Below are 54,995 nucleotides of genomic sequence, written 5' to 3'. Positions count from 1 at the left end.
GGGACACGTACACGTCCTTGCGGAAGCGCAGATCGCCGTACTCCGTGCGGACGCGCCCCTCGCCCTCCTGGACGAAATAGACCTCGTGCCGCTCCCCGTTCCGAAAGAACGTGTCCGTGAGCATGTCCTCCTTAGGCTTCGAGATCGCGAGGGACGTCCGGGGCCCCGCGACGATTGCCTTGCGACCGCGGATGGCGTCCCGCTCGTAGGGCATCCGGCCCGTCCGGATGTGATGGGGCTGGAGCAGGTCGGCCTCGGGCGGGAAGCCGGGCGACAGGTCGAAGTCCCCACGCCGCGGCGGCCGCACCTGGTCCGTGGGGTACGCCCGCACGTGGATCTTCCGGGACCAGGGTCCGCTGAAGCCGTAGCTGCCGTGGATCTCCTCGAGGGCCAGAACGCCTGGGACCGCGTAGAACTCCGTATGCGGCGTCGGCGGGACGGTACCGCGCTTCGCAATGAGGGCCATCGCTCGCTCCCTTCCGCCGCCCAATGCTCCGGCCGGACTTAAACCCGCGCCGCAGCGGACGAGCCGCCCTGGCGTCCGGGGCCCTCATGACGGGAGGGAAGCGACGACGCCTTGGGCGAACGAGGCGTCGGTCCGCGTTCGCATGGCCGATGTTTAAGAGCCGCCTCGGCTTGGGGGAGTAGGACGGTGGACATGCCCGCCCAGACCATGGCCGAGAAGATCCTCGCCCGGGCGAGCCACGAGGCCGCGGTGACGCCGGGGCAGATCGTGGACGGCTACGTGGACCTGCTCTACATGCACGAGATGCTCGCCCTCGCCCTGAAGCCCTGGGACGAGATCGGCGTGAAAAAGGTCTGGGACCCCTCGAAGTGCGTCGTCACGATCGACCACTGGGTGCCGCCGCCGACGGCCGAGGTCGCCAAGATGCACCAGGCGATCCGGGAGTTCTGCTGGGCCCAGGGGATCGCGCGCTTCCACGACGTCGGGGACCACGGGATCATCCATCAGCTCGTCGTGGAGCGGGGGTACGTCCATCCCGGCGAGCTCGTCATCGGCTGCGATTCGCACACGAACATGGCGGGGGCCATGGGAGCCTTCGCCGCGGGGATCGGCGCGACGGAGACCGCCGCGGTCCTCGCGACGGGCAAGCTCTGGCTCAAGGTCCCCGAGACGCTCGACGTCCGCGTGGGCGGGAAGCTCGGGAACCGCACGGGCGCCAAGGATGTGATCCTGAAGGTCATCCAGACGACCGGGGACGACGGCGCCGCGTACAAGAGCGTCGAGTTCCACGGCGGCACGATCAAGGCGCTTCCCATGAACGAGCGCTTCACCTTGTCGAACATGACCACGGAGATGGGCGCGAAGGCCGGGATGGTGCCCTCGGACGCGACAACGAAGCGGTACCTGGAGGCGGCGGGGGCGAAGGGCGCCTACCGGGCGCTCGACGCGGACCCGGACGCGGCCTACCTGAAGGTGTACGACCTCGACGTGGACGGGATGGGCCCGCAGGTCGCGTGCCCGAACAACCCCGCGAACGTGAAGCCCGTCGAGGAGGTCGCGGGTGCGAAGATCGACATGGCCTTCCTGGGTTCGTGCACGAACGCACGGATCGAGGACCTGCGCGCCGCGGCGGAGATCATGCGGGGCGAGAAGGTCGCGACCCGCGTACGGATGATCGTGACGCCCGCGTCCCAAGCGATCTACCGCCAGGCGATTAAGGAACGCCTCGCGGACGTATTCCTCGACGCGGGCGCGACGTTCACGTCGTCGACGTGCGGACCCTGCTTCGGCGGCCACATGGGCGTCCTGGGGCCCAAAGAGGTCTGCATCTCGTCGACAAACCGGAACTATCCGGGGCGGATGGGCAGTCCGGAGGCCCAGGTGTACCTGGCCTCGCCCTACACGGTGGCCGCCTCGGCCGTCTACGGGCAGATCACGGATCCACGAGGGATCTAGGCATGCAGACGAAGTTCTCCGGCCGCGTGTGGAAGTTCGGGGATGACATCTCCACGGACCACATCATCGCGGGTCGGTACCTCACGTCGACGGACCCGAAGGTCCTGGCGGAACATGCCATGGAGAACGTGGACCCGCAGTTCGTGAAGAAGGTCAAGCCGGGCGACCTCGTCGTGGCCGCCACGAACTTCGGATGCGGCTCGAGCCGGGAACAGGCGCCCATCGCCCTGAAGGCCGCAGGCATCTCCTGCATCGTGGCGAACACGTTCGCGCGGATCTTCTACCGGAACTCGATCAACATCGGCTTCCCGGTCGTCGAGTGCCCGGGCCTTCATAACCGCGTGAAGGACGGGGACACGATCACCGTGGACCTCGCCTCGGGCCACGTCGTCCTGCCGGCGGGGGAGCGAATCCCGTTCCAGCCGATGCCGCCAAACATCCTGGAGATTCTGAATGCAGGCGGCCTCGTGCCCAAGCTCCGCGCCGATCTGGCCGCGAAGAGCGCGTGAGCGGGTGGCAGACCCCACGCGAGCCGTTCTACACGCCCCAGCAAGTCAACCTTAAACAAGGTTGATTTCCTCGGGACGGTCGTGGTCTCTCCCGGTCCCCGCGCGAACCCTTATCTGGGCTCTGCGCTTCCGCACGGCCACATGGCGTACCGGCTGGTCCTTCTGGCGGGAGACGGCACGGGACCCGAGGTCATGCGCGAGGGCGTGAAGGTCCTCCGGGCCGTGGAGGACGCGTACGGCGTGTCCTTCGACCTGGTCCCGTATCCCGCGGGCGGGCAGCACTATCTGGACACGGGGGAGGAGTGGCCCGACGGCGCCTTCGAATCGTGCAAGGCCGCGGATGCAATCCTGCTCGGCGCGGTCGGCCTCCCGAACGCGAACCTCCCCAACGGGGAGATCGCCGGGATCAACGTGCTGTTCGGGTTGCGCTTCGGCCTCGACCTGTACGCGAACGTGCGCCCGACGAAGCTGTACCCGAACGTGCGGCACAAGGTCCACAACGGGTTCAAGCAGGTGTGGGAGCCCGGCAAGGTGGACCTCGTGATCGTCCGGGAGAACACGGAGGGCCTGTACACGCCGACGCGCGGCTTCTTGGACCGCGGTGGCGTCAAGGAGCTCGCCATCGACAGCCGTGTGATCACCCGCAAGGGCGCGGAGCGCGTGATCCGGTTCGCCTTCGAGCTGGCCACGACGCGGACGGGGGCCCCCGCGGACGGGAAGCACCGCGTGACCTGCGTGGACAAGTCCAACGTGACCGCGGGCTGCAAGCTGTTCCGCGCGATCTACGACGAAGTGGCGGGGGGTTACCCGAAGATCGAGCGGGACTACGCGTACATCGACGCCTTCCTCCAGTGGCTCGTGCGCACCCCGGAGTCCTACGACGTGGCGGTCACGTCGAACGTGTTCGGGGACATCGCCACGGACCTGGCCGCGGTCCTCCAAGGCGGAATGGGGATGGCGGCGGGCGGGAACGTGGGCGACGCGCACGCCATGTTCGAGCCCATCCACGGGAGCGCGCCTAAGTACGCGGGCAAGGACGTCGTGAACCCGACCGCCATGATCCTCGCGACCCAGATGATGCTCGAGTGGCTCGGCCGCCGCAGGAACGACAAGGCGCTTCAGGAGTCCGCGGTGGTCGTCGAGAAGGCCGTGGAAGACGTCCTCCGGGATGGGGGACGCCTTACGTACGACCTCGGCGGGTCCGCGAAGACGAGCGAGATGGGATCCGCGATCGCTGCGGCGACGACGCGGCTGGCGAAGCGGGCCCGCTAGGCCCGCGCCTCAGTACTGCACGATGACCCGGCGACATCCCGTGCAGCGCACGGCGTCCATGTACACGTTGCCCCATCCGTCCGGCTTGACGAGGACTTCGCCGCCGCGGGCCAGGCGGCTCTTCTCGGTCATCCACTTGGCGCCCTCGACGAAGCTCTCCGCGACCAGAAACCCCTTCGTCATGGGCTTCCCGCAGGAAGGGCACGCGTCGGGGGCCATTCGCGTGGGAACACGGGGACCCCGCCATAACCCTTGTCCTCGGATAATCAATATCGAGACTCGGGCCGCCGCAACGGCACGCGGTCAGAGGGGGAACTTGTCTAGGATCTCCGGACGCCGCCGCTCGCCGCTCTTCAGGTACTCCTCCATCTGGTCCTTCAGCGCGGGCGTGAGCTCCTCGAACACGTCGGCGAAGAGGCTCTCGAGCGCGGGGGGCGGCGCCCGCTCGACCTCCTTGATCGTGGCCGTGATGAGGTCATCGAGCTCCTTCTTCAGGGACGCCTCCCGCTCCTCCGTCCACAGCCCCTTAAGCTCGAGGTACTTCCGCATGCGCTCCACGGGATCCTGGCGCTGCCACTCGGAGACCTCCTCCTTGGAGCGGTACCGCGTGGGATCGTCGCTCGAGGAGTGCGGCCCCAACCGGTACGTGACCGCCTCGATCATCGTCGGGCCACCGCCCGCGCGCGCCTTGTCCGCCGCGGCCTTCGTGGCCGCGTACACAGCGAGGAGGTCGTTCCCGTCCACGCGGACGCCCTCGAACCCGTACGCGAGGGCCTTCTGCGCGAGGGACTTCACCGCGGTCTGTCGGGCCATGGGCAAGGAGATCGCGTACTGGTTGTTCTTGCAGAAGAACACGGTGGGCGTCTTGAACACGCCCGCGAAGTTCATCCCGACGTGGAAGTCGCTCCCGCTCGTCGCCCCGTCGCCGAAGTAGACGAGGGTGACCAGCTTGTCGCCCCGGATCTGCGCGGCCCACGCCGTGCCGACCGCATGGGGGATCTGCGTGCCCACGGGGCTCGAGGCGGAGACGTAGTTGATGGACCGCCACCCGAAGTGGTTGGGCATCTGCCGACCCTTGTTCACGTCGAGGCTGTTCCCGTACTCCTGGGCAATCATGAGCTTGAGGTCGAGCCCCCGCGTCAGGGCGCACCCGGGCTCGCGGTACGCGGGGAAGACCCAGTCCTCCCGGTTCAGCGCGAGGGCGCTCCCCACTTGGCACGCCTCCTCGCCCGTGCTCGGGACGTAGAAGCCGATCCGTCCTTGCCGCTGGAGGGACAGCATGCGGCCGTCGAGCACACGGATCAGGAGGAGGTTTCGATAGCCTCGGATCAGGGTCTCCGCCGGGAGTTTCGGCTCCCGCTTCGAGTCGTACGTCCCGTCCAGGTCGACAATCCGCAGCAGCTCCTCCTGGGCCATGGCTCACGCCCCCGTGCGTCCGCGCCGCTCCCGGAGCACCCTCTCGAGGAAGAACTCGCCCGCGCGGTACGACGACCGGACGAGCGGTCCCGCCGCGACGTACGTGAACCCGAGGGCCTCCCCGGCGGCCCGGAGTTCGTCGAACGATTCCGGGGAGACGTACTCCTGCACGGGAAGATGCCACGCGCTCGGCCGCAGGTACTGGCCCAAGGTCAGGAGGTCCACGCGGTTCGCGCGGAGGTCGCGCATCGCCTCCAGGAGCTCGTCCCGGGTCTCCCCGAGCCCGAGCATGAGGGAGGACTTCGTGATCAGGCCGTCCCGCATCCCTTTCGCCCCGCGGAGGACGGACAGGCTCTGCTCGTAGTTCGCCCGTCGGTCCCGGGCCACGCCTTGCAGGCGCCGGACGGTCTCCAGGTTGTGGTCGAGGACGTCCGGACCCGCGTCGACCACGGTCCGGACGGCCTCCAGGTCCCCCTGGAAGTCCGGGATCAGCGCTTCGACCAGGATGTCCGAGTCCCGTTCCTTGATCTCCCGGATCGTCTCCGCGAACTGCGCCGCGCCGCCGTCGGGCAAGTCGTCGCGGTCCACGGACGTCAGGACCACGTAGCCGAGTCCCAGCTCCGCGATCGCCGCGGCCACCCGGCGAGGCTCCGCGAGGTCCACGAGGCCGTGGGGGTTGCCCGACGTGACCGCGCAGAAGCGGCAACCTCGGGTGCAGACGTCGCCGAGCAGCATGATCGTGGCCGTGCCCCCGCCCCAGCACTCCCCCACGTTGGGGCAGCGGGCCTCCTCGCACACGGTGTGGAGGTTCAGGTCCCGGAGGAGGTCTTTGAGGTGCGCGTAGCTCGGTCCTCCCGGTGGACGGACGCGCAACCACTCCGGCTTCCCCGCCGTCAACATCGGATGCACGCAAGCACGCGGGCCTTAATAGCTCTCGCGGTTCCGGGGGCGATCCGATCAGCCGAAGCGGAATCCGACCCCGTACGACCCGCGGGGATACGACCAGCGGATGGCGCCCCTGCCGATGTGCCGGCACACGATCACGCAGGCGCCGAGCTCGATGCAGCCCTCCGTGTTGTACACGAGCTCCCCCTTCTCCTTCCGGTACACCTGGGTCGGGCACACGTACAGGCAGGGCTTCTCGACGCACGTGCGGCACACCTGGGTGTCCACCGTGATGAAGGGCTCCTCGTCGAACTCGAACTTGTCCAGGCCCACGCGGTCGTCCGCGGTTAGGGCCTTCGACGCGTCGGGTTTCGGGGGCTCCGGCATGGGCTCCATCGTCGGAAGCGAACGAGGGTACTAAAGGGTTGGCCACGAGCACGGACGCACCGTCCTCGCACGTTATCAGTGGCCGGACTCATGGAGAAACGTACTAGTCGGGACGGCCGGGGTAGACGGTCCGCGCCCCGCGGCGCGAGGATCGTCCATGGCCCCACCCGACTCGGGAGGCGACCCGCCGGATGGCGAGAAGGAGCTCGCCACGCTGCGTCCCGAAGAGGCCCGTGCCCTCCTGGCACGAAGTCTCCGACTCGATTCCTCCGGAGGCCGGCTGGAGTGGTTCGGCGATCGACACGTGCTCATCCGGCCTGCACTCCTTGTGAACCTGCAGCGGCAGATGGAGCAGACCGTGGGCGCCTCCACGAAGGGCATCCTCTACCTCGCGGGGGAGAAGAGCGGCAAGGAAGGCGTACATGAGATCCCCGATCTGCTCCGCGGCTTCCCTCTCGAGGAGACCCCGTTCGAGACGGCGAAACGGATGGCCGACATCCTGGCGCTCGCGGGATGGGGACGGTTCGAGGTGGGCTCCCTCGATGTGGAGCGGCGGCGCGGGGTCATCACGCTCGAGAACAGCGCGAGCGCGGAGATGTACGGGCCGTCCAAGAAGCCCGTTTGCCATCTGCTCGCGGGCTGGATTGCGGGCATCGCCAGCCGCTTGTTCGGCACGGAGATCCTTTGCGAGGAGGCCGCGTGCCGCGCGCAGGGCAAGGACCGGTGCGAATTTCAGCTCCAGCCCATGCCGACCCGTTGAGGCCCACACAAAGGCTTTTACTCGCCCCGCTTTTCCGCTTCGGGTCTCGGACCATGGCGGAGCGTTTTGACGCAATCGTCGTGGGCGCGGGCCCCGCCGGCTCCGCCGCGGCGCTCACCCTGGCCCGGAAGAAGTTCTCCGTCCTGCTCGTGGAGCGCGGCCGCGCGCCGGGTTCCAAGAACATGTTCGGCGGGCGCATCTACGCCTGGCCGCTCTTCGACCTCGTCCCGGACTGGGCCAAGGACTGTCCCGTCGAGCGACTCGTGACCCAGGAGAACCTCGCCTTCCTGACGGAGGGCGCCTCCCTCGGAATCCGGTTCGACTCGCCCAAGCTCGGGGAAGGCAAGGCGGCCAGCTTCACCGCCCTGCGGCCCAGGTTCGACGCGTGGCTCGCAAAGAAGGCGGAGGAGGCCGGGGCCATGCTCGTCACGGGGATCCGCGTGGATGACCTGTGGCGGGCGGACGGCCGCGTCCGGGGCGTCTTCGTGGCGCCGAACGACCGGGTGTCCGCGGACCTCGTGGTGATCGCGGAGGGCGCGACCTCGACCCTCGTGCGCAAGGCGGGGCTCAAGGCGGACCTGGAGCCCCGCGAGGTCAGCGTGGGCGTCAAGGAGACGATCGAGCTCCCCGCGGAGACGATCCAGGAGCGCTTCGGTCTGGGGGAGAAGGAAGGGGCCGCGTTCGTGTACGCGGGCTACGCGTCCCTCGGCCTCCGGGGTGGCGGCTTCCTGTACACGAACAAGTCGTCCCTCTCCCTGGGCCTCGTCGTTTCGTCCGAGGATCTGGCCCGCAAGAAGGTCGAGGTCCAGGACGTCCAGACGAGGTTCCGGATGCATCCCTCGGTCCAGAAGCTGGTGAAGGGCGGCAAGCTCGCGGAGTACAGCGCCCATCTGGTGCCCGAACTCGGGCGCCGCATGATGCCCCAGCTCGTGGGGGACGGTGTCCTCGTCGTCGGCGATAGCGCCGGCTTCCTGATCAACAACGGCTATACGTTCCGGGGCGTGGACCTCGCGATGGCCTCGGGGATCGCGGCGGGCGAGGCCGCGGAGGCGGCGCGGGTCGCGGGCGGGATGAGCGCGGCCAACCTGGCGGCCTACGAACGGCGGCTGCGGGACCGCCGCGTCCTCACGGACCTCGAGACCTTCTCCCGCGCCCCGCTGTACCTGAAGAACGAGCGCCTGTTCGACGTGTACCCGCGTCTGCTCATCGACCTCGCGGAGCGGATGTACCGCGTGGACGGCGCGCCGCGCGAGCGCTTGCTGGAAACGGTCCTGCAGGAAGCCAACGCCTCCGGGGTGTCCAAGCTCGCTCTCCTCATGGACCTCGTCAAGGGAGCGCGATCCATGTGACGGACACCGCCGCGAAGCAGGGGCTGCGGATCGTGGTGTGCCTGAAGCAGGTGCCGAAGGCCCAGGAGCTCCAAGTCGACCCCGTCACGAAGACGCTCAAGCGGGTCGGCGTGCCGAGCGAGATCAACCCGCCCGACCAGAACGCCCTCGAGATGGCCCTCCTGCTCCGGGAGCAGCACGGCGGCGAGATCATCGTCCTCTCCATGGGGCCCACGTCGTTCGATGAGAGCCTCGAGCGGGCCATCGCGATGGGCGCGGACCGCGGGTTCCTGGTCACGGACCGCAACCTCGGCGGTTCGGACACGGTGCCGACGGCGCTCACCCTGGAGCGAGCCATCGAGAAGATCGGCGGCGTGGACCTCATCCTGTGCGGCGAGGAGACCACGGACGCGTCCACGGGCCACGTCGGCCCCGGGATCGCGGGGCACATGGACATCCCTCAGATCACGTACTGCTCCGGCGTCGAGATCGTGGACCGCCGCGTGCGCGGGGTCCGGATGATCGAAGACGGGGCCGAGACCTGGGAGGCCCCGATGCCGTGCGTCGTCACCGTGGACTTCGGATGCAACAAGCCGCGCCAGCCCACGTTGACGGGCAAGGTCCGTGTGAAGCGCGGCGGGCTCGTCCAGCACTGGAGCGCGGCGGACCTCGGACTCGAACCGTCCCAGATCGGCCTCAAAGGCTCGCCCACGATCGTCGCCAAGGTCGACACGGTCCAGCTCCCGAGCCGGCAGGGCCAGATCTTCCAGGAGGAGCCCACGATCGCGGTCTCCCTGCTCCTCGAGGCCCTGCGACGGGACCGGGTGATCCCGTGACCCACGCGCATCCCTCTCCGCCGCCCATGGCGGAGCACCGGGGCGTGTGGGTGTTCCTGGAAGCCCGCAACGGGGCCCTCCGCGACGTGAGCGTGCAGCTCATCGGCGAGGCGCGGCGCATCGCGGACAAGCGGGGCGCGGACCTCACGGGCATCCTGCCGGGCTGGAATGTCGAGCCGCTCGCGCGCCAGGCGATCGAGTGCGGGTGCGACCGTATCCTGCTCGTGGAAGACCCGCGGCTCGAGTTCTACACCTCCCGCCCGTTCACGAGGGTCATGGCGACCCTGCGCTGGAAGTACAACCCCGAGGTCATCCTGTTCGGCGCGTCCAAGAACGGGAGGGACCTCGGCGGGCGGCTCCATGCCGCGATCGACACGGGCCTCGCGGCGGACTGCGTGCGCTTCGACGTGACCGAGGAGGGCTTCCTGGACATGATCCGCCCCGCGTTCGGCGGGAAGAGCCTGGCCCACATCCACTGCGAGGAGCACCGGCCCCAGATGGCCTCCGCCCGCTGGAACGTGTTCCCGATGCCGCCGCGGGACCGCTCCCGGACCGGGGAGGTCGTCCGGGAGACCGTGGTCTTCGAGCCCGCCGATTTCGACACAAAGATCGTGGGCTTCAAACCCACGGAGACTCACGAGACGCGCAAGATTGACGACGCGAAGATCCTCGTGTCCGGCGGCTTCGGCCTCGGCGATCCCAAGAACTTCGCCCTGCTCGAGGAGCTCGCTTCCCTCCTCGGAGGCGCCGTCGCCTCGTCGCGCAAGCCCGTCGACCTGGGCTGGGTGCCCAAGGCCCTCCAGGTCGGACAGACGGGGAAGACGGTCCGGCCGAGCCTCTATATCGCGGTGGGCATCAGCGGCGCGGTCCAGCACCTGGCCGGGATGCAGGAGGCCGCGAAGATCGTCGCGATCAACAACGATCCCAAGGCCGCGATCTTCGAGATCGCCGACTACGGGATTGTGGGCGACCTCTTCCAGCTCATCCCCGAGGCGATCCGCCAGCTCAAGGCCTTCCGGGGCCAGGCGGAGTCGGCGCGCCCTCGGGAAGCAACTCCGCCATCGTGACGAGGCGCAGGGTGAACCCGAACACGCTCTGAAAGTGCTGGATCACGGACGCGCGGACGTCTTCCACGTCCACGTTCCGTCCGAGCTCCTTCGCCATGGAGGTCATGATCGTTCCCGCATGGCCGCAGGGCCGGATCTTCAGGAAGTAGGAGAGGTCCGTGGTCACGTTCAGTGCGAAGCCGTGGAACGTGACGCCCCTCTGGACCGCGAGGCCGATGGAGGCGATCTTCCGGGTCCTGACCCAGACGCCGCGCTCCGGGCCCTCGTGCCGGGCGTCGATCCCGAAGTCCGTGCACGTCCCGATGAGGACGTCCTCGAGATTCGTGACCAGGCGTTTCACGTCGAGGCGGTCCGGGAGCTTCAGGATGGGATAGCCTACGAGCTGCCCCGGGCCGTGGAACGTCGCCTCGCCCCCGCGCTCGACCCGGAATACGGGCAGCCCCTCGGTGAGGACGTCCGCGTCGGTCCCGCGCCGGCCCAGGGTCACCACGGGATCGTGTTCCACGAGGATGAGGCCATCCGAAACCGCGTCCTCCGCGCGCCGGGTCACGAGGGCCTTCTGGATCGCCCAGGTCCGGCCGTACTCCATGCGCCCGAGATCGAGGAGCCACGCGTCCCGGACCACGACCGGTTCCGTCTCGGTCCCCTCGGTCGTCTCGAGCATCCCTGGGCCTCGGGTCACCGATTGAGCACGTGGATCGCCTGCCCGAGGGCGGCCTCCGCGGTCTCCATGATCCCTTCGGGCAGCGTGGGGTGGGGATGGACCGTGAGGGCGATGTCCTCGACCGTCGCGCCCATCTCGATCCCGAGGGCGAGCTCGCTGATCAGGTTGCTCGCCTCCGGCCCTACGATCGCCGCGCCCAGGAGGACCTTGGAGTCCGGGTCCGAAACGAGCTTCACGAAGCCGTCCGACTCACCCTGCGTGAGCGCGCGGCCGATCGCGCCGAAGGGGACCTTGGCCACCTTGACCGCCCGCCCTTCCGCGGCAGCCTGGGGCTCGAGCAGGCCCACGGTCGCGATCTCGGGCTCCGTGAAGATCGCCGAGGGCATCGCCCGATAGTCGACCTCCACGGGCTGCCCGCCGATGACTTCCGCAGCGGTCAGCCCCTCCATGGTCGCCTTGTGCGCCAGGAACGGTTGGCCGACGACGTCGCCGATCGCAAACACGTGGCGGTTCGAGGTGCGGAGCTGGCTGTCCACGGTGACGTAGCCTCTGGGGTTCGTCTTGACCCCCGCCTTGTCCGCGTTCAGCCCGTCCGTGTTCGGACGCCGGCCCACGGTGACCAGGATGACGTCGGCACGGACCGTGAGCGGCCCGTCCGGCGTGTCCGCCTCGATGACGGCCTGGCCGCCCTCCTCCCGCCACGCCTTGGCCTGGGACTTCGCATGGTACTCGACGCCGAGCTTCCGCAGGTGTCGCTCGACGACCCGCACGATCTCCGGGTCCATGCCCGGGAGGAGCTGCTCCAGGAGCTCGATCACGACCACCTTGCTCCCGAGCTTCGCGTAGAACGTGCCGATCTCCAGGCCGGAGACCCCGCCGCCGATGACGAGCAGGGTCCTGGGGACCGCGGGAAGCTCGAGCGCCTCCTTCGTGCTGATCACGCGCTTGCCGTCGAACCGGAACGCGGGCAGGTCGGACGGCCTCCCGCCCGTCGCGATGATCGCGTCCCCGAACTCGAGGTCCTCGGTCCGGCCGTCCGGGTAGCGGGCCCGCACGGTCTTCGCGTCGAGGAAGGAGGCCTCCGCGAAGGCCACCTCGACCCCGTTCCCTTTCTCCAGGGTCGCGACCCCGCTCACGAGCTTGTCGACCACGGACTGCTTCCATGCCTGGAGGCGCGCCATGTCCACCTTGGCCGGACCCGCATCGATCCCCCATTCCTTGGCCCGCTCGATCGCCTTCACCACGTTGGAGGCGTGAATCAGGGCCTTGCTCGGGATGCACCCGTAGTTCAGGCACTCTCCGCCGAGCTTGTGCCGCTCGACCAGGAGGACCTTCTTCCCCAGCTGCGCCGCCCGGATGGCGGCCGGGTAGCCTCCCGGCCCGCCTCCGATGACGAGCACGTCGACGTGTCGCGCCACGGACGGCCGAAGGTGGGGCCTGACTTTATGCCTTTGGGGCGCGCGGACGGACGGATTCGGGCCTCATGGGGTCCCCGGTCCGCCGGAAGGCGGCGGGGGCGGGGGAGCCGGGGTGGGCCGCCGGCGCCGGCGCACGAGGAGGGCCGCTGCGACGGCTGCGATCACGACGACGACCAGGAGGATGCCCCAGTACGGGGACTCCAGGAAGAAGTTCGCGAGGGCATTGCCCTGCGGGGGCGGGACGATCTGGTAGTTCGTCTCCGTCTGCCCGATCTTCTTCTGGGCGTCCGCAGGTTTCGTGTTCGTCAGTTCAAAGGCCGGTACGCTCACGGTTCCCGCGCACACGAGGACGTCGTAACCCACGATCATGCCCGCGCCCGCGGAGGGGAAGTCCGGTGCGTAGACCGCGGCGTAGGTCAGGGGCAGGGTGAGGTTCGTGCCCGTGTACGGGCACGTGTAGGAGGCGCTCGTGATCAGGTAGACCGGGTACTGGTTGTCGTCCGAGAGGGTCTTCACGGCCGCGATCGCGCGCTGGTGCGTGTTCGACGGGACCGGGTAGTCCGTGACGACCCCATTGTTCACGATATAGCTCGGGCCTGCCAGGATGGACACCTTGGCGAGATCGATGGGGAACGAATCCAGGCCCATCGGCGTGAGCCCTGCGGTCTCCAACGTCTTCGTGAGGTTGTCGAAGAAGGAGTGTGCGTCCCGGGTGCTCAGGCCCTGCTCGTTGATCGTCCCGGTGAACGTGGCCCCGAGGGTCGCCGTGGTGTTCGCCCACCAAGTCTTGTTGTCCGAGATTGGGAAGTTGAAGTAGTCCAGGGTCGGGGTGTACGTCTCCCGCACCTGATCCAGCGTGTTCACGGTCAGGGTGAACGTGGGGTTGTCATAGGACACCGTATACGTACAGGAGGACTGGTTGAGGTCCGTCCGCGGGAGATGGGTTCCCTGGAAGGCGACGCTGGCGTTGACCACTGCGTTCTGCGTCTCGTTCACATAGGCCAGGTTCGAGACCTGCAGGCGGCGTGCGCCCCAGGTCACCGCGAGGCTCGTGGCGTCGAGGTTCACGCCGACCGTGCCGCTTCCCTTGGGGATCGTGGGTGGCGCGCACGCGCCGGCGACGATCGTCCCTTGATACGTACCGGCCACGGGGACGTTGTTCAGCGTCACGTTGACCGCGACGTGGAGCTTGACGCCGCTCGCGGACTGCGAACCCAGCGTGTAGTATGTCGACGTGACGTTCGTGACCGTGTCGACCTCCCAGGAGTCCACGGTCCCCGTCACGTTCAGCTGGTTGATCGTCGTGATGTTGTAGGCCCCGGGGTCCTTGCGGATCGCGTTCAGGAGGTACGAGTCCGCGAGGCTGCCGAGGTCCAGGCTCGTCCCGTAGCCCACGGATTGCCCCACCTTCCACGTCGGCACGGGGGCCGGCGCTGCGGCGGAAGCCGGAGCGGCGAACGCGGCGAGGGCCACGACGGTCGCCACGACTAGCGGGAGAAGGATTCCTGAGAACCGCATCGCATCTCTCCTAAGCCCGTGCACCATTCGCGCGGGGGTTATTTAGCCTTTGGCGGGGCCATGGCGCGGGGCGTAGACATTCCCCGCACGGACCGCCGCTTCTGTGCAGTGGTCCTTGACCGGCGTCTCAGATCCGAAGGGCTCACCCGAGACCCACGAACAGCATCGCGGGGTGCTCGAGGTACCCTCGCACGGACTGCACGAATGCGGCGCCCACGTGGCCGTCGATCACGCGGTGGTCGAACGAGCAGGAGACGTACATCATGTCGCGGATCACGATGTGGTCGTCCCGCACGACGGGTCGCTTCTCGATCCTGTGGATGCCCAGGATGGCGACCTCGGGCCAGTTGATGATCGGGGTCGCGAGGATCCCGCCCTCCTTGCCCAGGGATGTGATCGTGAACGTCGAGCCCTGGACGTCCTGGAGGCTGAGCTTCTTGTCGCGCGCCGCCGTCGCCAGGCGCTCGATCTCGCGGGCGAGCGCCCACAGGTCCTTCTGGTCCGCATCGTGGACCACGGTGACCGTGAGTCCTTCGTCGGTCGCCGTCGCGATGCCCACGTTGTAGTACCCCTTGACGACGATCTCCTGGTGCTCGTCGTCCACGGAGGCGTTCAGGGTCGGGTGCTCCTTGAGCGCCGCGATGCACGCCTTGACGACGAACGGAAGGTACGTGAGCTTGACGTCTTTGTGGGCGGCCGCCTCGTTGAGCCGCTCGCGGAGCTGGACCAGGTGGCTCATGTCGACTTCCTCCACGTACGTGAAGTGGGCGGCGGTCGTGTTCGACTTCGCCATCTTGTCGTAGATTCGCTTGCGCAGGCCGTGGATGGGGATGCGTTCCTCCCGATTCCCTGGCGTCAGGGAGACCGCGGGCCCTGGGGCCCCGGCGGGTGTGATCGTGGGGGCCGGTGATGGGCCGCGCTGCGCCGCTCGCACGTCCGCTTCCGAGATGCGTCCCGAGGGCCCCGTGCCTCGCACGGAGGCGAGGTCGACCCCGAGTTCGCGCGCGAGACGCCGGATCGCAGGCGCCGCGAGGACCTCGGCGGAGCGCGCCGGGGGCGGTGCAGACGGTGCCGAGGGGGATGGCGGCGGACCCGGTGGCCCGCGGGAGGGACTCGGCCCGGCCGTCCCTATCGCCGCGGGCTCGCCCGCATCGCCGAAGACGACGATCGTGCTGCCCACCTGGACGATCTCCCCTTCCTTGCCGCGTCGTTCCGCGACCTTGCCGGTCACCGGCGACGGGATCTGGACCGTGACCTTGTCCGTCATGACCTCCACGAGAGGATCGTTCTCCTTGACGGCGTCGCCCTCCTTCACGAACCATTTCGTGATTTCGCCTTCGTGGACGCCTTCTCCGATGTCGGGGAGCTTGAACTCACGGGCCATTCGCACCGCCTTGCCGTGCCGGGGCGTCGAAGCTCCCCGATTGTAATAACCCTTCGCTCGCGGAGCCTCGGCGCAGCCCTCGAGGGTGTGCCCCTACGGGTGCGCACGGGATGACACGTCGAGATGAAGCCCCGCTCAGGTGCCCCGTTGGTCCGTGAGCCCATTCGGCCAGCCGTCCGCGTTGTGCGGTTGGTCGGCGTGCCCACCCTGGCGTACATGGCACCCGAGTTCGTCGAGGCCGTGGCGGTGTTCCTGGTGCCCTCGACGGTCCTTCCGATTGGGCGCGCGTAACGGCCCTGCGCGCTCAGGGAGGAGGAATTCCTTTATGGCCTCGTTCCGATACCCCTCCGGGGAGGAGTAGGGTCGTGGAGGAGTGGCACAAACCGGTGGGCGTGATTTGTGCAGGCCGACTCGGCGCTAGCGACCTCCGGGATCTCGCCTCGGGTCCTTCGGGCTCGATGGCGGAGGCGTCTCGTTGAGGGGCGCGGGCCGTCCGCAGAATCCCGGCCCGCTCCTCCTTTCTCCGACCGTTCGCGAATCCGATAACCTGGAGCCAAGGGTTATCCCTAGATGCCTTGAGTCGGGGTCTCATGCCCTCCTCGCGCCCACGCATCCGTCTCGAGGGCCGGCTCGGCGAGCTACTGGATTCGGGGATGCGGATGTGCTTGCTCGACGTCGAGACCTCGTTCCACGGCCTCCGCACGTCCGTGGAGGGGGTCGTGGGCGACGCGGCCGCGATCCTCTTCTACGACTCGGGATTCCGCGGTGGCGTCCACTATGCGGCGGCGCTCCTGGCCCACGGGGTCATGGCCGCGGCCGAGCGCGGCTACCGACGTGCGATCCGGGAGTATTCGGAAGGTGGATTCGGCGCGTTCGAAATCCAAGAGCTCGACTTTGCGAAAGGGAAGGCGGTCCTCGTGTGCAAGGATCCGATGGCCTTCGAGGCGTACGCCTCCATCACGAACGGAGAGCACCGGACCCGGCCCGTGTGCGACTTCAGCCGCGGGGTGCTCGTGGGCCTGCTGTGCGGTTTCACCGGGCGCCAGGGCCTCGGCGGGTTTGAGGAAGCGTGTCGCGCCACGGGTGCCCCGGAGTGCGTATTCCGGATCGGCGGCGAGGAAGCGATGCGTCGCGCCGCCGTGGCACGGAGCCTCTCCCACGTATCGACGAAGGCCCGCGCATGACGGTCGGCTCGCCTAGAACGCCATGACCCTGTCGATCCCGGCGAGCACGCGGTCCGGGTTCGGCATGTAAACGTCCTCGAGGGCGTACGGGAACGGGGTGTCGAAACCGGCGACACGCACAATGGGCCCGCGGAGGTACTCGATGGCCCGCTCCGCGAGGAGGGCGCTGATCTCGCCCCCATATCCGCCCGTCCGCGGCGCCTCGTACACGACCACCGCGCGCCCCGTCTTCTTCACGGAGGCGAGGATGGCGTCCAGTTCCAGGGGGACCAGGGTGCGGAGATCGACGACTTCGGCGTCGACGCCCTTCTCCGCGGCCTTTTGGGCCGCGTCCAGACACACCTGGGTCATGTAGCCCCAAGCGAACAAGGACACATCCTTGCCCGGGCGGCGTACGAGCGCCTTGCCCAGAGGGACCGTGTGCTCGCCCTCCGGAACGTCCTCGCGGAACGCGCGGTAGAGCTTCTTGGGCTCCAAGAACAGCACGGGGTCCGGGTCGCGGATGGACGACGTCAGGAGGCCTTTCGCGTCGCCCGGGGTCGAGGGCACGACGACCTTGATCCCGGGGGTGTGGCAGAAGTAGGCCTCGCTGGACTGGGAGTGGTAGTGTCCGCCGCGGATCCCGCCGCCGTACGGCGTGCGGATCGTCATGGGGACCGTGTACTGTCCGCCGCTCCGGTACCGCATCTTCGCGGCCTCCGAGACGATCTGGTCGAAGGCGGGATAGATGAAGTCCATGAACTGGATCTCCGGCACCGGGCGCAGGCCGTACAGGGCCATCCCGATCGCGCTCCCGATGATCCCGCTCTCCGCGAGCGGCGTGTCGAACACGCGGTCGGGGAACTCGTCGATCAAGCCTTCCGTGCACCGAAAGACGCCGCCGTTCTTGCCCACATCCTCCCCCAGGACGATCACGCGGTCGTCGCGGCGCATCTCCTCCCGGAGAGCGTTGTTGATGGCCTGCACCATGGTCATCGGCGGCATATGCGCTCACGACTCCGTTGCGTAGTATTCCGCGTAGGGATCCTGGCTCGGGGCTTGGCCCGGGAGGCGGTCCTGGAGTTGCGGGTCGTCTTTCAGGGGTCGCAGGTCCGGGTCCTCGTCCAACCGGTCCACGTAGTCCGACTGGAGTTCCACGGCCTTCACGAAATGCTCGATGGCCTTAGGTTTGTTCCCCATTCTCGCCGCAATCCGCGCGACGTTGTAGTGCGCGCTCGCGCGCCCGGGCTCCAGCTCGAGGGCACGGCCGTACGCCCCCAGGGCGCCCTCGAGGTCCCCAGCGTTCAGGAGATCGAAGCCGAGGCTGTTCCAGCCCTGCGGGTTGGAGGGGTTCGCGTCGCAGAGCATCTGATCAATCCGCGCGGCCTCCAGGTGCTTGCCCTCGGAGCCCAGGCAGGCGGCGGCCAGAGCCGCGGCCTCCGGGTCCACGGCGTCCTTCCGTTGGACAAGCGGTCGGACCAGGGCGAGGGCCTCCGACGTCCGGCCCTGCTTGAAGAGTTCGTGGGCGCGCGCGACCGCGCTGCCGCCACTCGGCGGCGGCGATGACGGTGCGGCGCTCCCTTTCTTGACCGCGGTCTCATCCCCTCGGCACGGATCTCGCCTCGGCGAGGTCCTCCTGCAGGTTCCAGGGCACGTCCTGGGTGACCTCCGTGAAGAACGACTCGACGGGGACGGGAGGCATGGCCTCCGCCTCCGCAACGGCTTGCGTGATCTCGTCGCCGATCGCCTTCTCCAATGCGGCCTCGCGGTCGTCGTTCCAGCCGCCCTGCGCCTCCAGGTACGCGCGGAACCGGACGAGGGGATCCCGCGCCTGCCATACGGCGGCCTCCTTCTCGTCCCGATATCGGGCGGGGTCGTCGCTCGAGGAGTGCGGCCCGAACCGGTAGCTGAGCGACTCGATGAGAGTGGGTCCTCGACCTTCGCGCGCGGCGATCGCCGCGGTCCGCGTGGCGCCGTACACGGCGAGCGCGTCCATGCCGTCCACGCGCCGGCTCGGCAGGCCGTAGGCTTGGGCCTTCTCCGCGAGCGTGGCCGTCGCCGTCTGCCGGGATACGGGGAGGGAAATCGCCCACTGGTTGTTGTTGCAGAGGAACACGCAGGGCACGCCGAACACGCCCGCGAAGTTCATGGACACGTGGAAGTCCGGGGTGCTCGTCGCGCCGTCGCCGAAGTACACGAGGACCGCATCGCGGGCCTTCCGGAGCTTCATGGCCCACCCGATTCCGACGGCGTGCGGGATCTGGGTCCCCACGGGCGAGGAGATCGAGAGGAAGTTCCCCTTGCGGTACACGTAGTGGCAGGGCATCTGGCGGCCTTTGGCCGGGTCGCCGCTGTTCGTCATGAACTGACAGATGAGCTCCTTCAGCGGCATGCCGCGGGCGAGCGCCGCCCCCGGCTCGCGGTACTGGGGCACGATCCAGTCGTTGGCTTCCATGGCCATCGCGGCCCCGACGATGGCGGCCTCCTGGCCGATCGAGGGACCGTAAAACCCGATCCGTCCTTGGCGTTGCAAGGCGAGCATCCGGTTGTCGAGGATCCGCTCGAGCATCATCCCGCGGTACAGCCGCTCGGCGTCCGAGCGCGACAGGTGCGGGTCGACCGCGGGGTCGACGGAGCCGTCCTCTCGGAGCACGCGCACGGGTTCTCCCACGGGGATTTTCCTCCTTCCGTAGAGCTGGTTTGAAAGCATCGGCTAACGCGGTCTTAAGAGTATCGCAGTCGCCATCTCTAAATCGTGGGCGTGCGTACAGTCCCGGGTGCCCATCCGAGCCGACGCACGCGTCGTCGGCTACCTTGCGGTTTCCGTCGCCGCGGTCCTCTACGGTCTCTGGGCGAACCTCTCGAAGCTCGCGGAAGCCAGCGTCCCCCCCTTGACCATTGCGCTCTACACGCAGTTCCTCCCGGGGCTCCTGTACGTTCCCGCGGTCGCACGCCACGGCTTCCCGCGCGGGGACGTGCGCCTCCTCCTGCTCATCAGCGTTTCCGGAGCCGTCGCGGCCCCGGTCATCTACTACTACGGCCTCGTCGGCACCACGGCGTCGAATGCCGCGCTCCTCTCGAACTCGGAGGCAGTGTTCACCGTCGTGATCGCCTTCGCGTTCCTGGGCGAGCGTCTCACGCCCCGCGGCTACCTCGCCATGGCAGGCGTCGTGCTGGGCGCGTTCATCGTGACCACGGAGCTCCGCCTCACGGACCTCGCCTCGGTCCAGTACCTCGGCGGGAACCTCCTCCTCATCCTGGGCACCTTCTTCTGGGCCGTGGACAACAACGGGAGCACGATCCTGAGCAAGCGGTCGCGCATCCTGCCCATGATTTCCGTGAAACTCCTCCTGGGCTCCGCGCTTCTGCTCCCGATCCTGGTCGTCAGGGGCGCGCCCCTGGTTCCATCCGGGCCCGACGCCTGGCTCCTCCTAGTCATCGCGTTCGGCGGCGTCGCGAGCTTCACGATCCTGTTCTACCACGCGCTCCGGCGGATTGGCGCGATGCGCGCGGGCTCCATCCTCTCTACCTCCTCGTTGTGGGGCGTGCTGATCTCCCTCATCCTCTTCCCGAACCAGACCCTGAGCCCGACACAGCTCGCGGGAGGCGCCCTCATGGTCCTCTCCACGATCGCCCTGTACGTGTTCGGCGGGGCCGCGGAACGGTCCGCCCCCGTCGGCGAAACGTTGAAACCTGCGGGCTCGGATGGTCCGAAGCTGCTGTGACGCCCCCACGATCCGAGACCCCGTTCGCCTCCCTGGCGCACCTCGCGCGAGCCCTCGAGTCCACGTCGAAGCGCCTCGAGAAACGCGCGTTGCTCGCGGGGTTCCTGCGCTCCCTGCGACCCGAGGAGGTCGCACCCGCGGTCCACCTCGTCGTGGGACGCATCTTCGCGGAATCCGACGAACGCGCCCTGAACGTCGGCTGGGCGACGTTGCGTCGCGCCCTCGAGGGCCGGCGCCAGACCACCCTGCTCGCCGAACCGCTGTCGATCGCGGACGTGTCCCGGGCGTTCGCGGAGATTGCGGCCGCGCACGGGCCCGATTCCGTCCGGGAACGCCGACGGCTCTTGGAATCCCTCCTGGGCCGCGTCTCCTCCGCGGATCGCGACATCCTCCTCCGAATCGTCTTCGGCGAGATGCGGATCGGGGTGAACGAAGGAGTCATGCTGGAAGGGATCGCGGATGCCGCGGGCGTGGACCTCGAAGCGGTCCGGACGGCCCACATGTTCCTGGGAGACCTGGGCCGGGTCGCGGAGATCGCCCTGCGGGACGGCGTGCGGGGGCTGCGGTCCTCGGGCCTGCGCCTCCTCTCCCCCGTGAAGCCCATGCTCGCGGAGATGGCGGACGACCCCGAGGAGGTCCTGCGAGAGCACGGAGGCGAGACCGCGATCGAGTTCAAGCTCGACGGCGCCCGCATCCAGATCCACCGGGTCGGGGACGCCGTGCGAATCTTCAGCCGCCGGCTCACGGACGTCACGGAAAGCCTCCCGGAGATCGTGGACTTCGCCCGCTCCCTTCCGTCGACGCGGTTCCTCCTGGAGGGCGAGGTGGTCGCGGTGGACCGGTCGGGCAAACCCCTCCCGTTCCAGGACCTCATGCGCCGGTTCCGGCGGGTCCACGGGATCGCGGAGGCCTCGCGCGAGATTCCCCTCCGGCTGTACCTGTTCGACCTCCTCAGCCTCGAAGGCCAGGACCTGATTGACACGCCCTACCGGGACCGCTGGTCCCGGCTCGAGGCGCTCGTCCCGCCCGAGGTCCGCACGCCCCGGCGGATTGCACGGACGCGGGATGAGATCGTCGCGTTCCTCCGGGAGTCCATGGAAGCGGGTCACGAAGGGCTCATGGCGAAGTCCCTGAGCTCGACGTACTCCGTCGGGAAGCGCGGGAAGAAGTGGTTCAAGATCAAGCCCGCAGACCACCTCGACCTGGCGATCATTGCCGCGGAATGGGGCTCGGGCCGCCGCGAGGGCTGGCTGTCCAACTACTGGCTCGCCGTCCGCGACGAGGCCACGGGCGCGTTCCAGATGATCGGGAAGACCTTCAAGGGCCTCACGGACGAGGAGTTCGAGCTGATGACCCAGCGCATGAAGTCCCTTGCAATCTCCGAGGAGCGCTGGGGCATCCACGTCCGCCCCGAGGTCGTCGTGGAGGTTGCGTACAACGAAATCCAGCGGAGCCCGCACTACCCGAGCGGCTTCGCCCTGCGGTTCGCGCGCATCGTGCGCGTCCGGGACGACAAGGGGCCGGAGGATGCGGACACGTACGCGCGGCTCAAGGAGCTCTACACGAAGCAGTTCGAGCGGAAGGGGCGCGGTCCCGCGGACCTGTGAGCGGCCCCATGGCGACGGTCGTTGCGCGTCTGCAGAGGTATACCTCTACTTAGAGGTATGAACCGAAGCCGGGACTCCCCACGGGAGGTCTCCCTTCACTCGACGTCTCGGGACGCCAGGATGGCCCGCGTGGCGGTCCCTTGGCCGTAGACCGTGAGGTAGATTCCCAGCAGGGCCAGCAACGCACCCACGGCGACGCCGACGCTGGGCACTTGGTTCAGGATGATCCACGCGAGCAGGCTCGACCCGACGGGCTCACCGACGAGGCTCAGGCTCACGACGGGTGCGGGGACCCATCGGAGGGACCAGTTGTACAACGTGTGGCCTCCGATCTGAGGGACCACGGCGAGGGCCAGGAACAAGACGAGCTCCGTATCCAAGCCCCCGACGGGCGTGAGGCTCTCCCGCAAGAGGACGGCGTACACGAAGAGGACGGCCGTGGCGCAGGCGTACACCACGAACGCGTAGTCCAGGAGGGCGACCCGTTGCCGCAGCCGGCGGCCCGCGAGGAAGTAGAATCCCGCCATGATCCCGCCCGCGAACGCGAGGGCGTCCGCGTACAGGAGGCTGCCCGAGAACCCGTAGTCCGCGTAGGCGATCACGACGACGCCGCCGAATCCCGCGACGATCCCGATCGCCATCCAGCGGTTCAGCCGTTCCTTGAGGAGGAAGTGGGACAGGAGCCCGACCATGAGGGGGTGGGAGGTCACGAGGACCACGGAGGAGGCGATGCTCTCCTGCGGGACCTTCAAGGAGGAGATCCACAAGGTGAAGTGCGTCGCCAGGATCGCGCCGATGCCCGCCATGATCGCGACGTCCCGGCGGGGCAGGTTCCTCAGGGGCGCCCGTCCGGCCACGAGGAACCGGAGCAGGAGGACCCCTGCCAGGATGAGCGTCGCGAACCCGAGGCGGTACAGCGCGATCGTGATCGCGGGCGACGTGGACCAGGTGATCAGGATGGACGCCCAGGATACGGAGACGACCGCGAGGAGGATGCCCAGGTAGGGGCTCGTCCGCGGCGGCGCGGGCTGCTCCACGACGGCCCGGAGAGGCGCCGCGCTATGTAACGACTGCGCCTTCAGGTCCAAGGGCTTTTGACCGCGGCCGCGTTACCGCGGTCCGCCGAGGGGAGTACCATGGACATCGGGGACGTGACGAGGATCGCGGTGATCGGCGCAGGGACTATGGGTGCGGGCATCGCGCAGACGTGCGCCGCCGCCGGGTTCCAGGTCGCCATGCGGGACATCGACCAAAAGCTCGTGGACGGGGGTTTCCGCCGAATCCGCGACCCGCTCATGAAGCGGGTCGAGAAGGGCAAGATGAGCTCCGCCGAGGTCGAAGCCCTCGTCGGGAAGATCCACGGCACCGTGGACCTGAAGGATGCGCTCAAGGGAGCGCAGGTGGTGATCGAAGCGGTTTTCGAGAAGATGGAGGTCAAGCGAGAGATCTACGCGGAGATGGATCGCGTCGCGCCCCCGGAGGTCGTCTTCGCTTCGAACACGTCCTCCCTGAGCATCACGGAGATGGCGAATGTGACCAAGCGCGCGGACCGCGTTGTGGGCATGCACTTCTTCAATCCGGCTCCCGTGATGAAGCTCGTGGAGGTGATCCGCGGATCCGAGACGAGCGACGCGACCGTGCGGCTCGCGAGGGACCTCTGCGTCAAGCTGGGCAAGGAGCCCGTCGAAGTCAAGGAGGCGCCCGGCTTCGTCGTGAACCGCCTCCTGGTCCCCATGATGAACGAGGCGTTCAACCTCCTCCAGGAGGGCGTTGCGAGCCCGGAGGACATCGACAAGGCCATGAAGCTCGGCACGAACATGCCCATGGGGCCGTTCGAGCTCATGGACTACACGGGCATCGACATCGCCCTCGACGTCATGGAAGTCCTGTTCCGCGAGACGGGCGATCCCAAGTTCCGGCCCTCGCCCCTGCTGCGGAAGTACGTCCGAGCGGGCCGACTCGGCCGCAAGACAGGCCGCGGCGTGTACGACTACAGCTCCCGCTGAGCCGTCGTGTTCCTGTACGGTCACCGACGACCACGATCCAAGCGGGAGCCTTTATCGTGCTATCCTCGAGAGGAAGAGGGGCCGGAGTTCGGCCGGTCCCTCGGAGAGCGGCTCATCGCGGGGGGCCCGGAGGTCCCTGTTGCGGGGGCTGCGGGTACGGCGGCTGCGCATACCCTGGCGGCGGCGCCCCGTAGGGCATTCGCGGGCGGCGCCGCAGGAAGACCACCGCCGCGACAATGACAATGAATGCGATCACGAGCCCGACGATCCACACCACGTTCGAGATGCCCAGGAATCCGGGACTGTAGTTCGTCGACGTCAGGTTCATGGAGCCCGTGTAGTGGCCGCCGTTGTTGTAGCTGTCGATCCGGACGGCCCAGCCCGCCTGCTCCGAGTAGTAGTACACGGCCGGGGCCGTGCTGCCGACGGCCTTGGACCACACCACGGAGGCCGTGTACGTGCCCGCGGGAACGGTCACGGCTTGCTCGCTGAGCACGGACCCGTTCCAGTGGTAGTTCGACGTGCTCGTCCCGAACGCGCTCAGCGTGGTCTCCGTGCTGTTGCCAATCCAGCTGGCCCCGGGGTTCAGGGGGAACACGGCCAGGGGGTAGGGCGCGGCGTAGCTCGACGTGATCGTCCCGAGGAAGGGGAAGGTGCCGTTCTGCTTGGCGAACCGGAGCCCGTCCACCGTGTAGTATTGGTCGTACGTGAAGCTGAACGAGGAGCTCCCGCTCGACGTGGTCGAGGTCGCGGCCACATGCCACACCGTGTACGTGGTCGAGCCGAGGGTCACGGTCGTCTGTTCCTTGACGACCATCGTGAGGCTCGCCGTGCTGCCGCCGCTCGTCGCGCTGTAGACCCATTGGTTGCCCGTGGTCCAGGACGGCGCGTTCTGGGTCGCCCTCGCATCGCCGCTAGCCGCGAGGAACATGGTCCCGAGGAGCGCGGTCGCCAGCAGAATCGTGATCGCTTTCCGAGTCAGGGGCATCGGGTGCCTCCGGCGCGCGACGAACCCTCAACCATATCAAACTTGAGGCGCGATTTTCAATTCCTCGCACCCGCTTGAAATAGGGGAGCACAGTGCACCGAGGCCGAACCTTCATCGCTCGCACCGACATACCCGCGGCCGGTTCCTATGCCCGACTTCATCCGTGTCGATGTGCACGAAGGCATCGCGACGGTCACGATCAACCGGCCCGAGGTGCGGAACGCGCTTAACTCGCACGTCGTGGAGGAGCTCACGGCCGCGTTCAAGGGTCTCGCCGGCCGCGCGGACGTGGGCGCGATCGTGCTCACGGGCGCCGGGGACAAGGCGTTCGTGGCCGGCGCGGACATCCGGGAGATGGTCGGGAAGAGCGGCCTCGAGATGGAGGCGTTCTCCGAGCTCGGCCGCCGGCTCGGCGACGCCATGGAGGGGTGTCCGAAGCCCATTCTTGCCGCGATCAACGGCTACGCCCTCGGCGGCGGCTGTGAGATTGCCATGGCGTGCGACATCCGTCTCGCCTCGGAGAACGCGAGGATCGGCCAGGCGGAGATCAACATCGGAATCATCCCCGGGTTTGGCGGCAGCCAGCGTCTCCCCCGCCTCGTCGGCGCGGGCTGGGCCGCCGAGATGATCCTCACCGGGGAACCGATCGACGCGGCCACAGCCGAGCGGATCGGCCTCGTGAACCGGGTCGTGCCCGGGGGGCGGCTTCTGGAGGAGGCCCACGCCCTCGCGCGGAAACTCGTCGACAAGAGTCCCGTGGCGATTGCGTTGGCGAAGGCATGCCTCCGGGCCGCGCAGGAGATGCCGCTGCCCCAGGGGCTCTCCTACGAGTCCGCGGCGTTCGGGCTCGCCGGCGCGACCGAGGACAAGGTCGAAGGCATGACCGCGTTCCTGGAGAAGCGCAAGCCGGCCTGGAAGGGCGCCTAGTCAGTACGACTCGAACTCTTCCTGCAGGTCGATGACGACCTGCTCGAGGACCTCTTCGAAGGACGAGCTGCGGTACTCGCGCATCCCGCCGAGTTCGCTCTGGATCCGGGCGATGAAGTTGTTCGAGCTCTTCAGGAACTCCACGTTCACGAGGGACTCTTCCATCGGTACCGGTTCTCCTGAGGACCGCGCGGCCTCCGTGCCTTCGAAAGCGTATTGGAGGTTCCTATTTAATGCTTGGCAAATGTCGTCCCCGCTCGCCTCGTCCGCGGTCCGCGCTGCGGTCGCGTGAGGAACGTTTATCTACGTCCCTCCCTTTGGCACAGGCTCACCGACCTGGATAACGGAGTGAAACGCCTTGGGAAACATCCGGCCTACCTACATCAAGCGCGTCGCGATAGAGCTCGTGAAGCAATATGCGAGCGAGTTCACGGAGGACTTCGAGCACAACAAGAAGAAGGTCTCGGAGCTCTGCGATGTCAGCAGCATCTTGATGCGGAACCGGATCGCAGGCTACATCACCCGCTACCGCCAGCGAGCAACCGCCTGAGATGGCGGCCGACCCTCGCGGGTCGTCGCCGCGCACCCCTCGGGAGCGGAGCGGCATGGAGTACGCGGTCGAGACACGGGACCTGACCCGGGTTTTCGCCGGGAAGCGGCACCTCCTCCCTCACCGGAAGAAGGCGTCCGCGGACGAGGCGGAGCCCGAGGGACCCGTGACCGCGCTCGATGGCGTCACGATGCAGATCAAAGAGGGCGAGTTGTTCGGCCTTCTCGGGCCGAACGGCGCGGGCAAGACCACCTTGATCAAGATCCTTTGCACCCTGTTGCTCCCGACCGCCGGCAAGGCGTACGTCGCGGGGTACGACGTTGCGAGGGACGTCTTCCCCATCCGACAACGGATCTCCATGGTCTCCGGCGGCGAGACCACGGGCTACGGCCTGCTGACCGCGCGCGAGAACATCTGGATGTTCTCCCAGTTCTACGGCGTACCGTCGAAGGTGGCGAACGACCGCATCGATGAGCTCATGGACATCTTCGCCCTCCGGGACCGGAGGGATTCGAAGGTCCGCACCCTCTCCACGGGGCAGCGGCAGAAGATGAACATGATCCGCGGGTTCGTCACGGATCCGGACATCCTGTTCCTGGACGAGCCCACGGTCGGCCTGGATGTGAACGCGGCCCGGACGATCCGCGACTACGTGATGAAGTGGCTCCAGGAGCAGGAGGAGAAGACCGTCCTCCTGACCACGCACTACATGGCCGAGGCGGACGAGATGTGCGACCGGATCGCCATCATCGACAACGGACGCATCCTCGCCTGCGACACGCCCGAGAACCTGAAGAAGATGGTCCGACTTGACACGACGTTCCGCCTGGAGGTGGACCCCATCCGGGACACGGCGGGCTTTGGGAAGATCGAAGGCGTGAAGAATTTCTCCGCGAAGCACGACCCTACGAAGAACATCACCTACCTGACGTTCATCCTGGATGGGGAAGCACCCGTCGCAGACATCCTGAGCAACATCATGGCCCAGGGCTCCCGGGTCCATTCCCTCCAGAAGTCCGAGCCTTCCCTGGAGGACGTGTTCGTGAGCATGGTTGGGAAGGGGTTCGAATGAACGCCGCGATCCCGTACCGTTCCTCGGCCGAACGGCGGTCCGACGTTCGATACAGGATGGGCCTCAACCTCCGATCCATCTTGGGCCGGGCGTACCCCCGGGTCATCGGCGCGAACCGAGAGCCGTCCTGGATCTTCTTCGAGGTCTTCCTCCCCCTGCTGGGGATCGCCGCCTACGTCTTCATCTACCAGTCCTTCTACGGCGCGCAGGTGGCCCTCATCCAGGCCGGGCAGTGCGCCGGCGTCCCGTGTGCCTCCCCGGCCGACCAGCTCGCGCATCTCCAAGCCGCCGCCCAGAACCTCAACGGCCTGGTCGGCACAGTGGTCCTGGGAGGGACCATGGTCGCCTTCTGGCTGAACGTCCTGTGGTCCATGGCCAGCCAGCTCTACTGGGAGAAGGAGATCGGGAACCTCCAGATCTACATGATGGCCCCGATGAGCCGGATGGCCCTCCTCGCGGGCATGGCGATCGGCGGCATGTTCATGACCTCCGTCCGGGCGCTCTCGACCCTCGTGGCGGGCGTCCTCGTCTTCGGCGTGATCTTCCAGGTCGCGAACCCGTTCCTCCTCCTCGCGGTGTTCTTCGTCACGCTCATCGCGCTCTACGGAATGGGGATGCTGTTTGCCTCCCTCTACCTCATCTGGGGTCGGGAGGCCGCAAACCTGTCCTCCCTCCTCGAGGAGCCCATCTTCTTCTCGAGCGGGATGTACTTCCCCGCGGGAGGCTTCCTCCTGGTGCAGCCCTGGGGGCCCGCAGTGGCCGTCGCCGGGAGCATCGTGCCCGCCATGCTCGGGCTCGACGCCCTCCGGCAGCTCACCCTGCCGAACGCGAAGCTCCCGGTGCTCCTGGGTCCCGTCCCAGAGCTCGGACTCCTGCTGGTGCTCGCCGTCGGGTTCCTCATCCTCGCACGGTTCGCGCTCGCGCGCCTAGAGACCCTCGCTAGGCGAGAGGGGAGGCTGACCTCACGGCATCAATGAGCAACTTCTGGAACACGTTCAAGGTCGCCGCGTGGCTTGGCTGGGAGATGGACTCGAACTGGACGGAGCCCTGGCTGTTCATCGTCTACTCGATTATCAAGCCGATCGCCGCGACGTTCATCCTGGTCCTCATGTACATCGTCCTCGCTGCGATTGGGAACTTCAGCGCGGGCCCCCTCTTCGACTTCATGTACGTGGGGAACGCCTTCTTCATCTTCGTCGGGACCACGTTGTTCGGCACGTTCCAGGTGATCCAGTCGGACCGCGAGTGGTACCAGACCATCCGGTACATCTACATCTCCCCGATCTCCTTCTACGTCTACGTGATGGGCCGCGCGATCTCGAAGATCCTGGTCGCCTCGTTCGCGGTCGTCATCACCTTGGCCTTCGGTGCGTTCGTCCTCCATCCCGCCGTGCAGATCTCCCTCTCCCTCGCTTCGGTTCCCCTGTTCCTCGCGGGCCTCGTCTTGGGTCTGTTCTGTCTCCTCGCAATCGGGATCACGCTCGGAGGCGTGACGTTCCTGATGGCCCGCCACACCCAGTCGTTGGCCGAGGCGGTCCCCGGGATTTTCTACGTGTTCTGCGGGGTCCTGTTTCCCCTGTCCGTGCTCCCGGGATGGCTGCAGGGCGTGGGGAAGGCGATTCCCCTGACGTACTGGTTCGAGCTCTCCCGTCGGCTCCTCCTCTCGCCCGCCGACCAGGCCGCCGTGAATCCTTTGACCGGCCTCGGGGGCTTCTCGGACGTGGCGATCCTCGGCTTCCTCGCCCTCTCGAGCGTGATCTTCTTCGGTCTGAGCCTCGGCGTCTTCAAGCTCGGAGAATACCTGGCCCGCAAGGCGGGCAAGATCGACATGACCACATCCTACTGAGACGCCCTCCGCCGGGCCCTCGCGGTCCTCCGCTCCTCGCGGAACGGCATGCGTTGGATCGCACCGCATGCTGTGCACGTGACGACGATCCGTCCTCGCCCGACGCGAACCCGTGCGTTGACCCCGGGCAGAAGGTAGGCGAGGCATTCCTTGCAGAACCGACGCTTGAACGCCGCGGGCACCCGAACGTTGTATCGCATCCCGATCCGTCGGGCCAGGTCCACGTACCGGCGGGCCCGCACGGGTCGTGCCTGGAGGGCCTCGTGTTCGGCGTGGCGGAAGAGAATCTCAATCCGCTCGAGGGCGATGCGCCGCTCCATTCCCCGGTGGCGCCGCTTGGGCACGGCCGGGCGACGGGTCCGACGCCATAAAACCCTTCGCGGCTGCCGCCCGACCAACCTTTAACTACGGAGTTCGGCTTTCCTCCCGCGGTTCCCATGCGCGCGCGCGTGAAGCGAATCTTCCGGAATGCGGACGACCACGTCGACCTCATCGTGCTCATGAATTCCGTGGATCCCCACATCGACATGTCGTTCTTCTATGCGACGGGGATCACGGACGGCCTGTTCGAAGGGTGCGCGGCGTGGCTGCATCCCGACGGGAGCGCGGAGATCATGACCTCCGCCCTCGAGGAGGAAGCCGCGAAGAAGAGCGGACTCCCCCTCCATGTGTTCCGACATCGGGAGGAACCCGCTCGGCTCATGCGCAAGCTGCTCAAGGGGCACCGGCGGATCGGGATCAACTCCGCGGAGTTGACGCACCAGGCGTTCGATCGCCTGCGCAAGTACGCGCCCCGCAACGCGCGGTTCGTGGACGTCTCCGAGGCGATCACCCAGTCGCGCCTCGTGAAGGACGCGAAGGAAGTCGATCTCATCCAGAGAGCGTGCGACATCGCCTCCAAGTCGTTCCGCGAGACCCTGTCGTTCATCCGGCCCGGCGTGCAGGAGTCCGAGATCGCCTCCGAGCTCGTGTATCGCATGCAGCGCAACGGGGCCACGGGCCCGTCGTTCCGCACCATCGTGGGGTCGGGTCCTAACGGCGCGGAACCCCACTACACGGCGGGGCCCCGGAAGATCCGCAAGGGCGATCTCATCGTGATCGACTTCGGGTCCCTGTACCGGATGTACTGCTCCGACGTCACGCGGACCGTGGTCGTCGGCAAGGCAAGCGAGGAGCAGCGCGCGATGTACGACACGGTCGCGAGGGCGCAGAAGGCCGCCCTTGCGAAGCTCCGGCCCGGGGTCCGGGGCAAGGCCGTCGACGCGGCGGCCCGCACGCTCATCGACTCGACCAAGTACAAGGGCCGCTTCATCCACGGCCTCGGGCACTCCGTCGGTCTGGCGGTCCACGACGGCGGCGGTCTCTACACGACGAGCGACTTGGTCCTGAAGTCGAACATGGTCATGACGGACGAGCCCGGCGTGTACGTCCCCGGCTTCGGCGGTGTCCGGATCGAGGACACGGTCCTCGTGACCCCGAAGGGCGGCCGGTACATGAGCACGGCCCCGCGGGAACTCCTCGAACTGTGAGCCGAGCTCATGCCCCGGTCGGGACGGGCCGTTCGCGGAACTCCCGGGCCAGGATGCTCATGCGGATCACATTCTGAAAGCGGCCATCCTTGTACACGTCCTCGCGGTGGATCCCCTCCCGCACGAACCCGCACTTGGCGTACGAACGGATGGCGCGGACGTTGTCCTCGAGGACTTCGAGGGACACCTTGTTCAGCTCGAGCCGGTCGAAGCCGTAGTCGAGGGCTGCGCGGAGCGCCTCGGTTCCATAACCCCGAGACCAGTACGCGCTCTCCCCGATCACGATCCCGAGGTCCGCTTTCCGATGGACCCGGTCCACCTTGTGCAGGCCCAGGTTGCCCACGTGCCTCCCCTCGATTTCAATCGCGAAGATCTGCTCGTCGGATCGCCGCAGGTAATCCCGGAACCACCGCTCTTCCTCGGCGAGGCTGACGGGTCCCGCCCTCCCGAGGAACTGGGTTACGAGAGGATCGCTGAACCACTTCACGCAACGGCGGAGATCGCCCGACGCCAGGGGACGCAGCGTCACACGGGCGCCGCGCAGGATCCGGTGGTCCTCAATCATCGCGCGGTCACGACGGGCGCCGCGTCAGATAATCCTTTCCGCTCAGTCGTCTTCGTCCTCGGGGCCGTGACCGCCGAAGCCCAGCGAGATCGTGAGGGACGCGCTCGTGGACGCGCCGTCGGCATCGGTCACGGTCAGCGTGATCTCGTAGGTCCTGGAGCGCGTGCCCTCGCCCTTCCCGTCGCCCCCACACCGCTCCCACCCGTGGTGGCCTCCGACGTGGTAGCCGTGCACGGCGATGGCCGTGACGTTCATCGGCGCGTTGCCGCCCACGGGGCTCTCCGGCGTGTCGTTGGCGGGGCCGTTCGGGAAGACCTGCGTGAGGTTCGTGCCGTCCCCGAAGGCCCAGTGGGCCGTGAGCGCATCGGCACCCGGGTCGCTCAGCATCGCGCGAAACGAGATGCCATGGCGGATGAACAGCGGACGGAGGTCCTTGAACCGGATTCCCGCCGCGTCCAGATGGCGGCCTTTCCCCGGGTGGAGCAACGCGACCGAGGTGCCGTCCGGGAAGGTCAGGTTGAGCCAAACCCGGTCGCGATTCCCGTGGCAGTTCGCGAAATCGCTGAATCGGAGGGTGGCCGTAATCGGCTGGGAGAGATTCATCGAAAGGGGTCCCGTGTCCGCGGTCTGCGGGCCCGATTCACCCCTCGCGTGCACGATCCGCAGGGTCGAGAGGACCGTTCCGTTTCCTCGGATCGTCAGCGTCACGTTCACGGGCTTCTTCCCCGCGACCGTGAGCCGGAAGTCCCCCGTGGCAGTCATGACCAGGCTTCGGATCGCCGGGGGCACGTTGTCGATGGTCACGTTCGCGACCGCGGTGACGACCGTGTGGCCGTCCGAGACCGCGACCCTCGCCAACCCGGAGAACTCGTCCGTGTACCGGACCGCGGCCGTCGGGCTCGACGACCAGCCCGTGTCCCAGCTCCCGTTGTCCGTGAAGGACCACCGGAATTGGAGCGGGTCGCCGTCCGGATCCGAGGACTTGGATGCGTTCAGGATGATCGTGTCGCCCTCGTTCCCCCGATACGGTCCCCCGGCGTCCGCGATGGGCGGGGCGTTGCCCACCACCGCGACGATCGCGGGCGCCGAATGGGCGTCCGGCGTGCCCGTCCGGTTCATGTCGGACCTCGCCCGGGGCAGCGTCACGTTGCCGTTGGGCAGAGCGGGCGCGACGAGGGTGTAGAATCGCGTCACGGTAACGTACGGCGTAGGCAGGTCGGGGTTGCCCTGGTAGCTAACCTGCGCGGCCGGGAGGTTCGCGTACCACTCCAGGGTCTTCGAACCGTCTGTGTAGTTCACGATGACGTCCGGCGGCACGGAGTAGCTGCCCGCCTGCACGCTCCATCCCGCAGGCACGTCGTCCTCGACGATCCCACGGGTCACGTTCACGTTCGCCGTGTACGTGTCGTCGTAGGCCCAGACGGCCAGGTTCGTCGCGTCGATTCGCACGCGCACGGTCTGCCCCGCGGTGCCGTTCGTGATCGTGTAGAGAGGCAGCTTCCCCACGACCACGGTCGGGAACGATCGAAGGTACGCCCACACATGCGTCTGCGTGTTGTTGCCCGGCCCCTTGTAGAACGGATGCTCGACGAGAGTGCGGAGGCCGAAGGGAAGGGTCTCCCCCCCAACCCGGAACGCGACGCCGGCCTTCGCGAACTGCATCTCTTCCATGTCCCACCAGATGGGCCCGCTCAGGTAGCCCGCGAGCACGTACGGACCGAACGAGTACAGGAGGCTGCCCTTCGCCGGAACCGTGGCGTTCGTGAGCGTCGCGTCCGCGGTCGTGTTCATCGGGCTGGGAGGCGGCGACTGGGACGGATGGGGACTCATGAGCACCGCCTCCTCCGGGATGACGACCGGCACAGTGGCCGTGTTCGTCACCAGGATGCCCACAGGCGCCGTGACCTCATGTCCGTTCTCGTTGAACGTCTCGTTCACCATGACGACGCTCACGAGTCCCCGACTGCTGGCCTCCCAGAATCCCAACGATGCCTGGGCGGGTGCCGGCACGGGCGGGCTCAAGAGGGCGAGGGTTCCCACGGCAAGGGTCCCTGCGAGGAGCAGAGCCAACGAACGTCTGGCGTAGAACCCTTTCATCAACGCCCTTCTGATGCCCGGCCGCTTCTCCTTATCGGAGCGGCTTGCTTAAGGGTGACGGCATGATTTTCACAAGTTCTCACGGCTGATTTTTATTCCTGATACCATGACGGCGCCCGGGCCGAAGGCCTCGCGCTCGGGCCCGCAGCGCTACGATGGCTTGATGAGGCGGCACCCGTTGCGGAGCGACCGTGCTCTTCTACGACCCGAGATTCCTGGAGCACATCTCGTCCCCCATGCATGTGGAGCGGCCCGAGCGCCTCCAAGCGATCGTGGAGCGACTTCGGAAGGAGGAGCTCCTGACCGACGTCCGCTCCGCGGGCCCCGCGAGCCTCGGGGAGCTCCGCCGGGTGCATCGCCAGACGTTCCTCGAGTTCTTTCGCGACCTCAACGAGGGATTCCTGGATCCGGAGACCGCGGTCCATCCGGAGACCTGGGACATCGCCCTGCTCGCCGCGGGAGCGACCGTGCAGGCGGCCCGCGAGGCGGTAAAGGAGGGACGCCCTGCGGTGGCCCTCGTGCGGCCTCCGGGGCACCACGCCGGCCCCGACTACGGCGGCGGCTTCTGCTACCTGAACAACGTGGCCGCGGCTGCGGCGGACCAGGTGGCCCAAGGCCGCCGCGTCGCAATCCTGGACTACGACGCCCACCACGGGAACGGCACGAGCGAGATCTTCGAGGACGAGGCCGCGGTCCTCTACATCTCCACGCACCAATACGGTATCTACCCGGGGACCGGCGCCGCGGAGGACGTCGGCAAGGGAGAAGGACGCGGCTTCAACGTGAACATCCCCTTCACCGCGGGCTGCGGCGACGAGTCGTTTCGCATCGCGTACGGCGAGATCGTCGAGCCCGTAGTACGGGCCTACAAGCCCGACGTGATCCTCGTGAGCCTGGGGATCGACGCTCACTACCGCGACCCTCTCACGGGCCTCTCCCTGTCCTCCCCGGGGTACGTGGACCTCGTGACGTGGAGCGCGGGCCTCGCCAAGGAGGTGTGCGGCAACCGCTTCGTCGTCGCCCTGGAGGGCGGGTACCACCTGCAAGCCCTCTCCGAGGTCTACGCCGGCGTCGTCGCGCGGCTCCGGCACCGCCGCGTCGATCTCGAGCTCACGCAGCTCCTCGATGCGAAGGGCAAGGGACGTCCGGGGGTCGAGGCGACCAAGCGGGCCCACAAGGAGTTCTGGAACCTACGTTGAACGCCCGAGCTTGCGCTCGGTGATCATCCGCTCCTTGTCCTTCACGATCCGCTTGTACAGGATCTCCAGGAGATCCCGCAACGCCAGGTGGAGATCCCAGTCGAAGTGGTTCGCGTAGTACATTTGGTGGGCCGTCTGGAATCGGCAGCGGATGGAGTACTTCCATCGGTCGCCGTTCGGCTTGTACTTCTGGACGTGGAGCGAGAGCGTCTTCGGGGTCACGAGCTGCGCGATCCGGCGCATCTCCTTCTGGACCGTCGAGTAGATCGTGTCGTACGTCTCGGCGGGCTCGTCCTCCAGGCCGCTGATCTCCACGAAGAGCTGGTCGCGGGGTCGGAGGCCCGCCAGGAAATGCATGAGGTCCAGCTTGGTCACGATTCCGACGGGCTCATCCTTCTCCGTGATGATGACGCTTGAGACATCGTTCTTCAGCATGAGTTCCGCGGCGTGGGCGAGTTCCCCCTCCGCGCCCATGGTGACGGGCGGGTAGTGCATGGCGCCCTTGACTTGAAGCTCCACCTTGGTTTCGGTCCCGGCGCGCTCCCCGTACCGCTGGCGCATCTTGGGCCGGGCGAAGAGGTCCGTCACGTCCTTCATCCCGATCACGCCCTTGAGGCGGCGGTTCTTGTCCACCACGGGGAGGGAGCGCTCCCCGAGGGACTGCATGACGTGGACGGCACGATCGATCGTGTCGTCCTCGGACACGGCCTGAGGGTTGGGCGTCATGAAGTCCCGGACCGCGAGTCCCCCGAGCGCCTTCGCGTCGACCAGGGCGCGCACGAGGTCCGTGCGGGAGATGATCCCGAGGAGTGTCTTCCGCTCCACGACAGGGAGGGCGCGGAAGCCCGTCGTGATGAGCTCCTCCGCGGCCGCAGGCAGGGTCGCGGTTGGGCTCACGACCGGCGCCTTCACGAGGACCGAGGACAACTTCGTCGTGGGCGGCACGTTGTGGCGTTTCATGAGCTCGCGGAGGGTCACGACCCCCTGGAGCTTCCCCTTGCGGCCGACGGGGATCTCGTGGACATCGTACTTCTTCATCTTTCCGAGGACTTCGCCGAGGTCGTCGTCGGGCGCGGCCCACACGACCTCCCGGGTTAGGTACTCGGACACCGTGAGGTCCTGCACTCTTCGACCTGGCATGCCAGAATCCCTCGCGGGAACCTTCCGTAGCAGGTCGGTCTATAATAACCTTATTTGGCGAGCGTCCGTTCGGAAGCGGATGCGGGTCCGCGCGACGGCCGTCTTCCATGGGCGCGTGCAGGGCGTGTACTTCCGGGCACACTGCGAGGAGAAGGCGCAGTCCCTCGAGCTCGACGGCTATGTCCGCAACCTTCCCGGGGGTAGCGTCGAGGCCGTGTTCGAGGGGGAGCGTGCGTTGATCGAGGAGTGCATCGATTGGAACCGCAACGCTCAGCCTGCGGCGCGCGTGTCCTCCGTGGACGTCGAGTGGGGGACGGCCACGGGAGAGTTCCGCGGGTTCGAGATCCGGCGGTGATCTCGCGTTCCACGGGCCCGAAACGGCGAGGGTTTGTCCCCACATGTCCGGATTGGGGAACCGTGGATGTCGGGGGGGATGTCACCTTCCGCCGGGGCCCCGGCCGGGTCCCCCGGGAATCGTCTTCGAGCCCACGGCCGTCGTGTTTGTGCTAACCCGCTCGCGGAAGGCCCGGGCACCCCTCGCCGGGGCGCTGCCCTTCACGGGCGGTCCTCGTCGGGCTGAGCCTCACGCGAGCTGCACGTGGTACGTGCGCTCGGGCACTTCCTTGTGGATGACCCACGCCTGGTCCTCGGTCATCACGTTCTTTTCGATCCACGCGCGGGTCTTCTTGGGCACCGTTGCGGGCCCCAGGACGGCCCCGGGCCGCTTCGGGTCATCGATGTAGTCCGTCTCGAGCATGAAGTTCGGCCCGCCTTTGAGGGCCTCCGTGACGAGGACCTCCTTCGCCAGGATGGATGGCACGAGACCGTGCGTGTCCTCGGGCCGCGTGAGTGGGGTAGAATGGTGCTTGACCACGCGGTTCCTGTCAAGCCCTGCCTTCGTCGCGATCGATGCGAATTCCGCGAACGTCTCCGGGGTCGGGTCTTCCGTGTGGAGGACCACGGCGCATCCGAGGCGCTTCGCCGCCTCCATCGCGTACCGCATGACCTCATTGCACGCCGTGATGATTTCCGGGCCGACGGGGAAGTGTGGACGCCCGATTTCGCCGATCGCCACGGCCTTCCCCTGCGCGATGTACCGAGACGCGAGGTCGAGTCCCTGGCGCATCGCCGCGACCGCGGCGTCAAGCCCCTGCACTTCCTTCAGATGAAGGCACTCCACAGGATACGGGCCTAGGGCGACGAAGACCTGGAGGTGGGTCGCCGCGCGGATCGCGTCCGCCATGGCGAGGGTCTTTCGGTACGCGCGGTCGTAGTCCGACCCGTGGCTGATGGGAATGTCCTCGTAGGGCGAATGGGTCAAGAGAAGGGCCGTGCCGCCCGCCTTCTCGAACAGCTTGGCGCCCTCGACCCCCAGGAACTCGGGGCGGAAGTGAATGTGGTTGTCGAAGATGGGCAGGCGCTTGGCCATCCGGGCTTTCCCCTGCTCCCTCGCACGCCCCGGAGGGCGATAAACCGTTCGCCCTTACGTCGAAGGGCTTGCCCCGACAATCGGTACCGCGCGCCCAGGGACGTCAGCGCAGGAGGCCTGCGGCCTTGAGCTCCGCGGTGATCTTTTCCACGGCCTCCTCGACGTCGGAGGGTTTGCGGGCTCCCGTGCAGACCAGCTTGCCGCTCCCGAACAGGAGGACGACGACCTTGGGCACGTCGATGCGGTACACGAGGCCGGGGAACTGCTCGGGCTCGTACTCGACCTTCTCCAAGCCCAGGGAGATCGCGATGGCGTTCAGGTTGATCTCCGTGCCAAGGTCCGAGGACGCCACGATGTTCTGGACCTCGATCTCCGGGTTCTTCTTGATGGGGATGCCCGCCGCCTCGATCTGCTTCGCGACCAGGTCGATCGCAGTCTTCACGTGCTCCAGGCTCTTCGCACCCGTGCACACGACCTTGCCGCTCCGGAAGAGGAGGGTCGCCGTCTTGGGCTCCTTGAGGCGGTAGATCAGGCCCGGGAACTGCTCCGGCTCGTACTCCGCGCCGCCGAGGGCGAGGGCGATCGCCTGGAGGTCCAGCTCCTCCCCGAGGGAGGTCGACGCGACGACGTTCTCGATCTTGATTTTCGCCAAGGAGATGCCTCCGAGCGGACGGAGAGCCGGCCTCCCCGCCCCTTGGACCCCTGGGGATTTAAATAGCCCTTTATAAAGATTGACCCCCCGGTTCCGAATTCCCCCGTGGACAAGCCCGATCGCGGACGGTCAGGCCGACTCGGCCGCCGCGGTCTCCCGGGCTCGGATCAGCGCGTACAGCGTACGGTTCCGCGGGGCCTCCAAGCCGTGACGTTCCGCGGTCCGAAGGATGGCGCCCGTAATCGCGTCGATCTCGGTCCTCCGGCAGTGATACAGGTCCTTAAGCATGCTCGCTCGGTTCGACGCCGTGCGGCGGGCGACGAGCCGCGTCCTTCGGAGGGTGTCTTCGCGGTCCAGCGGCACCCCCTCCGCCGCCGCGACCGCCAGCGCCTCGCGGCCTACTTCGTCGAGGAGCCGGGACAGGTCGCGGTCGCGAACGAGACGCCCGTTCGGGACGCCCGCGAGGGCCGCGAGGGGATTGATCGCCGCGTTCACCACGAGCTTAGCCCAGAGATCCACCCGGATGTCCTTTGAGATCCGCGTACGGAAGCCCGCCTCCTCCAGCACATCGCGGACACGGACCACGTCCTCCGGTTCCACGCCCTGCCAGCCGCCCACCACGGTGTCTCCGATGCCGGCGTGGCGAATCTCCCCGAGGCCCAGGACCGTGACGCCGTGCGACGTGGTGCCCGCGATCACGCGCTTCGCGGTGCGTCCGATGATCTCCGGGTTGTCGAGTCCATTCTGGAGCGTCAGGAACACGGCGGACGCCGCGAATCGCTTGAGGGGGAACATGGCCGCTGCGGTGTCGTAGGCCTTCGTGCTCACGACGATGAGCTGAGGGTGGGCGCCGGGCGGGATGCGCGTCGCGGTCTCCGGGTGGACCACCCGGGCGGTCTTCCCGGTGATCCGCAGCCCGCGGGAACGGATTGCTTCCATGTGGTCGCCTCGTCCCACGAGGGTCACGTCATGCCGCACGGACAGGAGCCCGCCAATCAGGCTGCCCGTTGCGCCTGCACCGAACACGAGGATGTCCACGACCCCGGGATGCGGGAGGTGGGCGAAAACGTTTTCGACGAGATAAGAATATGATTGATTATATAATAACAGGTCAATTTATCTTCCCGGGCGGCTTCCTTTGGCCTCCTTGGACAGCCGGTCGGCGACTCGGAGCGGTTCAGGGTAATGGTCCCGCGTGCTCGCTCGCGCCCACGCGAGAGCGTTCTCCAGGGAGAGCCGATGGCCCACGGAGACGTAGAACGCGCGGGAAGCCCGCGGGGGTCGCCACGCGTATCCTCGCACTTCACCTTGGAGCTCGATGGGGATGGCGCCGTCCTCCGTGCTCTGCGTGGGCCGCGGCGTTCCGGCGAGCGGATGCTTCGCAACCCCTATCGTGGGAAGGTCCAGGGACACGCCCGCGAAGCACGCGAACCCGAAGAGGGCCGGATGGAGACGGCCGTGCCCGTCGACGAAGAGCAGGTCAGGCGTCCGCGAGAGGCCGCGGACGGCCTCCCGAACGGCGGGGAACTCTCGGAAGGCCAGGTACGAGGGGATGTACGGAAAGTCCACGTCGACCGTACGCACCGCGGTCTCGAGAACCTCCAGGGTGGTCGCGTCCAGCAATGCGGCGGCCGCGATCCCCTTCTGGCCCATGTAGGCCACGTCCACGCCGCCCAACGTGCGTACGCTCAAGGGGCCATCCCGCTCTCGCACCTGGGCCGCCAGACGAACCTGTTCATTTCGGAGGTCCGATAGGAGGGAGGGTCCATCGAGGCGGTCTACGAAGGCACCGCGGTCCGCGGGACGTGGGGGGGACTCCCTCGACCTCGCAGGGAGAGGTGCACCCGCCCGGGAAAGGACGGGCCGACCGTCGGCGCGCACGACCTGCCCTCCCGGGTCGAGGTACGGGCGTTCCGCGAGCCACTCCGCGACCGCACGGGCCGCGCGGACGTCGCCGAGGGTTCGCGCGACGACCCCGCAAGTCGCGACCTTGCCGTGGGGGATGCTCGCGACGGTCGCGGCCAGCGCCTCCTCGAATCGGATGCTCACTGCGTCCCACATGCGGTCAGGTCCACAAAACCTTGCGGATACTCCCGCAGCGCTTTGCGTACGCCCGCCCATCGCTAGGGTCGAGTCGCCCTCGGCCCCTATCTTCCTCGAGCGCACAGCCGCATCGCATAAGAACCCAGGTACGAATCCTGGGTGCATGGTGTCTGGGCTCGTGGACCGGGAAACCGTCTTGAAGTCGTCCCGATCCTACTATGCGAATCGCGCGTTCTACTACGACCTCCTCGCGCAACGCAAGAACCGCGACCCCGCAACCGAGAAGGAACTTGAGTTCCTCGAACGCGTGTTCAAGGACCAGGCGACTCGCTCGGTACGGCGTGTCCTCGATGTCGCCTGTGGAGGCGGGCGTCACGTGGTCGGCCTTGCGCGAAGGGGATACGAATGCGTGGGCCAAGACCTCACGCCCGATCGCGTGGCCATGGCCCGAGCTCGGGCCAAGCGCTCCGGGCTCTCGTTGCCTCTTTCTCAGGGAGACGCGACGAGACTCCCCTACACATCTGAATTCGATGCGGTCTTGGCCCTCTACATCCTCTTTCTCCTGCCGAGCGATGACGATGTGGCGAAATGCCTCCGCCAAGCCCACAACTCTCTCCGACGCGGCGGGCTCTTCGTGTGCAACGTGTTCAACCCCTTCTCGTCGGGACCCCGCAGCCTGGGACGCCTGATCCAGCGCCAACGCCAGGTCGTGAAATCGCGAGCCCCGGGCATCCGGATGACGGAGATGAGTCAGTTCCAAGACATCGACCCCATGCGCGGCTGGGGATGGCTATCCGAGAGCATCGAGATCGAGGCGCCGGATGGCCGCCACGAATTCCGGGACCGGGAACGCCTCCGCTTCTTTACGTATTCGGACATCATCCGCATGTTGGAGGATGCCGGTTTCCGTGACCCCGCCTGCTACCCGGATTGGATGATCCGCCCGAGGCGTATGCCGCAGGCGAAGTGGCTCGTGTTCACGGCCCGAAAGTGAGCCGCACGCGACCCAGGAACGATCGGGCGGATAGGCGGTCATTCGTCCCCCTCGTGTTGTGGCGGCCTGTCACTACATCCAAACGGAGCTACCGAGCGAGCTCGTGGATTCCGTGAAGGCGTGTCCGGCGGGGGAGCTCGGTACGAGGGGGGTTCGCGACGCAACTCGAAGCCCGGACGCGACAGCGCCAGCATACCACCTTCACCACTAGACCGTAGAGTGTGGTGGGCGCCCCACAAAACCTTTCTAGCCTTCCCCCCATCGGCCGCGGACCGATGTCCCTCCTCCTGAAGAACGGCCTCGTCGTCACGCAGGATTCCGGACGCCGCATCGTGCGCGGAAACGTCTTCGTGGACGGAGGTCGGATTGCGGCGATCGGCGAGACGCAGGACCGCGCGGACGAAGTCCTGGACTGCTCGGGCTGCGCTGTCCTCCCCGGCCTCATCAACCTCCACCAGCACGCGGCCAACACGCTCCTCCGAGGCATCGCGGACGACATGCCGCTCGAGGAGTTGCTGACGAAATCTTTCGCAATCGACGCGAAGCTCACCCGGCGGGACGTGCAGATTGGCGCCCTCCTCGCCTGCCTCGAGATGATCCGGTCGGGGACCACGAGCTTCCAGGACCTCTTCTACTGGGAGGACGAGGTCGCCCGGGCCGTGCGGGAGTCCGGGATGCGCGGTTTCCTGTCGTGGGTGACGCTCGACTCGGCGTACACGACCCAGCACGGCGACCCGGTGAAGAACGCGGACGCGTTCGTCGCGAAGCACCTCGGCGACCCGCTCGTCACGCCCTCCGTAGGCGTCCAAGGCGTCTACGTCGCGTCCGAGGAAACGTTTCTCCGCGCCCGCGAGGTCGCCACCCACCGCGACGTGCGCCTCCACGCGCATCTCTCCGAAACTCGGAAGGAGGTCTACGACCACGTCGCGAAGACCGGGATGCGTCCCGCGGAGTGGCTCGAGAGGATCGGCCTTCTCGATCCGCGGCTGAACGTCGCGCACGCCGTGTGGCTCACCCTCAACGAGGTGCGCATCCTCGCTCGCCACGGCGTGAGCGTCGCCCACTGCCCCGTCTCGAACATGAAGCTCGCCTCGGGCGGCGTGGCGCCCGTTCCCGAGATGTTCGCCCAGGGCGTGAGCGTGGGCCTCGGGACCGACTCGCCCCTGTCCAACAACTCCGCGGACCTCTTCGCCGAGATGAAGACGGCCTCCCTGCTCCACAAGGCGACGCGCTGGGACGCGCGCGTTCTCCCTGCTCAGACCGCGCTCGACATGGTCACCATCGACGCCGCGGAGGCCCTCCACGTCAGCGAGCGTCTCGGCTCGATCGAGGTGGGGAAGCGCGCCGACCTCGCCGTGGTGAATCTGCGGCGTCCCCACACCACGCCTTTTTATCCGGCAAACGTCATCAGCCATCTCGTCTACTCGAGCCGAGGCAGCGATGTCCAGACGACGATCGTCGACGGCCAAGTTCTCATGGCCGGGGGAGTTGTGCGGACCGTCGACGAAGATGCGGTCCTCGAACGCGCCCAGGAGACCGCGCGGGAGCTTTTCGAGGCGTGATCCGTGATCTGCGGGGTGGATGAGGCAGGCCGAGGCCCCGTGCTGGGTCCCTTGGTCGTGGCCGGCGTGCTGGTCGAATCGGACGTACCCCTCCGTCATCTGAACGTGCGGGATTCGAAGAAGCTCTCCCCGGAACGGCGCGAGCTCCTCGCGCCGGAGATCGAGAAGGTCGCGAAGTCCGAGGTCGTCGTGGTGCCTGCCTCGGACATCGACGTGATGCGCGCGCAGATGTCCCTCAACGATTTCGAGGCCCATCTCTTCGCCTCGGTGATCGAGAAACTCCACCCGGAGACCGCCTACGTCGACGCGGTCGACGTGGACGAGATCGAGTTCAAGCGGTCCATCCTGAAGCAGCTCCCTTTCGAGGTCGAAGTTGTCTCCCAGCACGAGGCGGACGATCTCTTCCCCGTCGTGAGCGCGGCCTCCATCGTTGCCAAGGTCCGCAGGGACGCGGAGATGCGCAAGATCGAGGCGGAGATCGGGGAGCCCGTGGGTTCCGGCTACCCGTCGGACCCTCTGACGATCGCATTCCTGGAAAGGTGGATTAGGGCGAAGGGGTCTCCGCCGCCCTACACTCGGTTGACGTGGGACACCACGCGCCGCCTCCTCGCGGAGGCGAAGAACCGGAAGCTGGAGGAATTTGGGCGGGGCAAGGCATGAAGGAGCTGCTCGAGAACCTGGTCGCGAAGTTCAACGCGAAGGTGGACGCGGACCCCGCGTTGAGCGCGGAGGTCGGGGACCTCCAGAAGACCGTGCTCATCGAGCTGTCCAACGGGGCGAAGTGGCACTTCACCCTGAAGGACCGGCATGTGGCGGGCATCCTGGACGGAGGCGTCGACCGCGCGGACATCGCCCTGCTGACGGACGAGGAAACGCTCCGCGGTCTCCTGCTCCGCGAAATCGGCCCCTTCAAGGCCTACGCGACGGGGAAGCTGAAGTTCAAGGGCAGCCTCGATGACCTCCTCCGATTCCGCAAGTTCTTCTGACGGCCGCCCGCGTAAGGTTTAAGCGCGAGGGGCCAATCCTCTCGAGCCGCGATAGCGGGGTGGGGTAGCCAGGATATCCCGTCGGGCTCATACCCCGGGACTCCCGGGTCCCCGGTGAGACACCCGGAGATCGATGGTTCAAACGGCACCGAGGACCCGCCTCGGTCCCTGAGATTCCATCCCCCGCTATGCCCCCTTTCGGAGCCCGAGCCGGTCTCCGTGGGCCTCGCCCACCATCGCTATCCTTGATTCTCACATCGGAACGTTTATGGGAGCACCCCTCGTCGGGCGAAATGTCTCCAGGCCGAAGTCCATGGAACGTGTCAAGACGGGCGTCGAAGGCCTCGACGCGATGCTGACCGGCGGCTTGCTGCCGACCCGTCCGTACATCATCTCCGGACCCACGGGCAGCGGCAAGACGATCCTGGCCACCGAGTTCCTCCTCGACGGTCTCAAGCGCAACGAGCCCTGCCTCCTCGTCACCCTGGACGAACCGCCCATCGAGGTCAAGTCCAACATGACCATGTTCGGCTGGAACCTCGATCGGCTCAAGATCTTGGACGCCACGCCGGACGTGCGCGCGCACAAGCGCCAGCGGTCCGTGATCGACGTGGGCACGGCGCTCGATGTGCGGGACATGGAGGACGTCCAAGACATCCGTCAATCGTCCCAGATCCGTGCGCTCGAGGTCACGGTCCACAGTGTCCAGAAGATGATCAAGCAGGAGTTCTTCGGACGCTTGGAGAGAACCAAGGAGCGGTACAAGCGGATCGTCGTCGACTCCATGACCGCGCTCAAGATGTTCTCCATGGAGGGCGAAGACAGCCGCATCCTCATCCAATCCTTCATGCGGTTTCTCTCCGAGCTCGAGGCGACCACGCTCATCGTGTCCGAGCACCTCGACCGAAAGGCCATCGAGACGGAGTTCTTCCTCGGGCGCGGCGAGATCCGTCTCCACAAGTGGGTGGACAGCACGACCGTGCGGCGCGCCATCTCCATCGAGAAGTTCCGCGGCAGCCGCTTCGATGACCACGTCCGACCCCTCGCCATCACGGGCGACGGGCTTGTGGTCTATGCGGACCAGCAGGTCGCGATGACAAACGGCGTGGGCACCCACGGCAGCGAAACCCTCCTGGAGATGCGGATCATCGACGACATCTCGAACGTCTTCGAGGCCGCGCTCCGCAAGGTCGAGGAGGCCCAGCGCCGGCAGATCCCCGTGCGGGACGTTGAGGTGTCCCTCTCCCGCGCCATGCTCCACTTCCAGCGCAAGAACTACCAGAAGGCGATGAAGCAGGCGTTGGCCTGCAACTCGGAGCTCGAGCAGCGCCTGGGCATCGTCCCGCCGCCGCCCGCGACGCCGGTGCCTCCGCCGCCGAAGCGGGTGACCCCATGAGCGCCGTGCCCAAGATCCGTACCGGGGTGCCGGGCATGGACAAGATGCTCCATGGCGGCCTCGTCCCGGGACGTCCCTACATCCTCTCGGGTCCGCCCGGCGCGGGCAAGACGATCATGAGCGTGCAGTTCCTCCGGGAAGGGCTCGAGGGCGGGGAACGCTGCCTCTTCGTGGCCCTCGAGGAGCCGCCGAACGAGCTCAAGCTCAACATGCGGCCGTTCCGCTGGAACCTGGACGACCTCGAGGTCCTGGATGCGAACTCGGACATCCGAAGGTTCGAGCCCACCCCCATCCTCGAGATCTCCACGGAGGAGGAGCCCATCCGCCTGCGCGACCTGGACGACCGCATCCGGAAGACCCCCGACTTCGAGAGCCGCGAGGTCACCGTCCACTCCCTGCAGCAGCTCCTCAAGAACCTCTTCCTGAAGCGGCAATACCAGCGCGTCGTGATCGATTCGATCACCGCGCTGAAGTACTTCTGCATGCGCGAGTTCGAGGAGACGCTCACGACGCAATCGTTCATGCGCTTCCTGGCGGAGTCCAAGGTCACGTCGCTCTTGACCCTCGAGCTCCCCGAGGAGGGCGAGGTTCCTCCGGAGGCCTTCCTGGCGCGCGGCGAGATCCGGCTGCACAAGTTCCGCGACGACACGGGGATCAAGCGGTTCATCTCGATCGAGAAGTACAAGGGCTCCAGCCACGATGACGTCGTGTACCCGTTCGATATCACGAACACGGGTTGCGTGATCCAGAGCGGGGCGTCGAAGGGCGTCGCCGCGAGCCTCTGAGTGCGCTCCCTCCCGCGGATGCCATCCTCCTTTGTCAACGGGCCGCGTCCGACAAATGTATGACTACTTTTAAATACCCTCACCCCGATGCGCCACAAAGTCAGAATCCATCGGGATGGGATGGTTCAATGAAGTCGCTTCTGAACGAAGCCCTCGCTCGGCACCAAGAGGCACAGGAACAGGAAGAGAAGGAGAAGGCCGCGGCCGCCGCGAAGCCGGAGGCCGCGAAGACCGCGGACGACGCGGATATCGAGAAGATCGTGGAGTCGATCAACGTCTCGATCAAGATCGTGGGCTGCGGCGGTGGCGGCTCGAACACGATCGACCGCTGCAGCGAGGCCGGGATCACCGGTGCGCAGCTCTGCGCGATCAACACGGACGCGAAGCACCTCCTCTCCGTCCATGCGCCGAAGAAGATTCTCATCGGGAAGCGCCTCACGAAGGGCCTCGGTGCCGGTGCCCTACCCGAGGTCGGCGAGCAGGCCGCCCACGAGAACGAGGAGGAGATCCGGACCTTCATCCGCGGCGCGCACGTCGTGTTCATCACCGCAGGCATGGGCGGCGGAACCGGGACCGGCGCGGCGCAGTACGTGGCCCATGTCGCCAAGGAAGAGGGTTCGCTCACCATGGGCGTCGTCACGATGCCCTTCAAGTCCGAGGGCCGAATCCGCATGGAGAACGCGGAGGCGGGCCTGGACAAGCTCCGCAAGTTCTGCGACACGACGATCGTGATCTACAACGACAAGCTCCTGGAACTCGTCCCGCGGCTCCCAATCAACGCCGCGTTCAAGGTGGCCGACGAGATTCTCATGCAGTCCATCAAGGGCATGACGGAGATCATCACGAAGCCCGGGCTCGTGAACCTGGACTACGCCGACCTCATGACGATCATGAAGGGCGGCGGCGTCGCGATGATCGGCATCGGCGAGAGCGACGAGGAGCGGGACCGCGTGGAGTACGCGATCAACGAGGCCCTCGAGTCCCCGCTGCTCGGCGAGGTGGACCTGACGCACGCTCGCGGCGTGCTCGTCCGCGTGGTGGGTGGCCCGGACCTGACCGTCTCCGAAGCGGAGAAGGCCGCGGAGATCGTCGGGCAGAAGGTGAACCCGCAGGCCCGGATCATCTGGGGCTGCTCCGTGGAGCCCGATCTGGCGAATACGGTCCAGGTGCTCCTCGTGATCACGGGAGTCAAGTCCAAGTCTCTGCTCGGCAAGGAAGTGAACACCGGGGCCGTCCGCCTCGGCACCTCTTCCGACGTCGATGAGGTACGCTGACCTCCTCCACTTTTTTCTCCCCAACCTTTTTCCTTCTCCCTTTCCTCTCGGGTCAGCGTGAGCACCCATCGCCCGAGGTACCGATACATCGCGTTCCGGGTCGAAGGGGATCGCCCCTTCCGCCGCGACGAGGTGCTCGACGCCTTGCACGCGCTGAGGGATCCCTTGTGGCTCGTGGGGTTCCAGGACCCGAAGGGCCTCGTGCGGTGCACCCACCTGCGGAAGGACGCCACGATCGAGGCGCTCAAGACGATGGCCACCATCGCGGGCATTCCCGTGCGGGTCACCACGCTGGGCACCTCGGGGACCATTCGGCGTGCGACGGAGAAGTATCTCTCCTGAGGATCTCGTGCCTCCGGGCCGTTCGAAAGAAGGCTTATAAGTGACGGGACCATAGTCGGCCCCGCAAGAGGGACGTTATGCAACCGGGCCAGATGGCATACGACAGGGCGATTACGGTCTTCAGCCCCGACGGGCGGCTCTTCCAGGTCGAGTACGCCCGCGTGGCGGTCACGCGAGGCAACACGACGGCGGGACTGAAGTTCAAGAACGGGATCGTCCTCATGGCCGACAAGAAGATCGGCTCCCGGTTGGTCGAGACCTCGTCCATCGAGAAGATCTTCCAGATCGACGAGCACATCGGTGCGGCGACCTCGGGGCTCGTGGCCGACGCCCGCGTCTTGATCGACTACGCCCGGCTGGCAGCCCAGATCAACAAGGTCACCTACAGCGAGAAGATCGGCGTGGACCTCCTCGTCAAGAAGATCTGCGACTACAAGCAGAACTACACGCAGTACGGCGGTGTCCGGCCCTTCGGGACCGCGCTCCTGGTGGCCGGGGTGGATGACATGGGAACGCACCTGTTCGAGACGGACCCCAGCGGGGCGCTCGTGTCCTACAAGGCGGGGTCCATCGGTGCGGGCCGCAACGCCGTCATGGAGCTCTTCGAGGAGAAGTACAAGGAAGGCATGGCGCAGGACGAGGCGATCCTCTTGGGCCTCGAGGCCCTTCAGAAGGCGTCCGAGGGGGAAAAGCTCGACGGTAAGACGATCGAGGTCGGGCTAGTCGCCGAGGGCCAGAAGTTCCGCCGGCTGAGTGAGCAGGAAGTCGCCGCGTACCTCGCCAAGTTGCCGGCCGCCGCCTAGGCGAGGCCATGCCCAAGGAGCTTCGCTCGGACCGCCGCGACGACATCTTCAAGGAATACGTCATCGCCCGAATCGAGAAGTCGGGCGAGAAGTTCGAGGTTCTGGTCAAGCCCGACGCCGTGCAACGCCTCCGGGACGGCAAGGACATCGACCTGATGGCCGAGCTCGCGATCGACGAGATCTTCAAGGATGCCCACAAGGGTTCCAAGGCCTCCGAGGAGAAGATGCAGGAGTTCTTCGGCACCACGGAACCGCTCAAGGTAGCGAAGAACATCATCCGCCACGGCGAGATCCAGCTGACCACGGACCAGCGCCGCCAGATGCTCGAGCAGAAGCGGAAGCAGATCGTCCAGTACATCGCCCAGAACGCGATCAACCCGCAGACGAACACGCCGCATCCGCCGCAGCGCATCGAGATCGCCATGGAGGAGGCCAAGGTCCACATCGACCCGTTCAAGGGCGTCGAGGAGCAGGTCAAGGAGGTGCTGGATTCCCTGCGGCCTCTGATTCCGATTCGGTTCGAGAAGGCGCGCATCGCGGTGCGCCTGAGTGCGGAGGACAGCGCGAAGTGCTACGGCGACCTCAAGTCGTTCGGCACGATCCTGAAGGAAGAGTGGTCGCCCACGGGCGCCTGGATTGGCGTCGTGGAGATGCCCGCGGGGATGCAGACGGACTTCTTCGACCGGATCAACGCGAAGACGAAGGGCAACGCGGAGATCAAGGTCCTGAAGGCGGACCAGAGGATCTGACGCTCCCCGCGAACAACCAGCACGGACCGGCAGCCTTCAAGCCTTGGGAGTCGCTGGGGATGGCTAGGAGGTTGCCGCATGCCGAATCCCGTTCGTACCCTGGGCATCGCGTCCGTTGTCGTCGGAGCGGTCCTCACCGGGATCGGGGCTTTGGACTTCTGGGTCTACCTCTTCTGGCGGACTGGCGGTAACGCATTCTGCTCCGGGAACACGTGCTATCAGATTATCGCGGAACCGCCCCCATGGTACTACGCGGCGGTTCTCCCTGCCGGCCTCGCCGTTCTTGTGACCGGGATTCTCCTGGTTCGGCGAGGCGGACGGGCGGCGTCGAGCCCCTGAACGGCGCAGCTCCGTCCCGCGCCGTCTGGGCGGGGAAGCAGTGCGGTACACGAGGCTCCTGGCAAGGCAAAGGCTCAAGTAGCCGCCTCCGTTTCGACGCCCCTGCGTGAGAGAGAGTATTCAATGGAAGGCAGCGGGGCGGCGCTTCGCCAGATTGTCATTCCTGGCGAGGTCGTCGGTGGACCTGGGCTGAAACCGGGTCCCGGGACGTTCAAGTCGGGAGGCCAGATTCTGGCCTCCCAGCTGGGGATTCGGTCCGAGCGCGAGGGGCATGTGACCGTTATCCCGCTGAACGGCCGCTACCTGCCCCAACGCGGCGACGCCGTCGTGGGCGAGGTCATCGACTTCGGTCCTTCGCACTGGCTCGTGGACATCAACGCACCGTATCCGGCCCCACTTCATGCCACGGAGTCGCCCTGGCGGGTCGAGTTCGGCGACACGGCCCGCTACATGAAGGTGGGTGATGCGATCCTCGCCTTCGTCCTGAGCGTGGACGAAATCAAGCGGATCCAGCTCACGATGCAGGACCGGGACGCGCGGAAGCTGAGCGGCGGGATGCTCATCGAGATCGCCCCCACGAAGGTCCCCCGGGTGATCGGGAAGCAGGGCAGCATGGTCTCCCTGATCAAGGACCTCACGCGCACCCGGATCTACGTGGGCCAGAACGGTCGGATTTGGATCGACGGACCCGAGGACGCGGCCGCCACGGCGGCCCTCGCGATCCGGTTCATCGAGGAGCGGGCCCAAGCGTTCGGCCTGACGGAGGCCGTTCGGGACCTGCTGGAACGCGAAACCCGGAAGACGGGTCGGTCCCCGTAAGGGGAGGCATGCCATGGAAGACGTAGAGCACATCGAGAAGGAAATGAAGTTGATCGACGAGAAAGGGATCCGGCTCGACGGCCGGAAGTTCAACGAGCTCCGCCCCGTCCGCATCGAGGCGGGCGTGCTCAAGCGCGCGGACGGGTCCGCGTACATCGAGTGGGGCGGCAACAAGGTCCTCGCCGCGGTCTACGGTCCACGGGAGGCCCATCCGCGGCACATCCAGGACCCCGCCCGGGCCCTCGTTCAATGCCGATACAACATGGCGCCTTTCAGCGTCTCGGACCGGAAGCGGCCCGGGCCCGACCGCCGGTCCGTGGAGATTTCCAAGGTGATCTCGGAGGCCTTCTCCTCCGTGGTGTTCAAGGAGCAGTTCCCGCGGACGTCCGTGGACATCTTCATCGAAGTCCTGCAGGCCGACGCGGGCACGCGATGCGCCGGGCTCACGGCGGCATCCGTCGCCCTGGCGGATGCCGGCGTCCCCATGCGGGACCTCGTCGCCGCATGTGCGTCCGGCAAGATCGGCGGCGTCGTGTGTTTGGACCTGAACAAGGAGGAGGACAACTTCGGCGACGCGGACTGCCCCATGGCCGTCGTCCGCAGCACGGGGGAGATTGTCCTGCTCCAGATGGACGGCCACCTCACGTTCGACGAGTTCCAGAAGGCCATGGAGCTGTCCCTCGGCGCGGCGGAGAAGCTGTTCGAGCTCCAGCGCGACGCCCTGCGGCGTCGGTACAGCGTCACCCTCGAGGAAATCCTGAAGGAGAGTCCGCCGGCCCCTGCAGCGCCTCCGGAGGAACCCCGCGACTACCCACCGCCCCCCGAGGAACCGGGAGCCTCGCCGGACATGGACAAGGAGCTCCGCGACGAGGACTTCGGCCCGGAGGGGATCTGATGAGCGAGGAAATCGTCTCGGACCTCATGCGGGCCCATATTTACCGGCTCGCGCAGCGCGGGGAGCGCATGGACGGTCGGGGCATCGAGGATCCGCGGAAACTCACGATCGATCGGAAGTACGTCGGGACGGCGGAGGGCAGCGCCCGGGCGAGGCTCGGCAACACAGACGTCCTCGTGGGGATCAAGATGTCCACGGGCGAGCCGTATCCGGACACCCCGGATACCGGCGTCCTGTCGACGAGCCTCGAGCTTGTTCCCATGGCGAGCCCCACGTTCGAGGCCGGACCGCCCAAGCCCGAAGCGATCGAGATCGCACGAGTCATCGACCGCGGCATCCGCGAGTCCAAGATGGTGAACGTCGAGAAGCTGTGCATCAAGCCGAAGGAGAAGGTCTGGGTCCTGTTCATCGACATCCACGCGCTCGACTACGACGGGAACCTGTTCGACGCGGGCTCGTACGGGGCGGTCGCCGCCATCGCATCGACCGTCGTGCCGGCGAAGGCCCAGGGGGTCGGAGACGACTTCGCCCTGCCCGTGGAGCACTGGCCCGTGAGCGTGACGTTCGCGAAGATCAAGGACCTGATCCTCCTCGACCCGGACCTCGACGAGGAGCGCATGGCGGATGCGCGCCTCACCGTGACCACGGACGAGAACGGGGACATCCGGGCCATGCAAAAAGGCTTAAATGGAAGCTTCTCCTACGACGAAATCAAGCGGTGCATCGAGACGTCCCAGAGGGTGGGGCGGCAGGTGCGTCCGATGTTGCAGGGGTCCTGAGGGCGTTTATGGCGCGTCGCACTCGACAGGTTGGCGTCGTCGGCCGCTACGGCCCGCGCTACGGGGTGCGCATCCGGCGCCGGGTGCAGGAAATCGAGGAGGCGCGGCGGGCGAGTCACGTCTGCCCGAAGTGCCAGGCTCCTGCGGTCCGCCGCCGCTCCTCGGGCGTCTGGCAGTGCCACCACTGCGGCCATGTCTTCGCGGGCGGCGCGTACCGACCCGTGATCACGACCTCCTTCAAGCGCGAACTCGAGCCCAGCGCGCCCGCCGTCGAGGCCAAGGAGACCAAGGAGCCGAAGGCCGCCAAGGAAGGCAAGAGCAAGGCCGAGGGGGCGTGACCATGTACAAGTGCGCCAAGTGCCTCGAGCCCATCCGCACGAACATCAACACGGTCGGGATCCAGTGCGAGCGCTGCGGTTCCAAGATCTTCTACAAAGAACGGCCCAACGTGAAGAAGGTCGTCAAGGCCCGGTGACCATGCCGAGGGCCACGATCATCCTGGAAGGACCCGAGGCGTCCGTGGTGCGGATGGCGCTGTCCCCCGAGGCGGGCCGGGACGTCCCCCACGCGCACGTCTCCGTGGCGGGGACCGCCCGTCGCCTCACGATCACCATCGACGCGCATGACACCGGCGCGTTGCGCGCCGCGGTGAACTCGTACTTGCGGTGGTCCGATGTGGCCGCGCGCGTGCGGCGAGAGGTGACGGAATGAGCATGAAGGAGATATCGCCCCAGTTGCAGAACCAGATCGCCCAGTACCAGCAGCTCCAGCAGCAGCTCCAGCTTCTCGCGCAGCAGCGCCTGCAGCTCGAGGCGAAACTTCGGGAGATCGAGGGCACGCTCGAGGAACTCAACAAGCTCACCGGCGAGACGCCGATCTACAAGAGCATCGGAATGCTCCTCGTGCGCCAGGACGATCGCGAGGCTCTGAAGAAGGAGCTCGAGGACCACAAGGAGACGCTCACCGTGCGCGTGAAGTCGATTCAGAAGCAGGAGAAGTCCCTGTCCGAGCGCTACGAGCAGCTCGGCGAGAAAATCCAGGCCGCGCTCGGCGGCACGCCCGGGAAGGCTCCCGCGGACGAGACCTGATCTCGCTCGAGGGCGAGCCCGCAAACCCTTATTTCGGTGGCGGAAAACCTCCGCAAATTCCGTGCGAGAACGTAGCGCCCTCTTGCCGCTGTCCCCCTCATGCCGGGGCCTCACGGCCTCGGCTCTTTCCCCTTCGCAACCCCGAGCCGTGGCACCGCCCTGAAGGTCGGAGATGTTCGCCCGCAGCCCGAGGTAGTCGTCCCGGCCAACTCGGGGCGGGCGAGGTTGCATTCACTTATGCCGCTGCCCGTCATTGCCGCAGAGGGAGAGTGGTCCGCCGTGGGCATGTACACTTCGTTACGCCGCATCACAACGGAACAGTTGGCGAGCTTGCAGACGAATCCAGGGCTGACGGCGAGATACGTAGACCCCGATGACGACGAATATGGATGGGCGGAGGGGTTCCCTCAAGGTCCGGTTCTCGACCTGGACAAGTCGTGGCAGGTGCTCCACTATCTGCTCAACGGCGACCCGGTGGGAGGCGAGCCCCCGCTGAAGGACGCGGTTATGGGGAGGACCGCAATCGGCGAGAGCATGGCGTACGGCCACGCTCACTACCTGACCCCGGACCAGGTCAGCGCCGTGGCCAACGCCCTGAACGGCATCGAAGAAACCCGTCTTCGGGCGGCGTTCGACCCCGCGAAACTTGATGAAGCCAAGGTGTACCCCGGAGCTTGGCTACCAAGGATTCCAGCACCCGAACCTAAGGGTTTGTTCCGGGGACGCAATGCGCGATCCGAGGCCATCGCGCAGGCTCGTTCAAGGCAGATGACCGAGTTTCTCGACTTCGCCATGGGCAGGTACCGCGCCCTCGTGGCGTTCTATCACGAAGCTGCGACAAAGGGCGAAGCCGTGCTCGTCTGGATTGCCTGAACGACGTTCTGGGCGACGGTCACGTGGAGACGAACGCAACACGTTTGTTCCGGGCTGCGGCCCAATCGCAAACCTTGAGGGCGTCCTCCGTGCCCGTATCGTACGCCTCGGCCCATTCTGAGAGCCAAGAATCCTCGAAGTACTTCGCCCACTTCCCCTCCGAGACGTGCCGGGCTTTCTCTCGAAGGATGGGGTCATCTCGAAGCCGTTGCATCGTAGCCCGCAATTCCTCCAAGGCGGCCTTCGCCACAGCGGGGGCCTGCCACGCCGCCTTCGCCTCCTCTTCGCTGCCACCGTAGATCGTCGTGTCGAGGCGCTTCAGCGCCTCCACCGTGGCACGTTGCAGCCCGAGAACGTTAACCACCTCGGGGAACCAAATCCAACCCGCAACGATGTCCGCAAGGGGTTTGCCGTCCGTCCGCTCTTCGACAGGGACGGTTGTCTCGCCTTCGACCTTGACGCTGACCGTGATTCCCATCGCACGGTCGATGATTGCCGGAGAGTTTAGCCCTTCCTGCCGACGCGGGGGATTTGCGCCAGAGTCTGTTGCCGCAAACCCTTATATCGCCAGGTCCCTTGGCGAGTTCGTGGCGGACGACGAGGTCGAGGACTCGACGGATGAATCGGCCGACGAGGGGGCCGAGGAGGCGCCGAACGAAACCGACGACGCGTCGGAATCCGCCTCCGCGGAGCAGGCCAAACCCGTCCTCACGGCGCGCAAGCAGCCCGTTGCGCCCGTCCGGTCCACGAAGGGCAGCTTCACCCGCTTCATGATGATCTTTCTAGTTCTCCTCGCGGTCGTCGCGATCTTCGATCCGACGATGAGCCAGGGCTTCGGCGCGCTCGCCGGCTACATCCTCTTCCCGGTGATTGGGTTCGGCGGCAGCGCGCCTGTCCTCACGCTCCTGATCGCGGGGATGATGACCACGGGTATCTCGTCGATTCTCCGGGACCACTATACGGACTGGATCAAGATGGTCCGGGTTCAGAAGACCACCGGCGCTTGGCAGCGCGCCCTCCGCGAGGCCATGCGGAAGGGGAACAAGTCCGAGGTCCAGAAGCTGAACAAGATCCGGGAAGGCTTCATGAAGGAGCAGATGGACGTCCAGGTCAACTCCATGAAGCCCCTCGCCTGGACCTTCTTCCTTTTCATCGTGCTGTTTGCGTGGCTCAACGTCTTCGTGAACCAGACCCTCGCGATCACGGGCGGCCAGTACTTCGCGGTCCCCTGGGCCACGAACGTCTACGTGACCTACGTTCCGTTCCTCCTGCCCTCCTGGGTGCTCATGTACTCCCTCCTCGCGCTCCCGGTGGGCCAGATCCTCACGCGCGTGCTCAAGTACGTCCGCTTCCGGCGGAAGCTCGAGGCCCTCGGCCTCTCGCTGAAGCCGGAAGGCGCGTGAGGGCG

The 54,995-nt window shown here is 66.9% G+C and carries 61 protein-coding genes, 1 tRNA gene and 2 pseudogenes (1 of these 64 running past the window's edge); 40 read left to right on the top strand and 24 right to left on the bottom strand.

Features of this window, described 5'->3' with window-relative positions:
* Window positions 1-466 carry the 5' portion of a homogentisate 1,2-dioxygenase gene (locus tag VEY12_01255; GenBank protein HYM38758.1) on the bottom strand. The gene continues 788 nt to the left of window position 1, outside the view, so only the first 466 of its 1,254 coding nucleotides appear in the window; the start codon lies at window positions 464-466; the stop codon falls past the left edge of the window.
* A 192-nt stretch (window positions 467-658) separates the two neighbouring features.
* On the opposite strand from VEY12_01255, the gene VEY12_01250 reads away from it, so the two are divergent.
* The 3 genes from VEY12_01250 (at window position 659) to VEY12_01240 (ending at window position 3,702) form a co-directional block, all read left to right on the top strand.
* Window positions 659-1,921, top strand: coding sequence for a 3-isopropylmalate dehydratase large subunit (locus VEY12_01250; protein ID HYM38757.1), 1,263 nt, complete (start codon window positions 659-661; stop codon window positions 1,919-1,921).
* 2 nt (window positions 1,922-1,923) lie between these two features.
* Window positions 1,924-2,430: a 3-isopropylmalate dehydratase small subunit gene (locus VEY12_01245; protein HYM38756.1), complete on the top strand. Its 507-nt coding sequence runs from the start codon at window positions 1,924-1,926 to the stop codon at window positions 2,428-2,430.
* Between the two features lie 141 nt (window positions 2,431-2,571).
* The gene (locus VEY12_01240) at window positions 2,572-3,702 is read left to right on the top strand and encodes an isocitrate/isopropylmalate dehydrogenase family protein (GenBank protein ID HYM38755.1); all 1,131 of its coding nucleotides are present in this window, start codon (window positions 2,572-2,574) and stop codon (window positions 3,700-3,702) included.
* Window positions 3,703-3,711: 9 nt separating this feature from the next.
* Here VEY12_01240 and VEY12_01235 read toward each other — a convergent pair whose 3' ends face one another.
* The 4 genes from VEY12_01235 to VEY12_01220 all read right to left on the bottom strand — a co-directional run bounded on the left by VEY12_01235 (window position 3,712) and on the right by VEY12_01220 (window position 6,390).
* On the bottom strand, window positions 3,712-3,921 hold the full coding sequence (locus tag VEY12_01235) for a PF20097 family protein (protein ID HYM38754.1): 210 nt from the start codon (window positions 3,919-3,921) through the stop codon (window positions 3,712-3,714).
* 84 nt (window positions 3,922-4,005) lie between these two features.
* On the bottom strand, window positions 4,006-5,118 hold the full coding sequence (gene pdhA / locus VEY12_01230) for a pyruvate dehydrogenase (acetyl-transferring) E1 component subunit alpha (GenBank protein HYM38753.1): 1,113 nt from the start codon (window positions 5,116-5,118) through the stop codon (window positions 4,006-4,008).
* A 3-nt stretch (window positions 5,119-5,121) separates the two neighbouring features.
* On the bottom strand, window positions 5,122-6,018 hold the full coding sequence (gene lipA / locus VEY12_01225) for a lipoyl synthase (protein ID HYM38752.1): 897 nt from the start codon (window positions 6,016-6,018) through the stop codon (window positions 5,122-5,124).
* A gap of 57 nt (window positions 6,019-6,075) precedes the next feature.
* Window positions 6,076-6,390: a hypothetical protein gene (locus tag VEY12_01220; GenBank protein HYM38751.1), complete on the bottom strand. Its 315-nt coding sequence runs from the start codon at window positions 6,388-6,390 to the stop codon at window positions 6,076-6,078.
* A 157-nt stretch (window positions 6,391-6,547) separates the two neighbouring features.
* Here VEY12_01220 and VEY12_01215 point away from each other — a divergent pair, with 157 nt between their 5' ends.
* From VEY12_01215 to VEY12_01200, 4 genes are read left to right on the top strand one after another with little or no spacing between them, the layout of a single operon-like run.
* On the top strand, window positions 6,548-7,150 hold the full coding sequence (locus VEY12_01215; GenBank protein HYM38750.1) for a V4R domain-containing protein: 603 nt from the start codon (window positions 6,548-6,550) through the stop codon (window positions 7,148-7,150).
* A gap of 53 nt (window positions 7,151-7,203) precedes the next feature.
* Window positions 7,204-8,499 carry an FAD-dependent oxidoreductase gene (locus VEY12_01210; protein HYM38749.1) on the top strand — a complete coding sequence of 432 codons (1,296 nt, stop codon included), beginning with the start codon at window positions 7,204-7,206 and terminating at the stop codon, window positions 8,497-8,499.
* Window positions 8,496-9,314, top strand: a complete 819-nt coding sequence (locus VEY12_01205) for an electron transfer flavoprotein subunit beta/FixA family protein (protein ID HYM38748.1) — start codon at window positions 8,496-8,498, stop codon at window positions 9,312-9,314. The genes VEY12_01210 and VEY12_01205 overlap by 4 nt, the downstream gene beginning before the upstream one ends.
* A gap of 26 nt (window positions 9,315-9,340) precedes the next feature.
* On the top strand, window positions 9,341-10,381 hold the full coding sequence (locus tag VEY12_01200) for an electron transfer flavoprotein subunit alpha/FixB family protein (GenBank protein HYM38747.1): 1,041 nt from the start codon (window positions 9,341-9,343) through the stop codon (window positions 10,379-10,381).
* On the opposite strand, the gene lipB is transcribed toward VEY12_01200, so the two are convergent.
* From lipB to VEY12_01180, 4 genes are all read right to left on the bottom strand, one after another.
* Window positions 10,320-11,045, bottom strand: coding sequence for a lipoyl(octanoyl) transferase LipB (lipB, locus tag VEY12_01195; protein ID HYM38746.1), 726 nt, complete (start codon window positions 11,043-11,045; stop codon window positions 10,320-10,322). The two genes, VEY12_01200 and lipB, sit on opposite strands and share 62 nt — an antisense overlap.
* Window positions 11,046-11,059: 14 nt before the next feature.
* Window positions 11,060-12,463: a dihydrolipoyl dehydrogenase gene (gene lpdA, locus VEY12_01190; protein HYM38745.1), complete on the bottom strand. Its 1,404-nt coding sequence runs from the start codon at window positions 12,461-12,463 to the stop codon at window positions 11,060-11,062.
* A gap of 63 nt (window positions 12,464-12,526) precedes the next feature.
* Window positions 12,527-13,981, bottom strand: coding sequence for a hypothetical protein (locus tag VEY12_01185; protein HYM38744.1), 1,455 nt, complete (start codon window positions 13,979-13,981; stop codon window positions 12,527-12,529).
* A gap of 142 nt (window positions 13,982-14,123) precedes the next feature.
* Window positions 14,124-15,365: a dihydrolipoamide acetyltransferase family protein gene (locus VEY12_01180; protein ID HYM38743.1), complete on the bottom strand. Its 1,242-nt coding sequence runs from the start codon at window positions 15,363-15,365 to the stop codon at window positions 14,124-14,126.
* Between the two features lie 590 nt (window positions 15,366-15,955).
* Between VEY12_01180 and VEY12_01175 the strand changes: the two genes are divergently transcribed.
* Window positions 15,956-16,549, top strand: coding sequence for a hypothetical protein (locus tag VEY12_01175; GenBank protein ID HYM38742.1), 594 nt, complete (start codon window positions 15,956-15,958; stop codon window positions 16,547-16,549).
* A 12-nt stretch (window positions 16,550-16,561) separates the two neighbouring features.
* Here the strand turns inward: VEY12_01175 and VEY12_01170 are convergent, their stop codons facing one another.
* The 3 genes from VEY12_01170 to VEY12_01160 form a co-directional block, all read right to left on the bottom strand.
* Window positions 16,562-17,533 carry an alpha-ketoacid dehydrogenase subunit beta gene (locus VEY12_01170; protein ID HYM38741.1) on the bottom strand — a complete coding sequence of 324 codons (972 nt, stop codon included), beginning with the start codon at window positions 17,531-17,533 and terminating at the stop codon, window positions 16,562-16,564.
* Window positions 17,534-17,539: 6 nt separating this feature from the next.
* Window positions 17,540-17,977, bottom strand: a complete 438-nt coding sequence (locus tag VEY12_01165; GenBank protein HYM38740.1) for a tetratricopeptide repeat protein — start codon at window positions 17,975-17,977, stop codon at window positions 17,540-17,542.
* A gap of 148 nt (window positions 17,978-18,125) precedes the next feature.
* Complete coding sequence (locus tag VEY12_01160; protein ID HYM38739.1) at window positions 18,126-19,199, bottom strand: thiamine pyrophosphate-dependent dehydrogenase E1 component subunit alpha; 1,074 nt, start codon at window positions 19,197-19,199, stop codon at window positions 18,126-18,128.
* A 106-nt stretch (window positions 19,200-19,305) separates the two neighbouring features.
* Between VEY12_01160 and VEY12_01155 the strand changes: the two genes are divergently transcribed.
* Both VEY12_01155 and VEY12_01150 read left to right on the top strand, forming a co-directional pair.
* Complete coding sequence (locus tag VEY12_01155) at window positions 19,306-20,253, top strand: DMT family transporter (GenBank protein ID HYM38738.1); 948 nt, start codon at window positions 19,306-19,308, stop codon at window positions 20,251-20,253.
* On the top strand, window positions 20,250-21,860 hold the full coding sequence (locus tag VEY12_01150; protein ID HYM38737.1) for an ATP-dependent DNA ligase: 1,611 nt from the start codon (window positions 20,250-20,252) through the stop codon (window positions 21,858-21,860). Before VEY12_01155 ends, VEY12_01150 begins: the two co-directional genes overlap by 4 nt.
* Window positions 21,861-21,955: 95 nt before the next feature.
* On the opposite strand, the gene VEY12_01145 is transcribed toward VEY12_01150, so the two are convergent.
* Entirely contained in the window at window positions 21,956-22,948 is a 993-nt protein-coding gene (locus VEY12_01145) for a DMT family transporter (GenBank protein ID HYM38736.1), read from the bottom strand.
* Window positions 22,949-23,011: 63 nt separating this feature from the next.
* Between VEY12_01145 and VEY12_01140 the strand changes: the two genes are divergently transcribed.
* Window positions 23,012-23,866, top strand: coding sequence for a 3-hydroxybutyryl-CoA dehydrogenase (locus VEY12_01140; protein HYM38735.1), 855 nt, complete (start codon window positions 23,012-23,014; stop codon window positions 23,864-23,866).
* Between the two features lie 112 nt (window positions 23,867-23,978).
* Here the strand turns inward: VEY12_01140 and VEY12_01135 are convergent, their stop codons facing one another.
* Complete coding sequence (locus VEY12_01135) at window positions 23,979-24,854, bottom strand: hypothetical protein (GenBank protein HYM38734.1); 876 nt, start codon at window positions 24,852-24,854, stop codon at window positions 23,979-23,981.
* Between the two features lie 147 nt (window positions 24,855-25,001).
* Here VEY12_01135 and VEY12_01130 point away from each other — a divergent pair, with 147 nt between their 5' ends.
* Window positions 25,002-25,781 carry an enoyl-CoA hydratase-related protein gene (locus VEY12_01130; GenBank protein ID HYM38733.1) on the top strand — a complete coding sequence of 260 codons (780 nt, stop codon included), beginning with the start codon at window positions 25,002-25,004 and terminating at the stop codon, window positions 25,779-25,781.
* Here VEY12_01130 and VEY12_01125 read toward each other — a convergent pair whose 3' ends face one another.
* Window positions 25,782-25,946 (bottom strand): hypothetical protein, encoded by a 165-nt coding sequence (locus VEY12_01125; GenBank protein ID HYM38732.1) that lies wholly within the window; start codon window positions 25,944-25,946, stop codon window positions 25,782-25,784.
* A 193-nt stretch (window positions 25,947-26,139) separates the two neighbouring features.
* On the opposite strand from VEY12_01125, the gene VEY12_01120 reads away from it, so the two are divergent.
* The 4 genes from VEY12_01120 to VEY12_01105 are packed head-to-tail and all read left to right on the top strand — an operon-like array spanning window position 26,140 to window position 29,249.
* A complete protein-coding gene (locus VEY12_01120; GenBank protein ID HYM38731.1) occupies window positions 26,140-26,331 on the top strand; it encodes a 30S ribosomal protein S17e in 192 nt (63 codons plus the stop codon).
* Window positions 26,332-26,386: 55 nt separating this feature from the next.
* Window positions 26,387-27,403, top strand: coding sequence for an ABC transporter ATP-binding protein (locus VEY12_01115; GenBank protein HYM38730.1), 1,017 nt, complete (start codon window positions 26,387-26,389; stop codon window positions 27,401-27,403).
* The gene (locus tag VEY12_01110) at window positions 27,400-28,380 is read left to right on the top strand and encodes an ABC transporter permease (protein HYM38729.1); all 981 of its coding nucleotides are present in this window, start codon (window positions 27,400-27,402) and stop codon (window positions 28,378-28,380) included. Before VEY12_01115 ends, VEY12_01110 begins: the two co-directional genes overlap by 4 nt.
* Complete coding sequence (locus VEY12_01105) at window positions 28,377-29,249, top strand: ABC transporter permease (GenBank protein ID HYM38728.1); 873 nt, start codon at window positions 28,377-28,379, stop codon at window positions 29,247-29,249. The genes VEY12_01110 and VEY12_01105 overlap by 4 nt, the downstream gene beginning before the upstream one ends.
* Here the strand turns inward: VEY12_01105 and VEY12_01100 are convergent.
* A complete protein-coding gene (locus VEY12_01100) occupies window positions 29,243-29,593 on the bottom strand; it encodes a ribonuclease P protein component 4 (GenBank protein ID HYM38727.1) in 351 nt (116 codons plus the stop codon). The two genes, VEY12_01105 and VEY12_01100, sit on opposite strands and share 7 nt — an antisense overlap.
* A gap of 105 nt (window positions 29,594-29,698) precedes the next feature.
* On the opposite strand from VEY12_01100, the gene VEY12_01095 reads away from it, so the two are divergent.
* The gene (locus tag VEY12_01095; GenBank protein ID HYM38726.1) at window positions 29,699-30,778 is read left to right on the top strand and encodes a Xaa-Pro peptidase family protein; all 1,080 of its coding nucleotides are present in this window, start codon (window positions 29,699-29,701) and stop codon (window positions 30,776-30,778) included.
* Between the two features lie 7 nt (window positions 30,779-30,785).
* Here VEY12_01095 and VEY12_01090 read toward each other — a convergent pair whose 3' ends face one another.
* Together VEY12_01090 and VEY12_01085 are read right to left on the bottom strand one after the other, a co-directional pair.
* Window positions 30,786-31,343, bottom strand: coding sequence for a GNAT family protein (locus VEY12_01090; protein ID HYM38725.1), 558 nt, complete (start codon window positions 31,341-31,343; stop codon window positions 30,786-30,788).
* Between the two features lie 42 nt (window positions 31,344-31,385).
* Window positions 31,386-33,440, bottom strand: coding sequence for a PKD domain-containing protein (locus VEY12_01085; GenBank protein ID HYM38724.1), 2,055 nt, complete (start codon window positions 33,438-33,440; stop codon window positions 31,386-31,388).
* A 191-nt stretch (window positions 33,441-33,631) separates the two neighbouring features.
* Between VEY12_01085 and VEY12_01080 the strand changes: the two genes are divergently transcribed.
* On the top strand, window positions 33,632-34,639 hold the full coding sequence (locus tag VEY12_01080) for a histone deacetylase (protein ID HYM38723.1): 1,008 nt from the start codon (window positions 33,632-33,634) through the stop codon (window positions 34,637-34,639).
* On the opposite strand, the gene VEY12_01075 is transcribed toward VEY12_01080, so the two are convergent.
* On the bottom strand, window positions 34,631-35,779 hold the full coding sequence (locus VEY12_01075) for a CBS domain-containing protein (GenBank protein ID HYM38722.1): 1,149 nt from the start codon (window positions 35,777-35,779) through the stop codon (window positions 34,631-34,633). The genes VEY12_01080 and VEY12_01075 overlap by 9 nt on opposite strands.
* A 79-nt stretch (window positions 35,780-35,858) precedes the next feature.
* On the opposite strand from VEY12_01075, the gene VEY12_01070 reads away from it, so the two are divergent.
* On the top strand, window positions 35,859-36,134 hold the full coding sequence (locus VEY12_01070; protein HYM38721.1) for an acylphosphatase: 276 nt from the start codon (window positions 35,859-35,861) through the stop codon (window positions 36,132-36,134).
* A 228-nt stretch (window positions 36,135-36,362) separates the two neighbouring features.
* Here the strand turns inward: VEY12_01070 and VEY12_01065 are convergent, their stop codons facing one another.
* The 4 genes from VEY12_01065 to VEY12_01050 form a co-directional block, all read right to left on the bottom strand.
* A complete protein-coding gene (locus VEY12_01065) occupies window positions 36,363-37,208 on the bottom strand; it encodes a TatD family hydrolase (GenBank protein HYM38720.1) in 846 nt (281 codons plus the stop codon).
* A 103-nt stretch (window positions 37,209-37,311) separates the two neighbouring features.
* Window positions 37,312-37,860, bottom strand: a complete 549-nt coding sequence (locus tag VEY12_01060; GenBank protein HYM38719.1) for a TATA-box-binding protein — start codon at window positions 37,858-37,860, stop codon at window positions 37,312-37,314.
* Between the two features lie 129 nt (window positions 37,861-37,989).
* A complete protein-coding gene (locus tag VEY12_01055) occupies window positions 37,990-38,898 on the bottom strand; it encodes a 2-dehydropantoate 2-reductase (protein ID HYM38718.1) in 909 nt (302 codons plus the stop codon).
* Between the two features lie 78 nt (window positions 38,899-38,976).
* A complete protein-coding gene (locus tag VEY12_01050) occupies window positions 38,977-39,909 on the bottom strand; it encodes an endonuclease V (protein HYM38717.1) in 933 nt (310 codons plus the stop codon).
* Window positions 39,910-40,081: 172 nt separating this feature from the next.
* On the opposite strand from VEY12_01050, the gene VEY12_01045 reads away from it, so the two are divergent.
* The 20 genes and pseudogenes from VEY12_01045 (at window position 40,082) to VEY12_00950 (ending at window position 53,587) form a co-directional block, all read left to right on the top strand.
* On the top strand, window positions 40,082-40,897 hold the full coding sequence (locus VEY12_01045; protein HYM38716.1) for a methyltransferase domain-containing protein: 816 nt from the start codon (window positions 40,082-40,084) through the stop codon (window positions 40,895-40,897).
* Window positions 40,898-41,172: 275 nt separating this feature from the next.
* On the top strand, window positions 41,173-42,459 hold the full coding sequence (locus VEY12_01040) for an amidohydrolase family protein (GenBank protein HYM38715.1): 1,287 nt from the start codon (window positions 41,173-41,175) through the stop codon (window positions 42,457-42,459).
* 3 nt (window positions 42,460-42,462) lie between these two features.
* Window positions 42,463-43,119 carry a ribonuclease HII gene (gene rnhB, locus VEY12_01035; protein HYM38714.1) on the top strand — a complete coding sequence of 219 codons (657 nt, stop codon included), beginning with the start codon at window positions 42,463-42,465 and terminating at the stop codon, window positions 43,117-43,119.
* A complete protein-coding gene (locus VEY12_01030; protein HYM38713.1) occupies window positions 43,116-43,445 on the top strand; it encodes an SCP2 sterol-binding domain-containing protein in 330 nt (109 codons plus the stop codon). Before rnhB ends, VEY12_01030 begins: the two co-directional genes overlap by 4 nt.
* A 53-nt stretch (window positions 43,446-43,498) precedes the next feature.
* Window positions 43,499-43,634: transfer RNA gene (locus VEY12_01025), tRNA-Met, on the top strand.
* A 124-nt stretch (window positions 43,635-43,758) separates the two neighbouring features.
* Window positions 43,759-44,841: an ATPase domain-containing protein gene (locus VEY12_01020; protein ID HYM38712.1), complete on the top strand. Its 1,083-nt coding sequence runs from the start codon at window positions 43,759-43,761 to the stop codon at window positions 44,839-44,841.
* Entirely contained in the window at window positions 44,838-45,626 is a 789-nt protein-coding gene (locus VEY12_01015) for an ATPase domain-containing protein (protein HYM38711.1), read from the top strand. Before VEY12_01020 ends, VEY12_01015 begins: the two co-directional genes overlap by 4 nt.
* Window positions 45,627-45,754: 128 nt before the next feature.
* On the top strand, window positions 45,755-46,900 hold the full coding sequence (gene ftsZ, locus VEY12_01010) for a cell division protein FtsZ (protein HYM38710.1): 1,146 nt from the start codon (window positions 45,755-45,757) through the stop codon (window positions 46,898-46,900).
* 57 nt (window positions 46,901-46,957) lie between these two features.
* Window positions 46,958-47,242, top strand: coding sequence for an Rpp14/Pop5 family protein (locus tag VEY12_01005; GenBank protein ID HYM38709.1), 285 nt, complete (start codon window positions 46,958-46,960; stop codon window positions 47,240-47,242).
* Between the two features lie 77 nt (window positions 47,243-47,319).
* Window positions 47,320-48,045 carry an archaeal proteasome endopeptidase complex subunit alpha gene (gene psmA / locus VEY12_01000; GenBank protein HYM38708.1) on the top strand — a complete coding sequence of 242 codons (726 nt, stop codon included), beginning with the start codon at window positions 47,320-47,322 and terminating at the stop codon, window positions 48,043-48,045.
* 8 nt (window positions 48,046-48,053) lie between these two features.
* Window positions 48,054-48,794, top strand: a complete 741-nt coding sequence (locus tag VEY12_00995; GenBank protein ID HYM38707.1) for a ribosome assembly factor SBDS — start codon at window positions 48,054-48,056, stop codon at window positions 48,792-48,794.
* Between the two features lie 78 nt (window positions 48,795-48,872).
* Window positions 48,873-49,133 (top strand): hypothetical protein, encoded by a 261-nt coding sequence (locus VEY12_00990; protein ID HYM38706.1) that lies wholly within the window; start codon window positions 48,873-48,875, stop codon window positions 49,131-49,133.
* A 123-nt stretch (window positions 49,134-49,256) separates the two neighbouring features.
* Window positions 49,257-49,952 (top strand): exosome complex RNA-binding protein Rrp4, encoded by a 696-nt coding sequence (rrp4, locus tag VEY12_00985; protein HYM38705.1) that lies wholly within the window; start codon window positions 49,257-49,259, stop codon window positions 49,950-49,952.
* 13 nt (window positions 49,953-49,965) lie between these two features.
* Window positions 49,966-50,688 (top strand): annotated as a pseudogene (rrp41, locus tag VEY12_00980) (exosome complex exonuclease Rrp41).
* Window positions 50,689-50,843: 155 nt separating this feature from the next.
* Window positions 50,844-51,626 (top strand): exosome complex protein Rrp42, encoded by a 783-nt coding sequence (gene rrp42 / locus VEY12_00975; GenBank protein HYM38704.1) that lies wholly within the window; start codon window positions 50,844-50,846, stop codon window positions 51,624-51,626.
* 8 nt (window positions 51,627-51,634) lie between these two features.
* Window positions 51,635-51,847 (top strand): annotated as a pseudogene (locus VEY12_00970) (50S ribosomal protein L37ae).
* A gap of 119 nt (window positions 51,848-51,966) precedes the next feature.
* A complete protein-coding gene (locus tag VEY12_00965; protein HYM38703.1) occupies window positions 51,967-52,101 on the top strand; it encodes a DNA-directed RNA polymerase subunit P in 135 nt (44 codons plus the stop codon).
* Window positions 52,102-52,103: 2 nt separating this feature from the next.
* Window positions 52,104-52,337 carry a KEOPS complex subunit Pcc1 gene (locus tag VEY12_00960; GenBank protein HYM38702.1) on the top strand — a complete coding sequence of 78 codons (234 nt, stop codon included), beginning with the start codon at window positions 52,104-52,106 and terminating at the stop codon, window positions 52,335-52,337.
* Complete coding sequence (locus VEY12_00955; GenBank protein HYM38701.1) at window positions 52,334-52,714, top strand: prefoldin subunit beta; 381 nt, start codon at window positions 52,334-52,336, stop codon at window positions 52,712-52,714. Before VEY12_00960 ends, VEY12_00955 begins: the two co-directional genes overlap by 4 nt.
* A gap of 237 nt (window positions 52,715-52,951) precedes the next feature.
* The gene (locus tag VEY12_00950) at window positions 52,952-53,587 is read left to right on the top strand and encodes a YfbM family protein (protein HYM38700.1); all 636 of its coding nucleotides are present in this window, start codon (window positions 52,952-52,954) and stop codon (window positions 53,585-53,587) included.
* Window positions 53,588-53,606: 19 nt separating this feature from the next.
* On the opposite strand, the gene VEY12_00945 is transcribed toward VEY12_00950, so the two are convergent.
* On the bottom strand, window positions 53,607-54,065 hold the full coding sequence (locus VEY12_00945) for a hypothetical protein (GenBank protein HYM38699.1): 459 nt from the start codon (window positions 54,063-54,065) through the stop codon (window positions 53,607-53,609).
* 109 nt (window positions 54,066-54,174) lie between these two features.
* On the opposite strand from VEY12_00945, the gene VEY12_00940 reads away from it, so the two are divergent.
* Window positions 54,175-54,990 (top strand): EMC3/TMCO1 family protein, encoded by an 816-nt coding sequence (locus tag VEY12_00940; GenBank protein ID HYM38698.1) that lies wholly within the window; start codon window positions 54,175-54,177, stop codon window positions 54,988-54,990.
* Window positions 54,991-54,995 lie beyond the last annotated feature (5 nt).

The sequence above is a fragment of the Thermoplasmata archaeon genome (assembly GCA_035632695.1).
Lineage (GTDB): Archaea > Thermoplasmatota > Thermoplasmata > RBG-16-68-12 > RBG-16-68-12 > RBG-16-68-12.
The sequence above is the reverse complement of the archived record's forward strand: the minus strand, read 5'-3'. Positions and strand labels throughout refer to the sequence as shown.

Excerpts from the sequence above, each read along its gene's own strand:
- VEY12_01250 (HYM38757.1), top strand. The coding sequence starts at position 659 with ATGCCCGCCCAGACCATGGCCGAGAAGATCCTCGCCCGGGCGAGCCAC.
- VEY12_01245 (HYM38756.1), top strand. The coding sequence starts at position 1,924 with ATGCAGACGAAGTTCTCCGGCCGCGTGTGGAAGTTCGGGGATGACATC.
- VEY12_01240 (HYM38755.1), top strand. The coding sequence starts at position 2,572 with ATGGCGTACCGGCTGGTCCTTCTGGCGGGAGACGGCACGGGACCCGAG.
- VEY12_01235 (HYM38754.1), bottom strand. The coding sequence starts at position 3,921 with ATGGCCCCCGACGCGTGCCCTTCCTGCGGGAAGCCCATGACGAAGGGG.
- pdhA (HYM38753.1), bottom strand. The coding sequence starts at position 5,118 with ATGGCCCAGGAGGAGCTGCTGCGGATTGTCGACCTGGACGGGACGTAC.
- lipA (HYM38752.1), bottom strand. The coding sequence starts at position 6,018 with ATGTTGACGGCGGGGAAGCCGGAGTGGTTGCGCGTCCGTCCACCGGGA.
- VEY12_01220 (HYM38751.1), bottom strand. The coding sequence starts at position 6,390 with ATGCCGGAGCCCCCGAAACCCGACGCGTCGAAGGCCCTAACCGCGGAC.
- VEY12_01215 (HYM38750.1), top strand. The coding sequence starts at position 6,548 with ATGGCCCCACCCGACTCGGGAGGCGACCCGCCGGATGGCGAGAAGGAG.
- VEY12_01210 (HYM38749.1), top strand. The coding sequence starts at position 7,204 with ATGGCGGAGCGTTTTGACGCAATCGTCGTGGGCGCGGGCCCCGCCGGC.
- VEY12_01200 (HYM38747.1), top strand. The coding sequence starts at position 9,341 with ATGGCGGAGCACCGGGGCGTGTGGGTGTTCCTGGAAGCCCGCAACGGG.
- lipB (HYM38746.1), bottom strand. The coding sequence starts at position 11,045 with ATGCTCGAGACGACCGAGGGGACCGAGACGGAACCGGTCGTGGTCCGG.
- VEY12_01185 (HYM38744.1), bottom strand. The coding sequence starts at position 13,981 with ATGCGGTTCTCAGGAATCCTTCTCCCGCTAGTCGTGGCGACCGTCGTG.
- VEY12_01180 (HYM38743.1), bottom strand. The coding sequence starts at position 15,365 with ATGGCCCGTGAGTTCAAGCTCCCCGACATCGGAGAAGGCGTCCACGAA.
- VEY12_01175 (HYM38742.1), top strand. The coding sequence starts at position 15,956 with ATGCCCTCCTCGCGCCCACGCATCCGTCTCGAGGGCCGGCTCGGCGAG.
- VEY12_01170 (HYM38741.1), bottom strand. The coding sequence starts at position 17,533 with ATGCCGCCGATGACCATGGTGCAGGCCATCAACAACGCTCTCCGGGAG.
- VEY12_01135 (HYM38734.1), bottom strand. The coding sequence starts at position 24,854 with ATGCCCCTGACTCGGAAAGCGATCACGATTCTGCTGGCGACCGCGCTC.
- VEY12_01130 (HYM38733.1), top strand. The coding sequence starts at position 25,002 with ATGCCCGACTTCATCCGTGTCGATGTGCACGAAGGCATCGCGACGGTC.
- VEY12_01125 (HYM38732.1), bottom strand. The coding sequence starts at position 25,946 with ATGGAAGAGTCCCTCGTGAACGTGGAGTTCCTGAAGAGCTCGAACAAC.
- VEY12_01115 (HYM38730.1), top strand. The coding sequence starts at position 26,387 with ATGGAGTACGCGGTCGAGACACGGGACCTGACCCGGGTTTTCGCCGGG.
- VEY12_01110 (HYM38729.1), top strand. The coding sequence starts at position 27,400 with ATGAACGCCGCGATCCCGTACCGTTCCTCGGCCGAACGGCGGTCCGAC.
- VEY12_01105 (HYM38728.1), top strand. The coding sequence starts at position 28,377 with ATGAGCAACTTCTGGAACACGTTCAAGGTCGCCGCGTGGCTTGGCTGG.
- VEY12_01090 (HYM38725.1), bottom strand. The coding sequence starts at position 31,343 with ATGATTGAGGACCACCGGATCCTGCGCGGCGCCCGTGTGACGCTGCGT.
- VEY12_01085 (HYM38724.1), bottom strand. The coding sequence starts at position 33,440 with ATGAAAGGGTTCTACGCCAGACGTTCGTTGGCTCTGCTCCTCGCAGGG.
- VEY12_01075 (HYM38722.1), bottom strand. The coding sequence starts at position 35,779 with ATGCCAGGTCGAAGAGTGCAGGACCTCACGGTGTCCGAGTACCTAACC.
- VEY12_01070 (HYM38721.1), top strand. The coding sequence starts at position 35,859 with ATGCGGGTCCGCGCGACGGCCGTCTTCCATGGGCGCGTGCAGGGCGTG.
- VEY12_01065 (HYM38720.1), bottom strand. The coding sequence starts at position 37,208 with ATGGCCAAGCGCCTGCCCATCTTCGACAACCACATTCACTTCCGCCCC.
- VEY12_01040 (HYM38715.1), top strand. The coding sequence starts at position 41,173 with ATGTCCCTCCTCCTGAAGAACGGCCTCGTCGTCACGCAGGATTCCGGA.
- VEY12_01030 (HYM38713.1), top strand. The coding sequence starts at position 43,116 with ATGAAGGAGCTGCTCGAGAACCTGGTCGCGAAGTTCAACGCGAAGGTG.
- VEY12_01020 (HYM38712.1), top strand. The coding sequence starts at position 43,759 with ATGGAACGTGTCAAGACGGGCGTCGAAGGCCTCGACGCGATGCTGACC.
- VEY12_01015 (HYM38711.1), top strand. The coding sequence starts at position 44,838 with ATGAGCGCCGTGCCCAAGATCCGTACCGGGGTGCCGGGCATGGACAAG.
- ftsZ (HYM38710.1), top strand. The coding sequence starts at position 45,755 with ATGAAGTCGCTTCTGAACGAAGCCCTCGCTCGGCACCAAGAGGCACAG.
- psmA (HYM38708.1), top strand. The coding sequence starts at position 47,320 with ATGCAACCGGGCCAGATGGCATACGACAGGGCGATTACGGTCTTCAGC.
- VEY12_00995 (HYM38707.1), top strand. The coding sequence starts at position 48,054 with ATGCCCAAGGAGCTTCGCTCGGACCGCCGCGACGACATCTTCAAGGAA.
- VEY12_00990 (HYM38706.1), top strand. The coding sequence starts at position 48,873 with ATGCCGAATCCCGTTCGTACCCTGGGCATCGCGTCCGTTGTCGTCGGA.
- rrp4 (HYM38705.1), top strand. The coding sequence starts at position 49,257 with ATGGAAGGCAGCGGGGCGGCGCTTCGCCAGATTGTCATTCCTGGCGAG.
- VEY12_00965 (HYM38703.1), top strand. The coding sequence starts at position 51,967 with ATGTACAAGTGCGCCAAGTGCCTCGAGCCCATCCGCACGAACATCAAC.
- VEY12_00960 (HYM38702.1), top strand. The coding sequence starts at position 52,104 with ATGCCGAGGGCCACGATCATCCTGGAAGGACCCGAGGCGTCCGTGGTG.
- VEY12_00955 (HYM38701.1), top strand. The coding sequence starts at position 52,334 with ATGAGCATGAAGGAGATATCGCCCCAGTTGCAGAACCAGATCGCCCAG.
- VEY12_00950 (HYM38700.1), top strand. The coding sequence starts at position 52,952 with ATGCCGCTGCCCGTCATTGCCGCAGAGGGAGAGTGGTCCGCCGTGGGC.
- VEY12_00945 (HYM38699.1), bottom strand. The coding sequence starts at position 54,065 with ATGGGAATCACGGTCAGCGTCAAGGTCGAAGGCGAGACAACCGTCCCT.